The sequence below is a fragment of the Bellilinea caldifistulae genome, assembly GCF_001306055.1.
Lineage (GTDB): Bacteria > Chloroflexota > Anaerolineae > Anaerolineales > Anaerolineaceae > Bellilinea > Bellilinea caldifistulae.
Window position 1 is genome coordinate 227,269 of sequence record NZ_LGHJ01000012.1, and the last position, 57,671, is coordinate 284,939.

Annotated in this window: 47 protein-coding genes and 1 other annotated feature (2 of these 48 only partly in view); of the genes, 26 read left to right on the forward strand and 21 right to left on the reverse strand. The window is 56.0% G+C overall.

Translation table 11 applies throughout. The features are described from left to right. From AC812_RS07085 to AC812_RS07105, 5 genes are all read right to left on the reverse strand, one after another. Positions 1 to 299: the beginning of a toast rack family protein gene (locus AC812_RS07085; protein ID WP_061919511.1), read on the reverse strand. 772 nt of this gene lie to the left of the window's left edge; the window shows 299 of its 1,071 coding nt (coding positions 1–299); the start codon lies at positions 297 to 299; its stop codon lies beyond the left edge, outside the window. Positions 300 to 309: 10 nt separating this feature from the next. Beyond that, positions 310 to 945, reverse strand: a complete 636-nt coding sequence (locus AC812_RS07090) for a hypothetical protein (RefSeq protein ID WP_061919513.1) — start codon at positions 943 to 945, stop codon at positions 310 to 312. A gap of 25 nt (positions 946 to 970) precedes the next feature. Further along, a complete protein-coding gene (locus AC812_RS07095; protein WP_061919515.1) occupies positions 971 to 1,777 on the reverse strand; it encodes a toast rack family protein in 807 nt (268 codons plus the stop codon). A gap of 14 nt (positions 1,778 to 1,791) precedes the next feature. Beyond that, on the reverse strand, positions 1,792 to 2,298 hold the full coding sequence (locus tag AC812_RS07100) for a hypothetical protein (RefSeq protein ID WP_061919517.1): 507 nt from the start codon (positions 2,296 to 2,298) through the stop codon (positions 1,792 to 1,794). Between the two features lie 197 nt (positions 2,299 to 2,495). Next, on the reverse strand, positions 2,496 to 3,731 hold the full coding sequence (locus AC812_RS07105) for a DUF3048 domain-containing protein (RefSeq protein WP_061919519.1): 1,236 nt from the start codon (positions 3,729 to 3,731) through the stop codon (positions 2,496 to 2,498). A 101-nt stretch (positions 3,732 to 3,832) separates the two neighbouring features. Here AC812_RS07105 and AC812_RS07110 point away from each other — a divergent pair, with 101 nt between their 5' ends. Together AC812_RS07110 and AC812_RS07115 are read left to right on the forward strand one after the other, a co-directional pair. Next, positions 3,833 to 4,645, forward strand: coding sequence for a DUF2085 domain-containing protein (locus tag AC812_RS07110; RefSeq protein WP_169787269.1), 813 nt, complete (start codon positions 3,833 to 3,835; stop codon positions 4,643 to 4,645). A 22-nt stretch (positions 4,646 to 4,667) separates the two neighbouring features. Then, a complete protein-coding gene (locus AC812_RS07115; RefSeq protein ID WP_201797738.1) occupies positions 4,668 to 5,237 on the forward strand; it encodes a DUF4126 domain-containing protein in 570 nt (189 codons plus the stop codon). On the opposite strand, the gene AC812_RS07120 is transcribed toward AC812_RS07115, so the two are convergent. From AC812_RS07120 to AC812_RS07135, 4 genes are all read right to left on the reverse strand, one after another. Next, positions 5,223 to 5,999 (reverse strand): hypothetical protein, encoded by a 777-nt coding sequence (locus tag AC812_RS07120; RefSeq protein ID WP_061919524.1) that lies wholly within the window; start codon positions 5,997 to 5,999, stop codon positions 5,223 to 5,225. The genes AC812_RS07115 and AC812_RS07120 overlap by 15 nt on opposite strands. A 115-nt stretch (positions 6,000 to 6,114) precedes the next feature. Next, a complete protein-coding gene (locus tag AC812_RS07125; RefSeq protein WP_061919526.1) occupies positions 6,115 to 6,924 on the reverse strand; it encodes an arsenite methyltransferase in 810 nt (269 codons plus the stop codon). Between the two features lie 73 nt (positions 6,925 to 6,997). After that, positions 6,998 to 7,558 (reverse strand): RNA polymerase sigma factor SigZ, encoded by a 561-nt coding sequence (gene sigZ / locus AC812_RS07130; RefSeq protein ID WP_061919528.1) that lies wholly within the window; start codon positions 7,556 to 7,558, stop codon positions 6,998 to 7,000. Between the two features lie 8 nt (positions 7,559 to 7,566). Beyond that, positions 7,567 to 10,590 carry an alpha-mannosidase gene (locus AC812_RS07135; protein ID WP_061919530.1) on the reverse strand — a complete coding sequence of 1,008 codons (3,024 nt, stop codon included), beginning with the start codon at positions 10,588 to 10,590 and terminating at the stop codon, positions 7,567 to 7,569. Between the two features lie 220 nt (positions 10,591 to 10,810). Between AC812_RS07135 and AC812_RS07145 the strand changes: the two genes are divergently transcribed. From AC812_RS07145 to AC812_RS07190, 10 genes are all read left to right on the forward strand, one after another. Next, positions 10,811 to 11,242 carry a Fur family transcriptional regulator gene (locus AC812_RS07145; protein ID WP_061919534.1) on the forward strand — a complete coding sequence of 144 codons (432 nt, stop codon included), beginning with the start codon at positions 10,811 to 10,813 and terminating at the stop codon, positions 11,240 to 11,242. Between the two features lie 64 nt (positions 11,243 to 11,306). Further along, positions 11,307 to 12,281 carry a metal ABC transporter substrate-binding protein gene (locus AC812_RS07150; RefSeq protein ID WP_061919536.1) on the forward strand — a complete coding sequence of 325 codons (975 nt, stop codon included), beginning with the start codon at positions 11,307 to 11,309 and terminating at the stop codon, positions 12,279 to 12,281. Between the two features lie 11 nt (positions 12,282 to 12,292). Next, a complete protein-coding gene (gene aztA / locus AC812_RS07155) occupies positions 12,293 to 13,147 on the forward strand; it encodes a zinc ABC transporter ATP-binding protein AztA (RefSeq protein WP_082149242.1) in 855 nt (284 codons plus the stop codon). Beyond that, the gene (locus tag AC812_RS07160) at positions 13,134 to 13,979 is read left to right on the forward strand and encodes a metal ABC transporter permease (protein ID WP_061919538.1); all 846 of its coding nucleotides are present in this window, start codon (positions 13,134 to 13,136) and stop codon (positions 13,977 to 13,979) included. Before aztA ends, AC812_RS07160 begins: the two co-directional genes overlap by 14 nt. Before the next feature lie 107 nt (positions 13,980 to 14,086). Next, complete coding sequence (locus AC812_RS07165; protein ID WP_061919540.1) at positions 14,087 to 14,737, forward strand: hypothetical protein; 651 nt, start codon at positions 14,087 to 14,089, stop codon at positions 14,735 to 14,737. Positions 14,738 to 14,908: 171 nt separating this feature from the next. Continuing rightward, positions 14,909 to 15,370 (forward strand): RrF2 family transcriptional regulator, encoded by a 462-nt coding sequence (locus tag AC812_RS07170; protein ID WP_061919542.1) that lies wholly within the window; start codon positions 14,909 to 14,911, stop codon positions 15,368 to 15,370. Then, complete coding sequence (locus AC812_RS07175) at positions 15,360 to 16,325, forward strand: PstS family phosphate ABC transporter substrate-binding protein (protein WP_061919544.1); 966 nt, start codon at positions 15,360 to 15,362, stop codon at positions 16,323 to 16,325. Before AC812_RS07170 ends, AC812_RS07175 begins: the two co-directional genes overlap by 11 nt. 25 nt (positions 16,326 to 16,350) lie before the next feature. Beyond that, positions 16,351 to 17,307, forward strand: coding sequence for a phosphate ABC transporter permease subunit PstC (gene pstC, locus AC812_RS07180; RefSeq protein ID WP_082149243.1), 957 nt, complete (start codon positions 16,351 to 16,353; stop codon positions 17,305 to 17,307). After that, the gene (locus tag AC812_RS07185) at positions 17,304 to 18,179 is read left to right on the forward strand and encodes a PstA family ABC transporter permease (protein WP_082149244.1); all 876 of its coding nucleotides are present in this window, start codon (positions 17,304 to 17,306) and stop codon (positions 18,177 to 18,179) included. Before pstC ends, AC812_RS07185 begins: the two co-directional genes overlap by 4 nt. Positions 18,180 to 18,186: 7 nt before the next feature. Next, positions 18,187 to 18,942, forward strand: a complete 756-nt coding sequence (locus AC812_RS07190) for a phosphate ABC transporter ATP-binding protein (RefSeq protein WP_061919546.1) — start codon at positions 18,187 to 18,189, stop codon at positions 18,940 to 18,942. Positions 18,943 to 18,987: 45 nt separating this feature from the next. Here AC812_RS07190 and AC812_RS07195 read toward each other — a convergent pair whose 3' ends face one another. After that, positions 18,988 to 20,307: a PDIAV motif-containing lipoprotein gene (locus AC812_RS07195; protein ID WP_061919549.1), complete on the reverse strand. Its 1,320-nt coding sequence runs from the start codon at positions 20,305 to 20,307 to the stop codon at positions 18,988 to 18,990. A gap of 250 nt (positions 20,308 to 20,557) precedes the next feature. Here AC812_RS07195 and AC812_RS07200 point away from each other — a divergent pair, with 250 nt between their 5' ends. Continuing rightward, entirely contained in the window at positions 20,558 to 21,640 is a 1,083-nt protein-coding gene (locus AC812_RS07200) for an SGNH/GDSL hydrolase family protein (RefSeq protein ID WP_061919551.1), read from the forward strand. Between the two features lie 78 nt (positions 21,641 to 21,718). Next, positions 21,719 to 22,264 (forward strand): peptide-methionine (S)-S-oxide reductase MsrA, encoded by a 546-nt coding sequence (gene msrA / locus AC812_RS07205; RefSeq protein WP_061919553.1) that lies wholly within the window; start codon positions 21,719 to 21,721, stop codon positions 22,262 to 22,264. Between the two features lie 5 nt (positions 22,265 to 22,269). Here msrA and AC812_RS07210 read toward each other — a convergent pair whose 3' ends face one another. From AC812_RS07210 to AC812_RS18455, 4 genes are all read right to left on the reverse strand, one after another. Further along, positions 22,270 to 23,037 (reverse strand): hypothetical protein, encoded by a 768-nt coding sequence (locus AC812_RS07210; protein ID WP_061919555.1) that lies wholly within the window; start codon positions 23,035 to 23,037, stop codon positions 22,270 to 22,272. A 3-nt stretch (positions 23,038 to 23,040) separates the two neighbouring features. Next, positions 23,041 to 24,015 (reverse strand): hypothetical protein, encoded by a 975-nt coding sequence (locus tag AC812_RS07215; RefSeq protein ID WP_061919557.1) that lies wholly within the window; start codon positions 24,013 to 24,015, stop codon positions 23,041 to 23,043. Between the two features lie 2 nt (positions 24,016 to 24,017). Continuing rightward, complete coding sequence (locus AC812_RS07220; protein WP_061919558.1) at positions 24,018 to 24,956, reverse strand: hypothetical protein; 939 nt, start codon at positions 24,954 to 24,956, stop codon at positions 24,018 to 24,020. Positions 24,957 to 25,320: 364 nt separating this feature from the next. Beyond that, the gene (locus AC812_RS18455; RefSeq protein ID WP_169787270.1) at positions 25,321 to 25,449 is read right to left on the reverse strand and encodes a phage integrase N-terminal SAM-like domain-containing protein; all 129 of its coding nucleotides are present in this window, start codon (positions 25,447 to 25,449) and stop codon (positions 25,321 to 25,323) included. Positions 25,450 to 25,731: 282 nt separating this feature from the next. Between AC812_RS18455 and AC812_RS07225 the strand changes: the two genes are divergently transcribed. From AC812_RS07225 to AC812_RS07255, 6 genes are all read left to right on the forward strand, one after another. Beyond that, positions 25,732 to 29,838: an AAA domain-containing protein gene (locus AC812_RS07225; protein ID WP_061919560.1), complete on the forward strand. Its 4,107-nt coding sequence runs from the start codon at positions 25,732 to 25,734 to the stop codon at positions 29,836 to 29,838. Positions 29,839 to 30,118: 280 nt separating this feature from the next. Beyond that, complete coding sequence (locus AC812_RS07230; RefSeq protein WP_061919562.1) at positions 30,119 to 30,571, forward strand: hypothetical protein; 453 nt, start codon at positions 30,119 to 30,121, stop codon at positions 30,569 to 30,571. A 289-nt stretch (positions 30,572 to 30,860) separates the two neighbouring features. Continuing rightward, a complete protein-coding gene (locus AC812_RS07240) occupies positions 30,861 to 32,030 on the forward strand; it encodes a L,D-transpeptidase (RefSeq protein ID WP_061919566.1) in 1,170 nt (389 codons plus the stop codon). Positions 32,031 to 32,138: 108 nt separating this feature from the next. Then, positions 32,139 to 33,593: a potassium/proton antiporter gene (locus tag AC812_RS07245; protein ID WP_061919568.1), complete on the forward strand. Its 1,455-nt coding sequence runs from the start codon at positions 32,139 to 32,141 to the stop codon at positions 33,591 to 33,593. Positions 33,594 to 33,690: 97 nt separating this feature from the next. After that, entirely contained in the window at positions 33,691 to 34,929 is a 1,239-nt protein-coding gene (locus AC812_RS07250) for a trans-sulfuration enzyme family protein (protein ID WP_061919570.1), read from the forward strand. Between the two features lie 154 nt (positions 34,930 to 35,083). Beyond that, positions 35,084 to 37,714 carry a S8 family serine peptidase gene (locus tag AC812_RS07255; RefSeq protein ID WP_061919572.1) on the forward strand — a complete coding sequence of 877 codons (2,631 nt, stop codon included), beginning with the start codon at positions 35,084 to 35,086 and terminating at the stop codon, positions 37,712 to 37,714. A gap of 3 nt (positions 37,715 to 37,717) precedes the next feature. Here AC812_RS07255 and AC812_RS07260 read toward each other — a convergent pair whose 3' ends face one another. Further along, on the reverse strand, positions 37,718 to 38,890 hold the full coding sequence (locus AC812_RS07260; protein ID WP_061919573.1) for a threonine synthase: 1,173 nt from the start codon (positions 38,888 to 38,890) through the stop codon (positions 37,718 to 37,720). 140 nt (positions 38,891 to 39,030) lie between these two features. On the opposite strand from AC812_RS07260, the gene AC812_RS07265 reads away from it, so the two are divergent. The 4 genes from AC812_RS07265 to AC812_RS07280 all read left to right on the forward strand — a co-directional run bounded on the left by AC812_RS07265 (position 39,031) and on the right by AC812_RS07280 (position 43,136). Beyond that, positions 39,031 to 40,299 (forward strand): MFS transporter, encoded by a 1,269-nt coding sequence (locus AC812_RS07265; RefSeq protein ID WP_061919575.1) that lies wholly within the window; start codon positions 39,031 to 39,033, stop codon positions 40,297 to 40,299. 231 nt (positions 40,300 to 40,530) lie between these two features. Continuing rightward, the gene (locus AC812_RS07270; protein ID WP_061919577.1) at positions 40,531 to 41,403 is read left to right on the forward strand and encodes a DUF547 domain-containing protein; all 873 of its coding nucleotides are present in this window, start codon (positions 40,531 to 40,533) and stop codon (positions 41,401 to 41,403) included. Positions 41,404 to 41,586: 183 nt separating this feature from the next. Further along, a complete protein-coding gene (locus AC812_RS07275) occupies positions 41,587 to 42,741 on the forward strand; it encodes a zinc ribbon domain-containing protein (protein WP_061919579.1) in 1,155 nt (384 codons plus the stop codon). A 125-nt stretch (positions 42,742 to 42,866) separates the two neighbouring features. Beyond that, positions 42,867 to 43,136 carry a hypothetical protein gene (locus AC812_RS07280; protein ID WP_061919581.1) on the forward strand — a complete coding sequence of 90 codons (270 nt, stop codon included), beginning with the start codon at positions 42,867 to 42,869 and terminating at the stop codon, positions 43,134 to 43,136. A gap of 14 nt (positions 43,137 to 43,150) precedes the next feature. Here AC812_RS07280 and AC812_RS07285 read toward each other — a convergent pair whose 3' ends face one another. The 4 genes from AC812_RS07285 to pheS form a co-directional block, all read right to left on the reverse strand. After that, positions 43,151 to 44,050, reverse strand: coding sequence for an SWIM zinc finger family protein (locus tag AC812_RS07285; protein ID WP_061919583.1), 900 nt, complete (start codon positions 44,048 to 44,050; stop codon positions 43,151 to 43,153). 24 nt (positions 44,051 to 44,074) lie between these two features. Beyond that, positions 44,075 to 47,236, reverse strand: coding sequence for a DEAD/DEAH box helicase (locus AC812_RS07290; protein ID WP_201797739.1), 3,162 nt, complete (start codon positions 47,234 to 47,236; stop codon positions 44,075 to 44,077). Positions 47,237 to 47,720: 484 nt separating this feature from the next. Beyond that, positions 47,721 to 50,267 carry a phenylalanine--tRNA ligase subunit beta gene (gene pheT, locus AC812_RS07295; protein ID WP_061919585.1) on the reverse strand — a complete coding sequence of 849 codons (2,547 nt, stop codon included), beginning with the start codon at positions 50,265 to 50,267 and terminating at the stop codon, positions 47,721 to 47,723. Then, entirely contained in the window at positions 50,267 to 51,310 is a 1,044-nt protein-coding gene (gene pheS / locus AC812_RS07300; protein ID WP_061919587.1) for a phenylalanine--tRNA ligase subunit alpha, read from the reverse strand. The genes pheT and pheS overlap by 1 nt, the downstream gene beginning before the upstream one ends. 46 nt (positions 51,311 to 51,356) lie before the next feature. Next, positions 51,357 to 51,632: a binding site (T-box leader), on the reverse strand. A 39-nt stretch (positions 51,633 to 51,671) separates the two neighbouring features. Between pheS and AC812_RS07305 the strand changes: the two genes are divergently transcribed. Continuing rightward, positions 51,672 to 53,000 (forward strand): MDR family MFS transporter, encoded by a 1,329-nt coding sequence (locus AC812_RS07305; RefSeq protein WP_169787271.1) that lies wholly within the window; start codon positions 51,672 to 51,674, stop codon positions 52,998 to 53,000. Positions 53,001 to 53,035: 35 nt separating this feature from the next. On the opposite strand, the gene AC812_RS07310 is transcribed toward AC812_RS07305, so the two are convergent. Next, positions 53,036 to 53,959, reverse strand: coding sequence for a hypothetical protein (locus tag AC812_RS07310; protein ID WP_061919591.1), 924 nt, complete (start codon positions 53,957 to 53,959; stop codon positions 53,036 to 53,038). Then, positions 53,901 to 56,033, reverse strand: coding sequence for a YfhO family protein (locus AC812_RS07315; RefSeq protein ID WP_114676131.1), 2,133 nt, complete (start codon positions 56,031 to 56,033; stop codon positions 53,901 to 53,903). The genes AC812_RS07310 and AC812_RS07315 overlap by 59 nt, the downstream gene beginning before the upstream one ends. Before the next feature lie 295 nt (positions 56,034 to 56,328). On the opposite strand from AC812_RS07315, the gene AC812_RS07325 reads away from it, so the two are divergent. Further along, on the forward strand, positions 56,329 to 57,671 hold the 5' portion of the coding sequence (locus AC812_RS07325; protein ID WP_061919596.1) for a putative monovalent cation/H+ antiporter subunit A. Its footprint extends 997 nt past the window's final position; only the first 1,343 of its 2,340 coding nucleotides appear in the window; the start codon lies at positions 56,329 to 56,331; the stop codon falls past the right edge of the window.

Here is a 57,671-nt window from a genome sequence, read left to right on the forward strand (position 1 = left end):
AACAACGGCCACAAGCGTAGTAGCATATTCAGGGCATTCCCGGGCAAGGCGCCGAAATTACTCAGCAAAAAGACCGTCCCCAAACCAATCGAGAAGATGCCCCACACCCAGCCTTCCCCTCGCAAAATGTGATCAATCCCGCCGATCAAAAAAATCAACGGCCACAGACGCAGCAAAGTTGCCCACACATCGCCCGGCAGGGCACCCAACGTGTTCAACAATAAAATCACCCCCAGGACGATCAACATCAACGGCCAGAAAATACTACGCCGAGGATGAACCGGTTTGTACTCACTCATGATCCCCTCCTCATCCGCGCCGCAGCGCGCGCACAAACAACACAATGCCCGCCAGAATCATCAACGCGGGAATGGCATATGCTGCCCATTCCACACTGACGCCCATGACAATCAGGGAAATGACCACCATCACCCCTGCCGGCCAGAGTGCCCATTCCATGCGCTCTCCACCCGGTGTGGGCAGCAGGTAAACCAACCCAAAGGTAGCCGCCAGACCAAGCAGAAAGATCCAGGCAATCGACTCGCCGAAAACCGGCTCAAGCACCAGCATGACCACCAGACTGGCCATTACCCCCGCCGGGATGATTGCCCACCAGAAGTTACGGTTAAGGATGTAAACCACGATGAAGCTCAGTCCAATCCCGCCCAGCACAATGGCGCCGCCGATCTGATCGGTAGCGGCTGGGGCAAGCCGGCTCAAACCGATCAGTGCCCCAATCCCCAGCAGGGTGAAGCCGGGGATGGCTGCCCACCACTGATTGCGGTCATTGGCCAGAACTGCCAGAAAGGCAGCCCCACCCAGCAGGAATAAAAACGACCAGAGCAAACCGCTCAATTCAACCTGAAAGACGGCATCCAGCAGGGCAATCACTCCCATGAGGATTAACCCGCCTCCCGCCAGAATACGCCAATTCCACCTCGACATGATTTCTCTCCTTGATTTTGAGAATTTATCCGCTGGTTATCTCAATTGAACCCAGCCCTGCTTCGACTTTGATTTCCACCCGGCGTTCTGCCAGATCATAACCGGGTGTTTCATAGGTTGTGCCGTTGAAAGGGAAGCGCTGCGGGTCAATTTTGCTGCCCACCAGGCCGCTCTCCATCTCAATTCGTCCGGCTACGCCATCGGGGACGCGTAAAACGACCGAGGCTGCCCCGGCGCGTACAACCACCCGGCAGAATGGCGACTGAGCCGGCAGGGTGATTTCGCTCGAACTCGCCCCGGTTTCCAGCACCACCCGCTTCACACTCAAATCGCGCAGATTGATGCGGTTTTCACCCGCCCCGGTATGAAAGGTCAGATCCAGTGGCACTTCGCGGCTGAGTTTGACATCCCAGCGCAGCCCTTCTTCACCCGACCAGGGTATATCCAGCGGGGTCAATACCGGGTCTGCACTCAAGGTCACCCGCGCCAGTGTGCCTTCCTGTTGTACCGAGTGGCGTACACCACCCACAAACGAACCTTCCAGCAGTTGTCCCGGAGCTGCGTCGCCGCTGACCAGCAACCGCCCGGCTCCGTGGTTGAATTCGATGCTGGATTCGCCGGCGGTTTGCAGCGGAATGGCAAGATTTTCCACTTCCAGCGATTGTTTACCTGCCAGTCGCGGACGCAGCAAGATCCACGCTCCCAGCAGAATCAAAACCAAAGGCCAGAAATAGGTCCATACGCTCCACGCCAGCACACCCAGCGTCTGCAAGAGGAATAATGTCCCCAGCAGAATGAGAATAAGCCCCCCAAACAAACGATTACGATGCATTTTAACTCTCCTTATTATCGAAACCGAAAACTCGTCAGCAAAAGGCTGGCGTTGGATAACCACTCCGGTTGATTCCACGAATTGCTCACCAGCCACACCAGCGACGGCAGAAGGTAAGCCGCCGCTACCAGCAAAACACAGCCAGTCAACAGCCCGCGAATTTGCTGTAAGGTAAATTCCCAGCCACTGCCGGTCAGTTTGTCAACGCCAATCGTCAAACCGACCAGCGCCAGAATGAAGGCAGCCGCCAGAACAATACTCTGCCAGATATCCGCTTCATAACGAAACACCATCAGGATGCTGAACAAGACCAGCGAAAGGGTGAGAAGCGCCACAAAGGTTCGGGCCGACATTAGACTGACACACGTGCGCAGCAAATAGATGGCTGCCAGTGTGACCAGACCGCCCAGTACAATTCCGTTGACCATCCCAACCTCGTTACGAATGACCCAGGTCAACCAGCCGGCAGTCAACCAGAGGATGCCTGTCAGGCTTACAAACGGAAGCAGTAAGCGTTTCATCGCGCATCTCCCCAAACCGCCCGATACGGATTGAAATTCTGCCGGCAAAGCCAACCTTGGACGATTAAATAATACCGCATGGTCATGCTTAACATACGCAGGAAATGGAGATTAGTTGCATCACCCCAAATTAATCGCGCCGCCTTGCGGCGGCGCGATATTTTCCAAAATTCAGTAAAATGGGCAGAGCCGGCAATTTACCAATCGCTCACAAAGCGAAACCGCCATACCGCCCCATCCTGAGCAACCGTCGTATTGACCGTCATCACCTCAAACCAGGTTTTACCCGGTTTGAAAGCCACTGGTTTGCCCTCTCCATCCACCAACGTGAGCACGTCGCTTTCGGTCAATCGCTGCCACTTGACTTCAAACATCCGCCCATCGCGGAACAAATAAGCCGGGCCGCTGCCGAGAATGCTCATGTCCAGCACCTCTACATCCGGGCGCGGGTCAACTTCATTGTGCCGCACCTGAATGATGACCAGATTATCCGCAGCGATCTGCTGCTTGGTGAGGGCATCGGTCAGCGGTGCGTACTCGGCAGCGTTCCCATCGGGATCATTGCGGGTTTCGGAAAAGCGCAGGTAACGGCCGCTGGCGGCATCATAATCCCAGCGGTTGTAAATAGCCGCCGAAAAACGCACAAACACCTGCTCGGCCGGTTTACCCCCTGCGGGAAGCGTGTAATTGAAGGCCATCCCGTCCAGATTTGGGCGGGTATTGTCAATCCCACGGGCTTTAATCAGGTTTTGCAGTTCAATGGTATTGGCAGCCAGATAATTCTTTCCGCGCGGGTCAACCCGGCATACCGCCGGGCAGGATGCGCCGCTTTCCAGCACCAGCCGGCTGCTGAACTCGGAATTGACCAGCCGCTGGAACACCGGTGCATAGGCGTAGCCAAAAACAAAGATGGGTTTGTACATGCGAATCAGATTCACATCCGAATAACGCGCCGAGCGTATCGGCATGACCTGCTCGGCGTCCTGCCCGTAGAACAACGCGGCAAAGCGGGTGGTGCCGTACTCGGTGTAAAACTCATAGACAATATCCGCCAGCGAAAGTCCGGATTGCGGCCGGTCATCCCGTGGCAGATTCTGAACTTTGATCAGAATGGGGCGGCGGTTGAGGATTTGCGGGTCGGTCACCTTCAAACCGGTTAGAGGATTGACATCCGCCGGGAAATTGGTCGGGCCGTAACCCTCGGCCGGATAATCCAGCGTAGGGGTGAGGGTGGGCGCTGGCGTTTCGGTGGCGGTTGGCGCCGGTGTATTGGTAGCAGGCAGGAAGGGGGTATCCAGCGCTTTGCGGGTGGCCGTCGCCTCCAGATCAATGACTGTGGTTGGTTGAGCAGTTGGTTGAGGGGTATTGGTCTGGCAGGCGGCCAGCCCCAGCAACACGATCAGCAATGCAAGCATAAATCCGATTTTCTTCATGGTTGGAACACGCCTCCGGCAAACAAAATCCATAGCCGATGATACTTCAATAAGCGCTTATTTGTACAGGTTTATTTTTCCCTGCTGTTATAATGGCTGGCATGAGGATCATCCGGCGCATCGGGCCAAAGGGACAAATTTATTTGAAAAGTGGTCTGGCAGGATTTGCCCTGGTGGTATTGACCATCTGGCTGGCGCTCACTCCGCCCGGCATACTTGGCAAGGCCGATGCCATTGGCTATGCCGTCTGCCACCGCATCGAGCTGCGTTCCTTCTGGATTGGCGACCGCCCAACGCCGCTGTGCGCGCGCTGTTCGGGGATGTATCTGGGCATGCTGACCGGCTTCATCTTTCAATGGGCGCAGGGAAAACGCTCGGCGCTGCCGCCGCTGCGCATCAGCATTCCGCTCAGTGTCTTTTTGATCACCTTTGGGGTGGACGGGCTGAATTCTTACCTGCACTTTTTCCCGCAGGCGCCCACCCTTTACCCGCCCAGTAACCTGCTGCGGCTGGCCACCGGCAGTGGACTGGGGGTGTTGGTAGCGGTCATCTTTCTGCCTTTGTTCAATCAATACTTCTGGATTGAGCCCGACCCGCGCCCGGCGCTGGCGAGTTACCGGCAGGTCTTCCTGCTTCTGCTGCTGGTCGGGTTGGTTTCGGCAGCCATGTACCTGCAAATTCCGGTGCTGATCACCGTACTGGCCGTCCTCAGCGCTGTTACCGTCTGGCTGGTTTTGGGCATGTGTTACAGCCTGTTGTGGATGACCATTTTTCATCAGGAAAATTCAATGGACACTTTAAAGAGCGGCTGGGTGATCCTGACAGCCGGCTTCACCACCGCACTATTGCAGATTGGTGCGGTGGACTGGTTGCGCTATACTTTAACCGGAACATGGTCGGGGTTTATTTTCTAAGCACTCGACCGGGGAGATTCGCATGATGGAATTGCTGGGAGTATTCACTGCTTTTGGGTTATCGGCCAGCGCCGGTTTGAACGCCTACATTCCCCTGCTGGTGGTTGCGCTGCTGGCAAAATTTACCGACCTGCTCACCCTGCGCCCGCCGTGGGATGCGCTCGAATCCTGGTGGATCATCGGCTTGCTGGTGGTTCTCTCGCTGATCGAATTCTTCGCCGATAAAGTACCGGCTGTCAACCACATTAACGATTTGATTCAGACCTTCATCCGTCCTACTGCCGGGGCAATTGCCTTTGCCGCCAGCGCCAATGTGATCACCGATGTGCATCCGGTTTTATCGCTGGGTCTGGGTTTGCTGGTAGCCGGGGGGGTTCATGCCGTAAAAACCCTGGCCGTCCGCCCGGCGGTGACCGCCACCACCGGCGGAGCCGGTAATGTGCCGGTCAGCATCGCCGAGGATGTGGTTTCCACCATTTTTTCCATTCTGGCTGTAGTCGTACCGGTTGTGATCGCCTGCCTGCTGGTGCTGATAACCGCCTATATCATCTGGCGTTGGTACCGCAAGGCAAAACGCCTAAACACCGTTTAGGGTTTGTTTGGAATTGCGCCGGCGGGTCAGGTAACCGGTCAAGGCCATAACACCAAGCAAGCCGGCAATTGCGATCAAGCCGAGGGGACTGTAATAGGACAATTGACCATCATCGCGTAAATTGTAGTAAGCCCGCCAGTCCCACGTCAGGCTGTTGATCAGATCCACAATCACCACACCGGCCGCGCCACCAACAAGCACCAACGCGCGGGCAAGCGGGTTTTGCAGGCGGGAATAAAACCATACAGCCGTCACCAACAGGAAGGTGGCCACCAGAATGAAGCCGTAAAGAAAGGGGTGATGGTTTTCATCGAACAGCACCACAAACCAGCCGATGAACGTAAAAAAGCCAAACGCCAGCAACGTCCAATCCCGCCACAAGCCCGCCAGCATCCTCTTCAGCGGCTGAGTGGAGCGGCGCAGCAACACTCCGCTTACAAGCGCCACCGGCACCGCCACCCATAATGACCTTGCCAGTAAAACCCCATCCGCCCTCATTCCCGCAAGCCACCAGCCGGTGATCATCGCCCAGAAGAGGAAGGCATACGCCCAACGGGGAAAACCAAGCATCACCCCCACCAGCAGACCGGTCAAGACCAGCCCGTAGAAAATCAAAATCGGATTAAGCCAGAATGGAAAGGAGGGGAGGAATCGCGGATAATGGAAAGCCAGGCTGAGCAGTCCATAAGCCGCAAACGGCAGCGCCGCCAGCCAGCCACCCCCACCGGCAAGTGCACCTCGCACGGATTGGTTGCCCATCATCTTTTAAAATCCTTTCTGCGAACCCGACAAAACAAACCCAAAATTGTGACCATTAGTATAGTAGCACAATTTTGGGTTGAGCGTTCCTTCGATTTTCTAATTTTGGGGCAGAGTACTAAGCAGAAGGTTTTCTGGCTTCGATAACTGCCGAAACCACATAATCCTCAATTTTACTCCCCGGCGACCAGTCCCGGATAAAAGATTTACTCTCATCCTTCGGTTGAATCCGAATTTCCACGAACCCCGCTTTCTGTAAAAAGCGTTCCAGCTCTTGTATGGTGGCTGCACCGGCTGCGCAGGAGGTATAAAGGCTCATGTCCTCTTTGAAGATCGCCGGTAATTCTGCAATCGCCACCACATCCGAAACTGCCAGTCGCCCGCCCGGTTTGAGCGCCCGGAAAGCCTCGCGAAAAACCTCCTCCTTGTCCGGGGAAAGATTGATCACGCAATTCGAAATGATCACATCCACACTGCCATCCCCTACCGGCAAATGTTCGATTTCGCCAAGCCGAAACTCCACATTGGTAAAACCGCCCTTTTGCGCGTTCCGCCTTGCACGGCTGATCATCTCGGGCGACATATCCACACCAATCACCCGCCCCTGCGACCCGACCGCCTTCGCTGCCAGGAAACAATCCAACCCGCCGCCGCTGCCGAGATCAAGAACCGTTTCACCGGGTTTGAGCGCAGCAATCGCCTGCGGATTGCCACATCCCAGACCGAGATTGGCACCATCCGGCACATTGATCAGATCTTCAGCCGAGTAACCCAGCGAGAGAGAAATATCCACCACCCTCCCGTCATCAGCCGAACTGCAACAGCCACCCGAAGAAGAGCAACCACATCCACTGCTGCCAGTGGCACCGATCTTTCCGTAATTTTCCCGCACCGCCGTGCGAAGAATCTCTTTACGATTGTCGTCCATTAAATTCCTCCAAAAGTGAGTTTGTACTACTAATTAAAGACGGAAGAAACTTGAAATGGACGCAAACGGAATCTCACGCCTTTTCGCCGCAGTCATTGCATTTTGGTTCATAAAACATCAACGTGCCGCGCACGTCGTAAACAAAGCGACAACAATCCTCAAACATCTTTTTCAGCATCCGCCTGCCGCGCTGTACCCGCGATTTGACCGCGGATGGGGAAATTTGCTGGCTTTGCGCAATTTTACTTTGCGCAATTCCCTCGATTTCAGCCAGCAGGATGGCCTCACGGTACTTCTCAGGCAATTCGTCAATCATTGGCAGCAGACAACAGGCCAGTTCTTTCTCAACGCTTTGCTCTTCCTCTGTCGGCAGCGCGACCAGCCACTCCGGCAAGGGCTGAGAGGGACGTTTGGCGCGGTAATAATCCACAATTGCGTTACGGGTGATCTGATAAATCCAGCCTTGCAACCGGGTAGCGTCCTTCAAGGAAGGCAGATTCGAATAAATGCGCAGGAAGACCTCTTGCAGAATGTCCTCACTGGTCATCCTGTCCCCCACCCGCTTTTGAATGAAATCCAGCAAGCGGCTTTTATAGGTTGCCCACACAGTTTCAAACAGGCTCTCAGTGGTCATCTCATTATTCACACATGCAGGCGGATCGTTTTTATCTCAAACGGGCGAAAATCCAGTTGAATTTCACCGTTTGCAAAATCGAGCGGTTGGGCACCCTCTTCCAGCAGGTTGGTCTGGCTGGCGGCCTGTACCGGCAGAGCCGTTTTCAACGTGCAACGGGTAGCCGTGCGCATACCCTCGTACAAGCGCAGGATGATATCCCCGCTGCCATCCTCCGCCGGTTTGACCGTCTCGATGACGATGTTTTCCTGATCCAGCCTGAACAGGGATACCGGTTCGGCAGCGGAGGTGCCTTCCACCACCAGCGGCGGCACATTCAAATCATAGGCCTCGCGCAATAAACCGCTTTCCAGCAGACTGCCGTTCCAGTAATACACGGCGTAGGTAAAAGTTTGCAAACCGCGGTCGGCGTTCATGTCCGGCGCCATTGCCGATTTCAGCAAACTCAAGTTGATGGTATTACCGCGGGCGCTCAGGCCGTATTTGCTGTCGTTCAGCACGGCCGCACCGCGCCCTTCTTCAACCAGCGCACTCCATTTGTGATTGCAGATCTCAAAGCGGTCGGCGTCGTACTGACGCGAGCGGTGATTGGGACGGCGTAAATGCCCAAATTGAATCTCGCTGACTACTTCATTGGTATGCAGGTTGAATGGGAAGGCAACTTTGAGCAGTTTGTGTCGCTCCTGCCAGTCCACGCAGGTAGCAAAATCAATCCGTCGGCTGCCCCGGCGCAGGGTGATCACCTGTTCGACCGTCGAATGATGCAGCCGGCGGCGCAGACGCAAACGGGCAGCCAGTCCGCCCTCAGTGAGAACTTCCATTTCAACTGGTTCATCCGTCGCTACCGGCAGCAGTTCGGTCATGCTGTCCAGGTCCCAGGCATCCCACTTCGTAGGAACATCTTTATAAAGGCACAGGCGGTTAGCCGGCCCGGCCAGTACTTCGCGCCCGGTCTCCTTATCCCACAGGCTGATCAGTTCTCCGCGCCGGTTGAAGCGGGCGGTAAGCAGCTCATTTTCCAGCCCAAAACCATCCGCTGCTTTGAAGGCACGTGCCGAAGGGGCTGGGCTTGCATCCGCTGGCTGATTGGGAATGGCTGCCCAGCCACAGGGTGGCAATTCAACCTCCACCTCACCTTGCGGAGTGGCAAACAGCGCCCGGCGCGGCCAGGGAAGCGAGTTGAACGCCGTCCGGCCGGCCCCGCTGCCGCTCAGCAACCGGGCAGCCTGTTGTGCGGTTTGACCGGCAGCCGCCAGAATCTCGGCATAGGCGGCTTCGGCTTCCTCATAGACGCGGGCAATGGAGGAACCCGGCAGAATATCGTGGAACTGGTGGAGCAGCAGGTTGCGCCACTGCTCCCACAGGGATTGAGGCGTAAAATCAAAGCCTTGCAGAGCACGAGCCGCACATCCCCACATTTCGGCCTCACGCAGGGCAAATTCACTGCGCCGGTTACCGCGTTTGGTGCGCGCTTGCGAGGTATAGGTGCCGCGGTGCGCCTGAAAATACAACTCACCCACATAACGTTCTCTGGGCAGACCATGCGCGAATAAATCCTCAAAAAATTCTGCCGGCGATGCCATCCGCACCCGCGGCAGGCCTTCCAGGTCCTGCACCCGGCGGTAGAATTCCAGATGATCGCGGGTCGGGCCGCCGCCGCCATCCCCCCATCCAAAGGATTGAATCATCGAATGGATGCCGTTCGCCTGCAGGCGGGTATTCCAACGCTCCATCAGGTTGCGCGGACGCATTTCGCTATTGTAATCGGTGAAGATGTGCGCCGGTATGGCGCTGCCGTCAATTCCCTCCCACCAGAAGATGTTATATGGAAACTGCTCACCGCCGTTGTAGGCCCAGGTGATCTTCTGGGTGGCAAAGCCGATCATGCCGCAGCCCTTGAGGATTTGGGGCAATGCGCCGGAATAACCGAAGACATCCGGCAGCCACAACACGCGGCTGTCCACCCCCAATTCGTCGCGGAAGAAAGCCCGCCCGTAGAGAATCTGGCGGATCAAACTCTCACCGCCGCTCAGGTTGGTATCGGCCTCCACCCACATACCACCGTCGGCAATTACCCGACCTTCACGCACAGCCTGTTTGAAGCGCGCGTAAATCTCCGGGTAATATTGTTGCAGCATCCAGTAAAGGTGCGGCTGGCTCTGTAAAAAGCGAAATTCGGGGTATTCCTCAAACAAGGCCAGTTGATTGAGGACGGTTGCAGCCATTTTACGCTGTGTATGCACCAGCGGCCACAGCCAGGCCACGTCAATGTGGGCGTGTCCAAAGGCGAACAGGGTCGGCATCGTCGGGCCATTGCGCTTTTCCAGCACGGGGCGCATTCGCTCACGTCCGGCACGGATAGTTTCCAGCATCTCTTCTTCGGGTAATTCCGGGTCAATCAGCAGGGTTGCGTCCATCAGGGCTTCGTCAATCTGACAGGCGCGCAGGCTGCGCGGATCGAGAAGCTGGCTGAGATCGAACAGCGTGGAAAAGTCCACCGCCGCCTGATAAATTTCCTCCCGCCAGATACCCACGCTCGAATCGCCCACCACACACTGGGTCGGGCCCGGCTCCGGTACCGATTCGACCCCATCCGGGTAGGGGCCATCCCCCACCGTAATGTGACCATGGCCGGCGTAGGATTCGAGCAATATCTCAAAGCGCTGACCGGCGGCTGCCTGCCGAGTCAGGGTGATTTCGGTGTGTCCCCACCCAAACGACCCGGCCGGCTGACCGTTGATCCACACCACACTCTCCACCCCGCCGGTATTAATGCGAATGACCACCCGCTTGCCCTCCGCTTCGGGTGATATGGTTACCAGCGTGCGAAACCAGCCGTACTCCCACTTGGCGCCCCACGCCGTGCCGGGAGGCATGGGGGAAAAGGTACGCTGCAGGGCCTGCTGAGGGGTGAGATGCTCGGTTGTGGCAAAACCCTCTAAATACAGGGTTTGAAGGGGGCGGTAACAGGCATTCCACAGGGCTTTTTCCCACAATTCGATACGGTGTTTCCACTCAATTGTCAGCGCCATGCCAAAAGTCTCCTCGGAAGGTATCAATAACCCCGATTATACCGGTTGGACTGGAAAACCGTCAAAACCCATCGAAAAATTCCCGCACCTTTGCAGCCCGCTGTGGATAAAGAGTCAACCACAGGTGACCGATGAGGATTCCGAAATCACCCCCTATGGATTAGAAAACCTTAATCTTTCTCTTGTATTGAAAATCATTTTCAATTAAAATGATACCGTTATGCAAACTTCTGATCTGATCAAAAACTGGCTGGAACAATTGCAGGCTTCCGGCTACCGCGTGACCGAACCGCGCCGCGCGATTGTCGAGCTGGTCGCCACGGCAGACCACGCCCTCAGCCCAATTGAGATCTACGACAGCGGCCGCAGGGAATATCCCCGGCTGGGGCTGGTAACCGTTTATCGCACGCTGGAACGGCTGGAAGAACTGGGGCTGGTTCAGCGCGTCCACAGCCCGGATGGCTGCCACCGCTACCTGCGCGCCTTTGAAGGCCACCAGCACTTGTTAATCTGCACGCGCTGCGGGCGGGTGGAGATGTTTGCGGGGGATGATCTTGATCCGCTGGCACGCCGGGTTGAACAGGCAACCGGTTATCAGGTGGAGGAACACTGGCTGCAATTGTTTGGTGTTTGTCCGCTCTGTCATGCCTGATTTTTTTATATGCCACTAAATGAAAATGATTATCATTACTATTTTCAATCAAGGAGAGAACGCGATGAAACAGATTCTATTACCCCTTCTGCTCGTTCTGACGCTTGCGCTGAGCGCCTGCACACCGGCTGCCACATCCACTCCTCCACCGGCGGCTGGTCAGCCGCAACCCTTTCAAGTGGTGGCGACCACTTCGATTGTCGCCGATGTGGTCAAAAACGTCGGCGGAGAGCGCGTTTCGGTGACTACGCTGCTGCCCATCGGAAGCGATGTCCACACCTACGAACCAACTCCCCAGGATCTGGCTAAAGTGGCCGATGCCCAACTGGTGTTTGTCAACGGCGCCGGCCTGGAGGAATTTCTGAACGTCCTGATCGAGAATGCCGGTTCAGCCGACAGGGTGGTGGAAGTTTCGCACGGGATCGAACTGAAAGATTTCGGCGCACACGATCATGAACACGGCGACGAAGGTGAAGATCATGCTCACGAAGGTGAAGATCACGCTCACGAGGGCGGTGACCCGCACACCTGGACAGATCCCAATCTTGTCAAAATATGGGTGGAAAACATCCGCGCTGCGCTGACGGCAGCCGACCCGGCCAATGAAGCGGCTTACCGCGCCAATGCCGAAGCCTACCTCAAGCAGCTCGATGAGATTGACGCCTGGATTCGCGAACAGGTTGCCCAGATTCCTCTCGAAAACCGCAAACTGGTCACCGATCACTTGCTGTTCGGTTATTTTGCAGAGCGCTACGGCTTTGAGCAAATTGGCGCAATCATCCCCGGTTACAGCACCGCCGCCCAGCCCACCGCCCAGGAAATCGCCGCCATTGAGGATGCCATTCGCGAATTTGGGGTGAAAGCCGTCTTTGTCGGGAAAACCGTGAATCCCAATCTTGCTCAGCGGGTTGCCGAAGACACCGGCATTCAGCTGGTTGGCCTGTATCACGGATCGCTCTCCCAACCCGGCGGGGAGGCGGCGACTTATCTGGATTACTTACGGTATAATGTAAGCCAGATGGTCAACGCTTTAAAGTGAAAGCCGCTTGAATGGGTCTGTTTCGTAATTTAGAGAAGTCAAAACTGGTCATCCTGCCCCGGCTTCATGCCCATGAAGCCGGGAAACCAATTTTGCGCCTGCAAAATGTGACCGTTCAGTATGAATCCGGTCGGGCATTGGATGACATCACCTTTGAACTGCGGCGTGGTGAGCGGTTGGCGGTGCTCGGCCCGAACGGAGCGGGTAAAAGCACCCTCTTCAAGGTGATTGCCGGTGTACTGCGCCCCACCAACGGTGTGGTCGAGGTGGCCGGTTCCGAACCGGATGGCCACATCTGCATTGCCTATGTTCCGCAGCGCAGTCAGGTGGATTGGAACTTTCCGCTGCGGGTCAGCGATGTGGTGATGATGGGGCGGGTTGGTAAAATCGGTTTGCTGCGCCGTCCCACGGCGGCTGACCGGCAGATTGTCAAACGCGCTCTCGAAACAGTCGGTATGCAGGAGCTCGCAAACCGTCAAATTGGCCAGCTTTCCGGCGGACAGCAGCAGCGCATGTTCATTGCCCGCGCCCTGGCGCAGGAAGCCGAATTGATGTTGATGGATGAACCGTTCACCGGACTGGATCTGCCGGCACAGGAAGAACTCTTCCGCATTCTGGACGCTCTACGCGGTCAGGGTGTGACCGTTATGGTCGCCCTGCATGATTTGCAAACCGCTGCTGAACGGTTCGACCGCGTCATGCTGCTCAACCGCCGGTTGATCGGCCTTGGAACCGCCGAACAAATCTTCACTCCCGAACATCTGTTGACGGCTTACGGCGGTCATCTCCGCCTGATTCCATCGCGGGAAGGGTTGATCGCACTGGGGGATACCTGCTGCGACGAGGGAGAGCATGACCATCTTTGAAATCTTGCTGCAACCCTTGCAGTACGCCTTTATGCAGCGCGGCATGCTGGCCGCTGTGCTGGTGGGGATCGTCTGCGCGGTGGTGGGTGTGTTTGTTGTCCTGCGCGGCATGGCTTTCTTTGGTGATGCCCTCGCCCATGCCATTTTACCGGGCGTTGCCGTCGGCTACCTGCTCGGCGGGGGGGCACGCGGGCCGCTCTTCTGGTGGGGGCTGCTGACCGGCGTTTTTGCCGCCCTCGGAATTGGCACCATCAGCCGCAGCGCACGGATTAAGGAAGACACGGCAATTGGAATCATCTTTGCCGGAATGTTTGCGCTCGGCATTGCCCTGATCTCCTCGGTGCGCAGTTACACGGCTGACCTCGCCCATTTCCTGTTTGGGGATGTCCTGGGCGTGCGTACACCCGACCTGCTCCTGACCGCCGCCTTTGGAGCCGCCATCCTGCTGATCATCTTTTTGCTGTACAAGGAATTTGTCGTCCTCTCCTTTGACCCCGTCCTGGCAGCCACCCTGCGCCTCCCGGCTCGTCTGCTGGATTATCTGCTGATGGTGCTGATTGCGATTGCCATTGTGGTTTCCCTGCAAACTGTGGGGGTCGCCCTGATGGTCGCCATGCTGGTCACCCCGGCGGCGGCCGCCTCACTGCTCACCCGTCGCCTGCCGGTGATGATGGCTCTGGCAGCCCTGATCGCTTCACTTTCCGGCATCACTGGGCTGTATCTCTCGTACTACCTCAACATTGCCTCCGGCGCGGCAATTGTTTTAACCTGCACCGCTTTCTTTGGGATCGTGTGGATCATCACCGGGCTGGGGCGCAAAAGCCTTCAGTAGGCAAAATTGTTCCTGAACAGGGGCGGGGAAAATTTCCCCCCTGCCGAGGAAAAGTCCATCTGTAGACCAACTTTCTCCATATTCATCAAGGAATTGACCCGCCCGCCTTGTCCGCCAGCCTGATCACCGTCCCCTATTGCGTGCCGTATTACGCCCAAATTGCCAGCCCATGGCTGGCGAATGCCTTTTTTGAAAAAGGTCTGAACCGGGCCCTCGACCCCCACTGGGGCGAAAGCGGTGCATACACATTGGAAGAATACCTTTACTGGACAAACCGCGCCTGCGGAGCCGCCTGTGTCAAAATGGCGGTCGAGGCTCTGGGGGGTGAACGGCAGCCGCTGATCGAATGGGCAAGGCGCGGCGTCCGCCTGGGCGGCTACCTGAGCGAAAAACGACCGGATGGCAGCCGTGCCGAACGTGGCTGGCTGCACACCGCCCTGTCCGAACTCATCCGCCGGGCAGGCTTCTTTGCCGAAGCCCGGCCGCTCACCCTCAAAGAGTTTTTAGCCATCCTCGCTGGCGGCGGGATGATCATTGCCTCGGTTTCCCATGAAATCGGAACAAACCGGACCATCACCCAACGCGGCGGTCATCTCGTGCTGGTGTTTGGCGCATGGGTGGAAGAAAACGATGTGGCTGCGCTGGTACTGCACAACCCCTCCGGGCGCACACCGGCACTGCAGGTCGCGGCTCAAATCCCGGCAGAACGTTTTGCTACGGCTTACACCGGACGGGGGATTGCCATCCGCTCCAATTGAGTTCTGGCAAAATAGAGTACTTGTTTTATAAACAATTTCTAAGCATTGAGGGTGGAATTCCTTTCTTTATCCTGCTATACTTTATTTAACCTATAGATTTACTAGGGTATTTTTCTGGAAGATGGGCTGGCCGGCAGGACGTGGCTGTGGCTTAGGGAAAGGAGACGTGTTATGCGGCTTTCCAAGCGTGGCGAATATGGCATTCGGGCATTGCTGCACTTAGCGGAACGAGCGAAGGAGCCGCAGCCACTGATTTCACTACAGGCGCTGGCGGAGAAAGAAAACATCCCGGTCAAGTTTCTGGAGCAGATCATGATCCCGCTGCGGAATGCTGGTCTGGTTCACACTCAGAAAGGCCCCGGCGGTGGTTACAAACTGGCAAAACCTGCCGAACAAATCTTTATCGGCAGCATCATCCGTATTCTGGACGGCATGCTGGCGCCGGTTACCTGCGTCAGCAAAACCGCTTACGCCCCTTGCGACTGCCCTGACGAAAAATCTTGCGGTCTGTGTATGGTGATGGCGGATGTGCGCGACGCAATAACGGCTATTCTGGATAACACCACCCTTGCCAGCATTGTCCAGCGCCGGTCTTTGCTCCTTTCCAGTCAGGAGGATTCAAATGATCCGTAAAATAAATCCAATCCCCCGGTGGGTTCTTTCAGTTCTCCTAACCAGCCTCTTGTTGACGGGTTGTGGCAGTAGCAGCCCAAAGCAGGAAACCATTGCAGTTTCCGGCGCATTTGCCCTCTATCCATTAATGACCCAATGGGCAGATGCCTATCAAAAAAACAATCCGGGGGTGCGTATTGATGTTACCGCCGGTGGGGCGGGCAAGGGTGTTTCCGATACACTGGCCGGGGCGGTAGATATCGGCATGGTCTCACGCGAATTATCACCGGAGGAACTCAACCAGGGCGCTTTTCCAATCGCCGTAGCACGCGATGCCGTCTTTGGCACCCTCAACGCCGCCAACCCGTACCTTGACCAGATTCTGCAAAAAGGCTTCAACCCCCAAATCCTGGCCGGTATTTACATCACCGGTGAAATCACCACATGGGGAGAGGTGTTGGGCATGCCGGAGATCACCGATCAAATCCGCGTCTTTACCCGCTCCGATTCGGCCGGGGCAGCCGAGATGTGGGCGCTTTACATTGCCGGCAAAAAGCAGAGCGACCTTTTGGGTATTGGGGTCAATTCCGATCCCGGCATTCTTGAAGCCGTGATCAGGGATTCGCTGGCAATCGGCTATAACAACCTCAACTATGTGTTCGATGCCGAAACCCAAAAACCGGTCAGCGGGGTGGTCATCATGCCGCTTGACCTGAACGGCAACGGCTTCATCGACCCGGACGAAATCTTTACCGATAAATCAGCCGCAAGACAGGCAGTCGCCGACGGGCGCTATCCCTCACCGCCTGCCCGCGACCTGTACATCATCACCAAAGGCAATCCTTCCGGCAGCGTGCGGGATTTCATCCACTGGATCCTCAATGAGGGACAGGCTTATGTTGAACCGAATGGTTACATCCCCTTGAACCCCGACCGGATACAGGAGATGCGCGCTCGTCTGGACGATCAGCCATAGGCTGCCGCGAAGCGGAGAACTGCCGATGAATACAGCCGCCGGATGGGCAAAACGGCCTGAAAGCCGAACAGGGGTACGCAAGCAGCGTAACCGCATTGCCCGGCGGTTGTTCTCCATTTCAGCCGGTTTTATTTTTCTGGTCTTATTTGCCATTGTGACAATGCTGGTGCAGCGTTCACTACCGTTATGGCAAAACGTCAGCTTGCCGGATTTCCTCACCGGCCGGGTGTGGAAACCAGATCAGGGATTGTTCGGCCTGCTGCCGTTTATCCTCGGCACCTTCTGGACAACCGGTTTGGGAATAGCCTTTGCGCTGCCGCTCAGTTTGTTTTCGGCGATATATCTGGCAGAATATGCCCGGCCGCTGACTCGTACGGTCATCAAGCCGGTACTCGATATTCTGGCAGGTATTCCCTCGGTTATTTATGGAATGTGGGGGGTGCTGGTAGTCGTACCGGTAGTGCAAACCACTGTTGCGCCGTTATTCAGCCGCGCCTTTCCGGGCATCGGCCTGTTCCAGTCCAGCAACCCGACCGGCTTCAGCATCTTATCTGCCGGCATCGTTCTGGCGATTATGATCGCCCCAATTCTGATTGCCATCATGTACGAAATTCTTCTGGCAGTACCGGTGGGGCTGCGCGAGGCGTCCATGGCGGTTGGCGCCAGTCGCTGGCAAACCATTAAGTACATTGTTTTGCCCAAAGCAACCAGCGGCTTGATTGCCGCAATGATTTTAGGCACCTCGCGGGCGTTGGGTGAGACCATGGCGGTCTTGATGGTGGTTGGCAATGTTGCCGCTCTGCCGCGCTCTCTGTTTGACCCGGCCTATCCAATCCCCGCGTTGATCGCCAACAATTACGGTGAGATGATGTCCATCCCGCTGTACGACTCGGCGCTGATGGCGGCGGCTTTGTTTTTGCTGCTCATCGTGCTGAGTTTTAACATTCTTTCCTCACTGGCATTACGGAGAATGCTCCAATGAACCCCCAAAGCCGCCTTCGACGTCGGCTGGCGCGGATTGAAGAAACCGCATTCCTATTTTTGATGCGGCTGGCTTTGATTTCGGTTGTTATGATTTTGGGCTGGATTCTGGCAACACTCCTGATAAAGGGGATGCCGGTGTTGAGTTGGGAACTGATCAGCCAGCCGCCGCAGGGCGGTTATTACCTTGGCGGCAAAGGTGGCATCCTCAACGCCATCCTCGGCTCACTTTATCTGGCAGCCGGCGGCACCCTCCTGGCGTTGATCGCTGCTCTGCCGGTGGTTTTCTACCTGACCACCTATCTCCATCAAAAAACCCGCCGCGCTGCTCTCATCCGCCTGGCACTGGATGTATTATGGGGCATTCCCAGCATTGTCTATGGCGTGTTCGGCTTTCTAATCATGCTCTCGCTGGGATTGCGGGCATCGTTACTGGCCGGCATTATCACGCTAGCCTTTCTGGAACTGCCCATTCTGATCCGCGGCATGGACGAGTTCATCCGCACCACACCGGAAGAGCTGGTGCAATCTTCACTGGCAGTCGGCGCCACCCCCCTGGACACCACTCTCAAAGTGATCAGCCGTCAGACTCTTCCCGGCCTGATCACCGCTGTCCTGCTCGCCTTCGGGCGCGGGATTGGCGATGCCGCTTCGGTTCTGTTCACTGCTGGTTACACCGACCACCTCCCCACATCGTTGTTCGAGCCGGCCGCTTCTTTGCCGCTGGCGGTCTTTTTCCAGTTGGGCACACCATTTCCCGCCGTCCAGCAGCGGGCCTACGCCTCCGCCTTAGTGCTGACCATCATCATCCTGGTCATCAGTTTCATCAGCCGCTGGCTGATTTCTCGCTTCAATAAGTATCTGGTTCGATAGGTGCTACATGGCCGAGTGTATCTCCATCCGGAATTTCAACGTTGCTTTCGGCAACACACTGGTGTTAAAAAATATTCATCTGGATATTCCCTGCGGTCAGATTACAGCGATCATGGGGCCGTCGGGCTGCGGCAAGACGACCCTTTTACGCAGTATCAACCGCTTTCTGGAATTGAGCGACCACGTCACCATTAAAGGCGAAATTCTTATAGACGGTCAAAATATTTACGACCCGCAAGTTGATCCCATTGACATCCGTTCCAAAGTTGGTCTGCTTGCCCAACGGCCCTTTTCATTGCCCATGTCCATCATCGACAATGTCGCCTACGGACTGCGCATTCACGGCATGGCGGACGGAAAAGACTTGCACCGAGCCGTCAGGCATTATCTGGAAATGGCAGGGCTGTGGGAGGAGGTCAAGGACAGGCTGCGGGAGCCGGCCGTCCGCCTGTCCATTGGGCAGCAGCAACGCCTGTGTCTGGCACGCGGGCTGGCAGTGGAACCGGAGATCATCCTCGCCGACGAACCAACCTCTGCGCTTGATCCGATTTCAGCACAAAACATTGAACAGCGACTGCTGGAACTGCGCGAAAAGTACACCATCGTGCTGGTAACCCATACGGTTCGGCAGGCCCGCCGGCTGGCGGATTATCTGGTCTTTATGTACCTTGGTGAAATGGTCGAGTGCGGCGAAGCGTCAGCCATTTTCTCCAACCCGCAACACGAGCTGACTCGCGCCTATCTTCACGGGGCAATCGGCTGAGGTTGATTTCTCTGCCAACTGGCTTGTCGGCGCAGCCTTCCTCTTTTATTTTCTGACAAGCGGCAGGTAAACCAGCTCAGCATTGGCGCTGAACCAGACCCTGTCACACTGCGCCCACACCCCGGCAACCACCTCACCACTGGCGGCCATCTCTCCGCCGGAATTATCCGAACTGCATGATTCGGAATAAATCAGACGCTCCCCTTTGATCGGGTCATAAATAAACACCTGCCGTGGTTCGCTGGACTGGGGCTGCCTTTTGTAAGCCATCACAAAACCTCCGCCGGCCGGCACCATCTCCAGTTCGCGTTCCGAATAGGTGTTATTGGTGATTTGCGTAATCATACCCGCCGCATCCCGCAGCCAAACCTCGGAAGTAGCCGAAATGGTGTTGTTCCTCAAAAAGCCGATCAGGTAGGCATTGTTCACCCCAACCAGATGCACATCCCCCAGCCGATAGGCACCGCCGGACAGTGTCAATTTCATTTCCCCACTCCAATCGGTGTTGTCCACTTTGATGTTCTGGTGGTAAATCTCATCATCACTGCCGGAATTATCCTTGACATAGGCAAACGCAACCCGCTCACTGCCGGCTGTTGAGTAGGTGGTAATGGCAGGCGGATTGAGCAGGTCGCTATCGGCGATCAGCAAGATGCGGTTTTGGGTCATGTTTCCGCTACCATCGGTGGTACGGTTGGAGGCATACAGAACACGGCCGGTGCCCGGAGCGCCCCTGGCATACCAGATCACATGCAGGTAGCCGGCCGAATCAACCACACCTTCAACCGTTCTAACCATCGGGTCGGAGCTTTCCGAGTTCACTTTTCCTCTTTCACTTCCACTGCTCACTTTCTCATAACGCAGCGTGTACTGAGTACCTTCTTGTTTTGAATAGATCACATAGCCGGTACTGCCGCGGGTGATGACTTTGACTATCGGGCTGAAACTATCCGGGGGATTGTCAGAAAAATCTGGAGTACAGACAACATCCACTGATGAGGGATAAATCTTGATACAAATGCGGTACTTTGGGGATGAAGCGTCATACTTTTCGTACCACGCAAGGATTACAGTCCCATCAGCCAGCACACCGATTTCAGGAGCGGCCGGCCACCAACCCGTTATGAGACGAATCGGCTGCTTATCCTCGATTATGCCCAATCTGGTACGCAGATAGACAAGTTGATGGGTAGTGGGATCTTCGCCGACGATATGTTTTGTACCCTGGGAATCCACCGCAATCGCCAGCAGATAATTGGCTGCCAGATCATTGAGGGGATGAGGGGGCATGAAGGTGATTGTGCAGGCCGCCAACAGGCTGATTACAGCCACAAGGACACTGAATTTGAAAAGGTGCTTAAACATAAAAAATCTCCCTTCGTCTGGTCAACGGCGATGACCACCCCGTTTACCCCTACCCCTAAACGAGAAGAGATTTTGTGAACCCTCAATTAATAAAACCTGACTTGCTCAATTTCATAATACAACAAAATCAATGGATTATTTCTTAACAAATCGAGAGAATTTTGGACGGAACGGGCTGAAGATTTGCAGAAAGCAATTGAACCCTCGGCAGGTTGCCAAAGCGGGTCATCCGGTGTATAAAGAACCAAATATGACCTCAAAAGGACAATTTCACGCCGTCATCCTGTGGATTGCAGTCGGGGTTTTGCTTCTCGTTCAGGCAGGGCAGGCCAGCGCCGTAAAAATTACCGCCCCGCCCCTCAATCGTCTTCCGCAGGAAAGGCTTTGTACGGGCAGTTTTTTGCCGGTCAGTCTGCCTCTCACCGATTTGGGCAACCATGAATACATCCGCATGGACGGCAACTCGACCGGTTTTACAGGCGGCCTGTACCCCAACGGCGAAAACCAGCCCCCTGCCGCTCACTGGCTTGCCGGCAGGCTCATTGCTCAGCAGATTGTCCCGCTGGATTCAAACGGCAGTCCCGATTTTCGCAACGGCAAAATTGGGATGATTTCGGTGGGTATGTCGAATACGGCAATGGAATTTTCCACCTTTCGCAGCCTGGTGATGACCGATAGCCGCCTGAATCCGCATCTGGTACTGGTCAACGGCGCCCAGGCCGGTCAGACGGCGGAGTACTGGCTGAGTCTCGATTCACCAACCTGGGAAGTGGTCAACCAACGCCTGGAATCCGCCGGTTTATCACCCCAGCAGGTTCAGGTAGTCTGGCTCAAGCTGACCCGCACCGGCGGTGGAAACTTCCCCCAAAAAGCCCAAACCCTGCAAGCCGACCTGACCACCATTGTCCAAAATTTAAAAGTTAAGTACCCGCAAGTCAAAATGGTCTTTCTTTCCAGTCGCACCCGTTCCTATACCTACTGGAACGGGCTCAGCCCGGAGCCGGCCGCATTTGAAAGCGGTTTTGCCGTCAAGTGGCTGATCGAGGAACAAATCAGCGGCACGCCGGACTTAAATTACGACCCTCAACGCGGAGCGGTGCGCGCGCCCTACCTGATGTGGGCAGCCTATCTGTGGGCTGACGGCATCAACCCCCGCGAGGATGGTTTTATCTGGCTGCCGGAGGATCTGGTGAGCGATTGTACTCACCCCTCGGACGCCGGCCGGTTAAAAGTAGCCCGGTTGCTTTTACAATTTTTTACCAGCGATCCGGCCGCAACCCCCTGGTTTTTGACTTCCTATCCGCTCTTTCTGCCGCTGGTAACCCACCCGTGAGGTAAACCTTTTACAAACGAACTTTTCCACTGGTAAAACAAAGCCCCTTTAACGATAATCGAAACAGGATGAACAACCATGAACCCATCCGAAAATCTGGAAGTGGCAACCCTGGGAGGCGGCTGCTTTTGGTGTCTTGAACCCATTTTCGCCCACCTGAAAGGCGTGGAAGACGCAGTGGTCGGTTACGCGGGCGGTAAGACGACTGCGCCCAGTTACGAACAGGTCTGCACCGGATTGACCGGACACGCCGAGGTGGTACAGGTCACCTTCAACCCGGCGATCATTTCCTACCGCGAGATTTTGGAAGTATTTTTCTCGGTGCATGACCCCACCACCCGCAACCGGCAGGGAGCCGATGTCGGCACCCAATACCGCTCGATCATCCTGTATCATAACGAGGAACAGCGTCAAACCGCTGAAAACCTGATCGCCGAGTTGAATCAGGAAGGCATCTGGCAAAAGCCGATTGTGACCGAGGTAGTGCCTTTCACGGCCTTCTACCCGGCGGAGGAATATCATCAGGAATATTTCGAGAAGAATCCCTACGCCGGGTATTGTCAGGTGGTTATTCAGCCCAAAGTCAGCAAATTTCGCAAGCAGTTTGCCGAACGGCTAAAGTAGACTGCTCAGGATTGCTTTTTTGCCCGAGTTGGCTTGTCAGGGCGTTTTTTGGGCGGTGAAGTAACCGCTTCGTCCTCTTTTTCCAGTACAACTCGCAGTCTGGCAGCGCTTTGCACCTGAAAGACCAGCGTTTGACCGGATAATAAACTGGCTTCGCGGCGGTCAAAACCTTTTTTACCCACCGAAACCAGCAAGGGTTGATCGGGGCGGTATGTGGAGGGCGGCCGCTCGCCTTTGGCTTTGGCGCCTTTTTCCACCTTTCCCTGCTCCGGCAAGGGCGGCATCACCACTTTGAGCGCCATCTCAGCTTTGTTCAAGAGATCGGCAACACGGTAAACGCCGGGACGCAGAGGAGTGACCGTAAAAAAGTCACCCGCCGGAATTTGTTCAGCGTGATTCAGGAGCACCTGTTTTTCCTTGCTACCCAGCCGAATAATCCGAACCTGGAAGGTGGAAACGCCTCGTGAGCTGTAAAAACCCAGCACCCCACCGGTGTGCAGCCGCAGGTCGGCATCCTCGCGACAGCAATCCCGTTCTGTTGGATTCTTAATCGTAGAGAGATCAAGATTGTGCTGATACGGAGCATCCCCATCCACCACCGTGACCACCAGACGAAGTGGAGTACGGTTGGTGCGGCTGATGAATACCTCGTAATCCCCCGCTTCCTGGAAGTGATGGATCAAGGTAGAAAGCACGCTGATTTGGGTGCTATCGAAAGAGCGTTGAGCGAATAACGCCCGGTTCAATGTAGCTTGTTTTTGATTACTAGTCATCGCTTAACCTCCAACATCCGCTTGCACGACCATTTCGACATCATCTACCCGCACAAATAGATTGCGAACCGGAACGGTCACCGCCACCAGTTCAACTGGCGAACCGCTCAACAGCACCGAAGTACTGATTTCTTTTGCCAGTACCTCCAGCGGGTCATCCACGCGGATCAACGGCACACACGCCCCGAAGAATTCACCCACCAGTTGAATGAGCAGGTCTCCCAACCCAAAACTGATGTTGAACAAATCGCTCAGCCACTCGTCAATTTCATCGGGGATATCCAGCAGCCAGCGGATGAAATCGGCAATACCGCCGATGATGGCGAGAATCAAATCGCGCACCCAGCCGCCGGGCAGCAGCGCCGTCACTGCGGCGGTCAGCGCGTTTTCAATCAGGTTGCCGACAATGTCGGCAAAGTCGAACAGGTCAAGGTCAATGAAATCCGGGTTGAGGAAAATATGCCACTGATTATGGTCAGGAAAGGGATCAATGACGCTGGCGTTCACCAGTAAATCCCTCAACAAGCCGCAGGGGTCAATCAACGGCGGCGGTATACTGGCATCGTAATAGCGCACCACCGGACGTCCGGCGACGCTCAATTCCTGCGCCACAAAAGCGGCCAGATCCGGTGAAATGGACACATCCGGGTTGGCGGAGAAGACACACCAGCGCGGCAGACAGATATCCGGGAACGGCCACGGCATATCAATACATCCGCCGCCCACGCAAATTTCGGGAATATCCAGCCCAAGGGTGAACTGAAACATATCCCAGCGCACATCCAGTTCATCCACCAGCACCGAATTGTCGGAGCGGAAATCCACACTGCCCCCTTCCAGATGCCCCTTGACGTGATAGCCGGCGGTAAACGGGCCAAAACTGGTGCTGTCCTGTGCTTCCCAACGGATGCTATCGCGCAGCACCACAAACAAACGCTGAAAAGCACTTTCGGATACGGCAACGGTCAGGTCAGCCATGATTATGCACCTCCTGTGATGATCAATTTCATAAATGCTTTGAGCTGATCCTCTTCAACCGCCGGGTTGTTGGGCACATCCGCCGGAACAGCAGAGGGTTGCAGCGTCACGGTCCTGCCGAGCGTCAAACCCATTTCCTGAAATTCTTTATTGACGTCCAGCACCATTTTTTCCAGCGGGATGATCAGCCGCGGCAGGATGCCCAGCTTGAGAACGGTGGTCAGGTAACATTCGATGGCGCTTTCCATGTCGTTGGGTTGCATGTCCACGATTTCCAGACCGTCCAGGCGGGTTTTGAGCCAGATTTGCTGGGAGCCGGGTACGCTACCCCACTCAAAATGTCCCACAGCAAACAGTTCCAGACAGAAGCAGATCAGCTGGCGGGTTGGCAGGGGAATGGTGCGGGGTCTTTCACGGTTATCCACTGCTGCCACGGGGGGAGTGTAGTGAGTGGAGATCCCCGGAACGCGCTCTTTGATTTCGCCGATGGCCAGTTGCTGCTGAGAAACCAGGAAACGTTCGATGAGTGGCAGCAATTCGTCAATGATCTCCTTTGATGGACAGTCAATTCCCATACAGCCTTTCAGGCGCAGGGCAAACCGCTGAGCCGGCAGCGCCCCCAGTTCCGGCGGCAGCCCAAAAACATTGCCGGGGTGAAAATCAATCTGGGCATCGGTCAATTGCAGACAAAAGTTCAAACCAATTGGCACAGGTGCCCCCAGAATGGGCAACGGTTCCTGCTCGGTAAACAGCGGATTTTTCGCCTTCAACACCCTCTCATCCACCTCGAACTTTACGCAAAACAATCCCGCATTGTTGTGAAAAAAGGGTGTTGCGTAATTGAACAGCGAGGGACGCTGGCGCATGATGTGGCGCACCAGCCGGTTGATGCCGTCCTCATGGACGGCGCCGAACAGATCTGAATGATCGGTAAACGGCATAGGAACCTCCATTTTTCTGAACAAGGGTGGAATAGCCCTCTCAACTGTGAGAAAGTTGAGATGCTCGACTTTGCTGTGGATCGGGAATGGAGCAGGGGTGGAGAATCAAAACACGCGGGTTCATCCCCGCGTGTCTCTCGTCAATATATGGATAATAACCCAGTCGAGTTGTTGACTATTTTTATCATCAATATCATAATACTACTATCTCATGCTCATTTCAACCCCTAATTTTTGTCGGGTTTGTAACAAAAACGGTTGGCAAATTCATGACTGGTAGTGTCCGGGGTTTAAAGACCAACCATCCGCTACATGTCCAGTTTCTCAATCTGTTTTACTAAAACCCACCAGCTTTGTGACAGACTCATCCATGCTCCTCTTTTGCAAAAAAGGTGAGGAAGATTTCGATCTCAGCGACAACCGTTTCTGCCGGATGACATTTGTTATGATAAAGAATATACTGCCTGACCCAGTGAAGATAGGTTTTTTTCAATGCTGTAAGGATAATGCTTCAAGCGAATGGCATCTCAAAGCTGGTCGAGAAGTTTTTTGGGTTTTGGAGAGAATGGATCGGGCATAAAAACAGCTAAAACTTTTCCATGATTGGATATATAATCCATACAGTAATAATTCTACTCAGAGCATATCTGACAACCCGGCATCATAGCAGTATAACCCGCTTTTTTGGTCTGGATATATGGCAAAAATGCAGTGTATCAGAAGTCCGTTAATAGTTAGGCGCCTCACGATGTAGGCAATCCATGGCTGGTGTTCGATGACTGAACCTCAATCTGTAGACTTGAATCCGAAGATTCGCCGCACCGTCAATGCCGCGCTCGTTTTATGGACCCGCCGACTCATCGACTACTCGCGAGCCAACTCCCTCCTCTTCTACCGCGACCTCAAGGTTGGCACTCTCGACCTAACTGCGGAGACGGAGGCTGTGGACCGTCTGCTGGCAGGCGACAAACTCACAGTTGAGTCACTGGTCTCGACAGGCCGGTACGCAGAGAGCCCTGACCCCGCCGTACGTACCCAAGCCGAGGACGAGGTACGCCAGAAGGTACGGAGCGCGCTCATCTCGCTCCTGCGCAAGGCGTTGAGCAACCTCGAGGAGAAAGGCATCGAGACGCTCCACCTGGCAATGGGGATGGCTACATGGCCCGCCGACGATGGTGGGCGGCCGTACGATGCGCCCGTGCTGCTGCTACCGGCCCGAATCGAGGCACGCGGCCGGGCGGGCGACGACCTGCGACTCGCGGTTGCGGGCGAGCCACAAATAAACCCGGTACTTCTGTATGTGCTCGAGGAGAAATACGAGATCCGCATCGACGCGTCCTCAGTGCTGAGCATGTGCGGCGGCGAAGACGAATCAGGGCAGTGTCGTATCGACCTAGAGAAAGTGTTTGAGCACATCGAACATGCGGCTACAAGCGTACCGGGCTTCAGGATAACGCAGCGTGTGGTCCTGGCTAACTTTCAGTACGCGAAGATGGCTATGGTCGAGGATCTGAAGAGGAACGGGGACATTATAGCTTCGAGCACCATCGTTGCGGCTGTCGCCGGCCATTCGCTTTCACGACAGAAGCTGGCCCAAGCGGCGATCGATATCGCGCCAGCCCAGATCGATGACCGCCCGGCGTCCGACGACTACCTGGTGCTCGATGCGGACTCCACGCAGCACCGCGCCATCGTGCTTGTCGGCAAAGGGCAGAACGGTGTCATACAAGGGCCACCGGGAACTGGCAAGAGCCAAACCATCTCGAATCTCATCGCTCAGAGCGTGGCCGAGGGGCGCCGCGTGCTCTTCGTCGCACAGAAGCGGGCGGCGCTGGATGCGGTCATCAAGCGGCTTAGCCATCCGGATGTGGGGCTTGGTCATCTAGTGCTCGATCTACACGGTGCATCTGTGTCGCGGAAGGAGGTGATGGCGCGGCTTGCAGATGCATTGGAGCAGATACGTATTGCGCTGCCTGCTGACGGGGTCGAGGCACTTCACCGCGAATTTGAGGTTCGGCGCAAGCAATTAAACGAACACGCACGTCGGGTAAACCAGATTCGCCAACCGACGGGACTTTCTGTGAACCAGATGGTTGGCAGACTGCTCCGCCTGCCGGCAGCGGCGAAGTCCACGCTTCGACTCCGTGGACAGACACTGGCCGCGCTCACGGCTGAGCGCGCAAGCGAGGTAAAGCAGTGGATCCAACAGGCTGCTGCCAACCCGACTCTCTTCCTCGGCACAGATCCCTCGTCGTGGAACAACGCGGATATAAGGGACGGTCGCGGCGCACAGGAAGCCCTAGACCTGGCCACCAAAGCAGCCAACGAGCTCTGGCCTGAGTTCGAGCGGCTTCTCGAACAGGTAGTGAACCAGCTTGGCGTCCGGCCACCGAATACGCTCAGTGAGGTTGCTGTGTTCCTGTCCCTTCTCCGTGATGCGGGAAGCATTCGCCAGCAGTACAGTGCCGAGTTTTTCTCATCAAAGCCTGGCGAGTTGGGGACGGCACTCCAGCCCGCGGCGGCCGGATGGGTCACCCGCGCCTGGGCGTTCCTGAGCAACCCGGTGTACCGCGCTGCGCGCAAACGCCTGCTCGCATTGCGCACGGAACCGGCACCGGTCGCAACGTTGCGAGAAGAGGCGTTACGAGCCGAGGATATCCTCCGCCGTTGGCAGACCCTTGCCCCAACCTCGGCCGTGCCTGTTCGGGCGGATGCTGAAATGGAACTAAGTGCTGCGTTCAACGCCCTTGACGAGGTGACAAAGAAACTTGGGGCCATGACGGAAGCAGGGCCGTTTGACGGCATGCAGCTTTCGTCGGCGGGCTCACGGTTGCGGGCGCTCGCAGACGACCGACAGACCCCGTTCCGCTTACCAAGCATCTACGATCTTCGATCGCTGTTCAGCAAGGCGAATCTCGTCGGTTTTATTGATGATCTCCGCAAGCACGGTGTTGCTGCCGAGCACTGGTCGGCGCGATTCGAGTACATCTGGCTTTACTCGGCGCTGGAGCAAGCGTTGGCATCCGATCCATCTCTTGCTTCATTCAACGGCCGAGCACACGAACAGGTCATCGAGGAGTTCAAGCGTTTGGATCATGAACGCATCCGCCTCGCTGCCCAGCGCGTGCGCAGAGTCCACGCCGAGCGAGCGATCGAGGCGATGAACCGCCACTTCGATCAGGCAGATCTGGTTCGGAGAGAGGCTGCCAAGAAGTCACGACACATTCCGCTGCGCGAATTGTTGGCCCGCGCGCCTGATGTTCTCACTGGGATCGCACCTTGCTGGGTCGCAAGCCCACTTTCGGTTAGCCAACTGCTGGATGGCAGCAAGAGGCACTTCGACCTCGTCATCTTCGACGAGGCAAGTCAGATCCTTCAAGAGGAGGCGATCCCCGCGCTCTACCGCGCGGAGCAAGTGGTTGTTGCCGGTGATCGGCACCAATTGCCTCCCACGACGTTCTTTGTGACAGCTGTCGAGGGCGAGGACGAAAGCCTCGATGACAATGAGACGGACCAGCCTGTCGCCGCGATTGGTGGGTTTGAGAGCTTGCTCGACACGCTGGAAGCCTTCCTGCCGAACTGGCTCTTGGAGTGGCACTACCGTAGCGAGGACGAGCGGCTCATCACTTTCAGCAACACCCATGTGTACACGGGGCGCCTCGTAACCTTTCCGGGCGCGCGTGGTCAGGAGGCAATTCGGCACATTCTTGTACCGCACGACCCCGCGTTAGGTGGACAGGAGGAAAGTGCATCGCGGGAAGTCGAGGAGGTTGTGAGTCAGGCGATTCTGCACGCGGAAACGCGGCCACACGAGTCCCTCGGTGTCATCACTATGGGCATCAAGCACGCAAACCGCATACAGGCTGCTCTAGACCGCGCCCTCGACCTCCGGCCCGATCTGTCGGATTTCTTCTCACTGGACCGCGAAGAGCGTTTCTTTGTCAAGAACCTAGAGACCGTGCAGGGCGATGAGCGTGATGCCATCATCTTGTCGATCGGCTATGGCAAAACGGCAAATGGCGATCTGCCACACCGCTTTGGTCCGCTCACGCAGGACGTCGGTTACCGCCGCCTGAACGTGGCCATCACTCGGGCGAGGCGCCGGATGTGCGTCATAAGTTCCTTTTCGCACGATGAGATCGATCTGAATCGCTCCGGGAGTCGGGGCGTACAACTGCTCAAAGCGTATCTGCAGTACGCTGCTAGTGGAGGCACGCGTCTGCCTGAGGACGAGAGCGCGGGAGAAGTTAGTCTCAATGCATTTGAGGCCGATGTCCGCGACGCTTTGGAGGCTCAGGGCGTCAAGACGCGACCACAGTTTGGCGCGTCTCGCTATCGCATTGATCTGGTCGCCATGCATCCAAAGAAGCCGGGTCGGCCGGTTCTCGCGATCGAATGCGATGGGGCATCTTATCATTCGAGCGCCACTGCGCGGGACCGCGATCGACTTAGGCAAGCCCATCTCCAGCGGCTGGGCTGGCGATTCCACCGCATCTGGTCGACCGACTGGTTCTACCACCGCGAGCAAGAGATTGAGCGCGCAATTGCGGCATACGAGGAGGCTGTTCGCTGGGCGGATTTATCGGACGCCGGTGGCCGCACCCCGCAAGCTGTGGGCAGTACTCAGCCCATGAGGCAGGCTCAGCAGCAACCAACCGGGCGGCAGCGGGGACCACGGCCGCCCGTGCCGGTGCGCGAGACAATCGACCAATACAGCAACCGCGAATTGCGGCAGATCGCCGCGTGGGTCACATCCGACGGTTTGCTACGTACGGACGAGGAACTCATCCGCGAGATTTTTGAGGCACTGCCATTTGAGCGGCTAGGCAGCAGAATAAGAGAGCGCCTTAAGACAGTCGTGAAGGCCGTGCGACGGCATTAGAGAACTGGGAGTGTACCATGATGAGCACGGATACACGCCTAGCGCCTAACAACAGCATGTAGCAGACGGCACTGCACGCTACCGCTGATGCCAGCCGTTAGCCCGCCTTGAGGCAGAAGAGACGAATGGTTCAAATACCAACCATACAAGATATTGAAGCATCCAGACAAGATTTTGAGGCAAATGAGCCGCGGGATCTCTTTTATCATACTGCAACGGAGTTGGTGTCGCTCGCGCGCTGGAAGGCAGGTCATCGTTTAGTGTTGCCGAAGCATTATTCGTGCTCCTTCAGATATGGAACAAGACGTTCTATCAATACAGAAAATTCGATGGACAACATTTTGCCGAGATAGAGCGGCTTATCAATGACCACTGTTTGATGCTCATCGCTTTCAGACAACGCTCCATAGAAGGTTTCGACCAGGAGCAGGAGGATGAAGGAAAAGTTAAGCACGTTTTCAAGGCTTTCGAGGAGGTTCTCGGCCCTGTAGGTGCTGCAAAGTTTTTGCATCTGTTGGCACCGCTTTTCTTTCCGCTTTTGGACCGCGTCATAGCCGAGGCTTACAACCTTCCGCTAGTGAAGATTGGTACCAATGCCGACAAGTACCGTCGTTTTATGCGAATTGTGAAGGAGCAGATTAAAACCCTTGGCGGGGAGCAAACTATTAGTCGAAATCCATTGAAAGCGATAGACGAGTACAATTACTGCAAGTACACCAAAGAATGGATATGATTAAGTCGTGCGACAATCTAACACGTGGTTCCAGCCGCCCCGCTCCGCTCGCTGCACTTGCTCCGCGTGCGGCTGAACGCAAACCGTTTCCGCAGCAAAATTTGTGCGCTCCGCCACGCCCGTACCGATTGGCTTCTTAATCCGCTGCTGCTCCTGTTGAAAATCACCTCCTTTACCTCCAAATTTCGCCCAGATGAGAGGCGTTCCAGGCAACCGATGCTACCCCTACCAGCATGGTATAATTTCTTTTGGAACAGTAGGTCAATAATCCGATTAATGGATGAGTGTGATGAAAAAACTGCTCTTACTGGTATGGATGGGATTGCTGCTGGGGTTCGTACCACCCACCCCCGCACAGGCAGAATCCTTTTTTCCGCAAATAACGGCCGAATCCGCCGGCAAGCCGCTTTGTCTGCCGGGGGTCTACCTGCAAGAACCGCAGGACTGCCTGCCGCTCGGCCCGGCACAACGCCTGACCGAACTGGCCCAGACCACCGCCTACCATTATCCCGATGCGCCGCTGCCGGCTTATCGCCCCGCCCCGGATCTGACCCGCGCGCCGGTCAACATTGCCCGCATCAACCTGCCGGAAAACGAGAAAGTACCGCTGTACGCCACGTTTGAGGACGCCGTCAGCGGCAACAACCCAACCCGCTTTATTGACCCGGGCCAGTTACGCTATGTTTCCTACATCGCCGTGGAGTACTATAACAATAAGCCGTGGGTTCGCCTGCGTTCCGGCGAATGGCTGCGCGCCTCGCCGGTGGCGTATTCCTCTTTTCAAGGTCTGATTTTTAAACAAACCCCGAACCACAACTTTGGCTGGATCATGGACACCGTCGAAGTCAGGTCTGCACCCGGTTACAACGCTCCAACCACCGGCAAGACCCTTTACCGTGAAAATGTCGTCCCAATTTACGCCGTTCAATCAGCCAACAACACCGACTGGTTCATGATCGGCGTAAACGAGTGGGTCGAGCGCCGTTACATCCGCCAGGTGATGGTCAACCCCACACCCCCCGAAGGTGTGACCAACGACCGCTGGATTGAAGTCAACCTCTTTGAACAAACCCTCGCCGTTTATGAAAACCGTCAGCTGGTTTTTGCCACGCTGATCGCCAGCGGCGGCGAACCCTTCTTCACCCGCCCCGGCCTGCACCAGATTTACCAGAAAAAAGAACTGGAAACCATGAGCGGCGCTTTTGAAGCCGACCGCTCCGACTATTACTACCTGCAGGATGTGCCGTGGACTATGTACTTTGATCAGGCGCGCGCCCTGCACGGCGCTTACTGGCGTACGCTGTTCGGGTATGCCGGGACACACGGCTGTGTCAATTTATCCATCGGCGATTCGAAGTGGCTGTTCGATTGGGCAAGAGAGGGCGACTGGGTTTATGTGTGGGATCCTTCCGGGCAAACCCCCACCGACCCGAATTTCTACGGCGCCGGCGGAGCCTAGACCAGCTGAATTTCCAGCATCGCGTCCGAACGAACGACCTTGACCCTTTTCTGTCAGGTGTCATCCTGTTGGCTCTCCAACGGCGGGCAAGTATAATTCATTGGAATGATGAATGAATATGTTCTGATTGCAGCCGCCGGTCTTTTGCTGATCAGTGTCCTGGTCAGCAAAATTTCGGATCGGTTCGGTGTACCGGCCTTGCTGCTGTTTCTTGGTCTGGGCATGCTAGCCGGCTCCGATGGGCCAGGTGGCATTTACTTTGACAATCCGGCGATTGCTCAGTTTGTGGGGGTGATTGCGCTGGTCTTGATTTTGTTTTCCGGCGGTTTAGACACGGATTTCAAGCAGGTACGGGCGGTTTTGAAAGAGGGGATCCTGCTCTCCACGCTGGGCGTCTTAATCACCGCTCTGATAACCGGTTGGATTTGCATCTTCCTTTTGGATTTACCGCCGCTGGTCGGCCTGTTGTTAGGCGCTATTGTATCCTCCACGGATGCAGCTGCCGTTTTTTCGGTTTTACGCTCCAAAGGCATCAGCCTGAAAGGCAACCTGAAACCACTGCTGGAACTCGAATCCGGCAGTAACGACCCGATGGCCATCTTCCTGACGATTGGACTGATCCAGTTAATTCAATCCCCGGAGCAATCTGCGCTGAGCTTAATCAGCTCATTTTTTCTGCAAATGCTGCTTGGCGGCGTCATCGGCGTTGTGATGGGGCGGCTGATGGGGTGGCTGATCAATCACATCCGCCTGGGGTATGAAGGCCTTTACCCGGTGCTCAGTCTTGCGCTCGTTTTCCTGACCTTTGGAGTCACCAGCATCCTTGGCGGCAGCGGTTTTCTTGCCGTTTATGTGACCGGCATTGTGCTGGGCAACCGCGAATTCATCCACCGCCGCAGTTTACTGCGCTTTCATGACGGGCTGGCATGGCTGATGCAAATTGCCATGTTCCTCACCCTGGGATTGCTGGTTTTCCCATCCCGACTGCCGGCCGTAGCCGGTAGCGGACTGCTGATTGCAGCGGGCTTGATGTTCCTGTCCCGGCCGTTAGGTGTCTTGCTCTCCCTCATCGGCAGCCGTTTCAGCCTACCTGAAAAAGTTTTTGTCTCGTGGGTAGGATTACGCGGAGCCGTGCCGATTATTTTGGCAACTTTCCCCTTGCTAGCACAAATCCCGCAGGCAGAATTGATTTTCAACATCGTCTTTTTCGTGGTGCTCACCTCCGTCCTGTTGCAGGGTACAACCATCACACCGGCAGCCCGCTGGCTGAAGCTGGATGCTCCCGCCTTACCGAAACGCATCTACCCGATTGAGTACACCCCCGTTGGTGGATTCAAGAGTGAACTTAAAGAACTGGCCGTCCCCCCGAATTCCCCCATGGCGGGTAAAGCCATTGTGGAACTGGGGCTGCCGGATGATTTTCTGGTGGTACTGATCGCCCGCCAGAACGATTTTGTCATGCCCAGCGGCGGTACGGTCATTCAACCGGGTGATACCCTGCTTGCCCTGGCTGACTCAAAAACCTTCGATGAGGTCTGCCGGCGATTATGCCCGCCATCCTGAAACGAAATTCCTGTTTGGGGATATAATCCCCTTTAGGGGATATCATCCCCTTTAGGGGATATCATCCCGTCAACCAAATCTTATTCAGGAGAAACGAATGGGGCACTTCGATTCAAGGCAGGGCATTGGTACACTGGTCAATCATTTTAACGAGGGAGAACATCCCTATCACGCGCATGTTTCTCCCATTTACCAGACTTCCACCTTTGGCTTTCCGGACGTGGCTACCGGCGCAGCCATCTTCAAGGGAGAAGACAGCGGCTACACCTATACCCGCATTAAAAATCCCAATCAGGTTCAACTGGCCGGGAAAATTGCTGCACTCGAAGGACTGGATCTGATCCGCGCCCACCCCAACCACAAGCCGGATGAAATTGTGGCTGGTCAGGTCTTTGCCACCGGCATGGCTGCCATCACTACTTCTATTCTGGCAAGGGTCAAAGCCGGGGACACAATCATTGCCCAGGAAGCCCTGTACGCCGCCACTTTCACCTTCCTGGATCAAATTGCGCCGCGTTTTGGGATCAAGGTCGTCTGGCTGCGAGACCTGCACCCCCACGCCTGGGAAAAGGCCTTTGAGCAAAATCCCACCGCTGTGCTGGCCTACGTGGAAACTCCCGCAAATCCGACCATGGCAATTGTGGATTTAAGCGCCGTGGTTGAAATTGCCCACCGTCACAACGCATGGGTGTTTGTAGACAACACCTTCGCCAGCCCGTATGCCCAGCGCCCGCTTTCGCTGGGGGCGGATGTTGTCCTGCACTCCACCACCAAATACCTCTCCGGTCACGGCACAATTGTCGGCGGGGCAGCCGTCAGCCGGCATGTGGACTGGGTTCAAGGTCCGCTCACCAGCCTGCTGAAAACCTTGGGCGGCACGGCAGCCCCCTTCGACTGCTGGCTGACCAGTCAGGGACTGCGCACCTTTGAATTGCGCATGCAGCGCCACTGCGAAAACGCCCTCCAGGTCGCCGGCTATCTGGAAGATCACCCCAAAGTGGCACGGGTGTACTACCCCGGCCTTGAATCGCACCCCGATTACAACCTGGCCAGGAAACAAATGTACGCGTTTGGGGGAATGATGTCGTTTGAATTGAAAGGCGGACTGGCCGCTGGCGAAGCGCTGCTCAACCATGTGCAAATGATGACTCTGGCGGTTTCTCTGGGGAATACCGACACCCTCATTCAACACCCCGCAAGCATGACCCACGCCAATGTCCCCCGCGAGGAACGCCTCAAAATCGGTCTGACCGATGGTTTGGTGCGCCTTTCGGTCGGCGTGGAAAACATCGAAGACATTCTCCGCGATCTGGATCAGGCACTCGCATACGCCTGAGTGGAAGGTGTTTTCCCAACCAAAAGCCGCTGCAAATTCTGCAACGGCTTTTTTAAGCATGGGCATCGCCCGTCAAAAACATTTACAACTTTTTTAAGGTAAATCCACCTTAAGCGTGTTACAGTTTAATCACAGTAGTTATAGAAGGGAATCAATGAAAGGGCGGTCAGGTTTCTTCTGGATTATCGCAGTTTGGATTGCGCTGCTGAGCGGCTGGCTGGCAGTTCCGCCTCGGGCTGGCGCGGATTCGATGTTCACCGACGATCAGCCGCCGGTGGACATTGAAGTCCTGCGGGAGATTCAGGAAGAAGGCAGCGCCGACTACTGGATCACCTTTGACACGAGCGTGGATCTCTCCCCCGCCATGTGGATGGATTGGGAGGAACGCGGCCGATACGTGTACGAGCAGCTGACGCGCACCGCTCAACTGACTCAGGCGCGCGTTCAAACAGAGCTGCAGCGCCGCGGGGTGCGTTTCCAGTCCTTCTGGATTCAAAACGCCATTTATGTGGAAGGCTCGAACCAGGCCACCCTCCAGCAAGTCTTGAATTATCCGGAGATTCAATCCATCCGTGCCCCGCGCCAGATCTACCTGCACGATCCTCAGCGCCCCCTTTTCCTGCCGGTCACCGTTCAGGCGGTGGAAGATAACCTGAGCCGAATCCAGGCTCCGCAGGTTTGGAATATCGGTGTAACAGGGCGCGGCCTGACGGTTGCAAACATTGATACCGGTGTGCACTACACCCACCGCGCCCTGATCAACGCCTACCGCGGCAATCTGGGCGGGGGTAACTTTTCCCATGACTACAACTGGTTCGATCCGTATACGTTGACAGGCGCCCCGCTCGATAACAACGGACACGGCACCCATACGATGGGGATCATGGTCGGAAAGGACGGCAGCAACAATCAAATTGGGGTGGCGCCGGGGGCAGACTGGATCGCCTGCCGCGGCTGCAAAGGCAACACCTGCGGCGAGGCTCAATTGCTGGCCTGCGCCCAATTTGTGCTGGCGCCCACCCGTACCGACGCTACCCAACCCAACCCCGACCTGCGTCCGCACGTGGTCAACAACTCGTGGGGAGACTGCGGCAGACAATATGACAACTGGTTTCAAAACGCGGTCAATGCCTGGCTGGCGGCCGGCATTTACCCCGTTTTTTCCAACGGCAATGCAGGTGGATGCGGCTATCCTTTCCCGCCCGGTTTGAACACGGTTGGCAACCCGGCGCGTTACGGCAATGTGACCGGGGTGGGTTCCAGCGGTAAAAGCAACGGCGAGTATGCCGCCCACTCCAACTGGGGCCCAACCGACAATCCCGACACTATCAACCCGCGTCAGGGGTTCGCCACCCTCAAACCGCAGGTACTGGCACCGGGGGTCTCCATTCGCTCGGCTTATACCGGAACGGACACGGCTTACGCTAACCTCAACGGAACATCCATGTCCGCGCCGCATGTGGCCGGGTTGGTAGCGTTGATCTGGCAGGCGGCGCCCTGTCTGGTGGGCAACTACGCCCTCACCGAAACAATCATCGAACAAACCGCCACCCCGGTGTATTACGACGACGGCTCGCCTGCCACACCGACCAACCTGCCCAATTACGCCGCCGGCTGGGGTGAAATCAACGCCCTGGCCGCCGTGCAGGAAGCCCAACGCCGTTGTACGGCCAGTGCAAACCTGCAAGGGCTGGTGCGCGGCAGCCAGGAATGCAATGTGTCTCATTTTATGCCGATCCATGGTGCCACCATCACCGTTTATCCAGCCGAAACGCCCGGCCAGCCGCTCCGCATCACCACCACCGCCGCCGACGGTACCTACCGCCTGACTTTAAGCGCCGGCAACTACCGTCTGATGGTTTCCGCCCCTGGAATGGTCGCTCAGGAAACCAATGTGAGCCTTTCACCCGGCCAGACCCTGGTGCAAAACTTTGATTTGATGTCGGACCACCCCTGCCTGCAATCCGACGTGAGCGTCCTTCAAGTGGAATTACTCGGCGGTGAGCAAACCGCTCAGCAGCTCACCCTTTCGAATTCCGGCTGGCAGGAAACCCTCTTTTCCGTCGCCAAGCGGGTAATCAGTCAGCCGTCCATTCTGGCAGATGGCGGTTTCGAACTGGGAACTACGTCAGAAAGCCCGTGGCAGCAGTACTCCCGCCTGTTTGGTACCCCTTTATGCAGCGTGGCTACCTGCGGCGGATACGGGACGGTACTGCCGCACAGCGGTCAGTGGTGGGCATGGTTTGGCGGAGCAACCCAGCCCGAAGAAGGCTGGCTTGAACAGAGGGTCACCATCCCGCCGGGCAGGGCTTTCCTGCGCTATTACCTGCAAATTAAGGGATGCGGCAGCCCCAACGATTTCATTCAGATTTCCATGGACGATAACGTGGTTTGGGAACTAACCACCAGCGGCATCAAATGTTGGGAAAGTGAATATAGCCGTCGGGAGGTGGATTTATCGGCTTTTGCCGACGGCCAAACCCATCGCTTGCAAGTGTATTCCCTGCAAACCACCTCCGCCACGACCAATATTTACCTGGATGACCTGTTGCTGTGGCAGGAAGCCGACTGGCTGCAGGTTGAACCGCAAAGCGGCAGCCTGCCACCCGGCAGCACAATTCCCCTCAACCTGACGGTCAATAGCGCGGGTTTACCGCCGGGCATGCACCGGGCCGTGATAGAACTTCGCAGCGGCGAGGAAATCCTCAGCGAGATTCTGGTTGAGGTAAAAGTCAACGCGCCGTATCAGTACTACTTCCCCTTCGTCGGCAACGGCCATCGCTGAACCTCAACGCAGGTACTTGAGACCGGTGCCGGTATTCAGCAGCAGCACCTGCTCATCAGCGGCTAACCAGTTGCTCTCGATCAGGTGGTGCAAAGCCGCCACGTTGGCAGCCCCTTCGGGGGCGGCGAAAATTCCCTCACAACGCGCCAGTTGTTGCTGCGCCCGCATCATCTCCTCATCGCTGACCGCCAGTGCCAGCCCGTTGCTTTCGTACAGCGTTTGCAGGATGAGACGATCCCCAAAACTCTTTGGCACCCGTAAACCGGAGGCCTGAGTATGAGCATTCTGCCAGAACTCGCAAGTCTCCGCCCGCTTTTCAAATGCCGCTACAACCGGCGCACAGCCGGCTGCCTGCACCGCCACCATGCGCGGCAGGTGATCTCCTTCCAGCCAGCCCAACCGGCGCAGCTCGCCAAACGCCTTCCAGATCGCCGCCAGCCCCATCCCTCCACCAGCCGGATAGACAATCACATCCGGCAAACGCCAGTCAAACGCCTCGGCGATTTCGTAACCCATCGTCTTCTTTCCTTCCATGCGATACGGCTCTTTGAAAGTGGACACATCCAATGCTCCGTTTTGGCGGGCCGCCTCCACCGAAAGGCGCGCCGCATCGCTGATCAGTCCCTCGACCAGAGTCACTTCAGCCCCGGTAATGCGCGACTCTTCGATATTTGCAAGAGGGGTATCCGCCGGCATGAATACCTGAGCAGGAATGCCCGCCCGGGCAGCGTAGGCTGCTAAGGCTCCGCCGGCGTTGCCGGCAGTTGGAATGGTCAGCCGCTGCACACCCAATTCTCTGGCTCGCGAAACAGCCGCCGAAAGCCCACGCGCCTTGAACGTACCGGTTGGGTTCAGGCTCTCGTCTTTCAAGTACAGGCGTTGAAGTCCAAGTTCATCCCCCAGCCGTGCCAAAGTCAGAATGGGCGTATCTCCTTCTCCCAGCGTCACGATGTGGGCTTCATCCCCCACCGGCAGCAGCTCATGCCAGCGCCACATTCCCTTGCGGCGGGCTTGAAATTGATCACGCTTTAGATGAGCAGCAGCCGCAGTCCAGTCGTAATCTGCCAGCAGCGGAGTCTGGCAGATGGGACAGAAGGTCTGTACCTGATGGGCATCATAGGTTTGCCCGCAATGAGAACATTCCAGATGGCTCAGGTAGGAAAAAGGGGTGTTCATGCGCCGCGGTAAACTCCTCTTGTCGGGTGGGATTGGTCAGCCTGCCTGCGTTATTATAATCCGTCAGGTCTTTTCATTCTGGGGATTTAGGGATAAGATTGGCGCGTTCAAAAAGATTTTGAGAGCAATACCAGCCACCCATGAAGCCGGTTTTCCACCTGCCTCCTGCTTTACACCATCGCAAATTTGCCCTGTTGTGGGCCGGCATGTTGATTTCGGTAGCCGGTTCACAAATGCAGTTATGGGCCTTGTTCTGGCACATCCGCAGCCTCAGTGATCAGCCGGTAGCGGTCAGCGGGGTTGGTGTAGCACGCTTCCTGCCCATTCTGCTTCTCTCATTGTTTGCCGGTCTGGTGGCCGACCGCCACAACCGCCGGCGCGTCATGCTGACCACCCAATCCCTGATGATGCTCACGGCTCTGGCGCTGGCCGGGCTGACGGCTTTTGGGGTCATTCAATTGTGGCACATCTACCTGTTGACCGCCCTGCAAGCCGCCGCCATCGCTTTTGATACACCGGCCCGTCAGGCGTTGATTCCCAACCTGCTGCCCAAAGCAGACCTGCCCAGCGCATTCAGCCTGAACTCGATTGCGATGACCACCGGTTCGATTGTCGGCCCGGCGCTCAGCGGTGTGGTGATTGCTTACGCCGGGCAGGAATTCACCTACCTTTTCAACGCCGTTTCATACCTTGCCGTGATCGGCGCTCTGATTGCCATGGGAGAGGTGCCCCAGCAATCAGCCGCACGGCTCAGCCCCATCCGCGGGATAGACTGGCCGGCCATCCGGCAGGGCATCCGCTTCATCCTCAACTCACCCATCATCCTCTCCTCCATGCTATTGGACTTCCTGGCGACCTTCTTTTCCTCGGCCAACACCCTGCTGCCCTTCATTGCGCAGGATATTCTGCGAGTCGGGCCGGTGGAATATGGCTGGCTGGCAGGCGCTCAGTCCATCGGCGGCATACTGGCGGGGCTGGCACTCTCCCAGCGCAGTAACCTCCGTCGGCAGGGTATGATTTTGCTTGATGCGGTGCTGGTGTTTGGAGCAGCCACCATTGTTTTCGGTCTCTCGCGCTGGTTCTGGTTGACTTTCCTCGCGCTGGCGCTGATCGGCGGGGCGGATGCCGTTTCCACGGTGCTACGCAATACCATCCGCCAATTGCAAACGCCGGACGCACTGCGCGGACGCATGGTGAGCATAAACCAGATCTTCTTCATGGGAGGCCCGCAGCTGGGTGAAATCGAAGCTGGTCTGGTTGCGCAGGCTTTCGGTGTGCCAACCGCCATCATCACCGGGGGGATTGGCTGCATTCTGGCGGTGGGTCTTATCACCTGGCGCTGGCCGCAGTTGCGCCGTTTCAACGGTGATGAGCCGGTTCTGGCGGGCGCTGCCAGTCCGGCCGATTGAACGCTCCCGCCTGTCCTTGAGAGACCCGGTTCAAAGTCGAGAATTCAACACCGGGAAGGGGAACCCCCACCCACACTGTCAGGTGTCACAACACCCGGCATCCGATTAGCGGGTGCTTACGTCATCGCCATCCACCGCAAGACGGCGTGGCACCTATCCCCAACTGACCTTGACCAGGACTTCACAAATGATTGTCTTTTCGGCTCGCAGCAGGTACCATAAAACGAAACCATGCTGATTCGAATTCGCGAATTTCTCCTGGATCGGTTAACCGGCACTCCTTCCGACCGCGTCTTGAATGAGTCCACCGGGCGCGCCCCGACTCTTACACCTTCCCAACCGCTGGACGAAGCCCTGCGCGGGTTGATGAACCGTCTGATCGGCGAAGCCGTCAGCCCGGACGGCAGCCGGGTGGACTATGCCCGCCTGCGCACCAGTCCGCTGTTCCGAGAAGATTTCATGGAACTGGCAGCCGGACTGGCTCATTTTAATCCAGCCGACCTTCCCGAATTACCGCAGCAAATGAGTTTCTGGATCAACATCTACAACGTACTGGTGCTGCACGGCGTAATTGCGCTGGGGGTGCAGCGCTCGGTGAGCGAACGCTGGGCGGGCTTAACCTTTTTCCGACAGGCTGCTTACCGGATAGGCGGGCAGCGGCTCTCTCTGGATGACATCGAACATGGCATTTTGCGCGTCAATCGGGGTCATCCCTTGCTGCCCGGCGCTCAGTTTGCCGATGGCGACCCGCGCCTGGACTGGGTCCTACCGCGCCTTGATGAACGCATTCATTTCACGCTCAACTGCGCCAGCCGTTCCTGTCCGCCGATTGGGGTGTACCAACCGGAACAGCTCGACCGGCAGCTTGACCTTGCTACGGCTCATTTTGTAGATCAAGACGTCGAACGGCCAACGGGAAACAGCCTGCGCCTTTCCAGCATCTTCCGCTGGTATCAGGGTGATTTCGGCGGCAAAGAGGGGGTGATTGACTTTTTACGACGCTATCTACCGGAAAACGACCCCCGCCGTGAATGGATCGAAACGCACCGCCACACCCTTAGCCTGATTTATCGTCCGTATGATTGGGGTTTAAATCAATTCTAGAAAAAACACCCAAAACACGCCAGTTTTGCCGCCTTAGGGCACTGCCTAGCACGCGTTCCAAGGCGCGGGGGTACAACGGCGAAGTGGAACAAATTGGATGGATGAAATCTGCAACCGAATCGGATATTTTTCGTTAAAATGATAGTGAAAGGGGGTAAAACCCATTCAGACAAGGAGATTTCCATGCTCAACGACTTAAAATTTTGTCAATTTTGCGGTGCGCCGCTGGAAGCGGATATGAAAGTCTGCGCAGGCTGCGGGCAGCCGGTTGGCGGCAGCGGTTCTCCCATGGAGTATTTGCAAAGCAGCCCGGAAACCCCGGCAACGCCATCTACGCCGCCGGCAAGCTTTACCGAAACCGCCCCTGCTGAACCACCCGCGGAAGAAACGCCAGCACCCCCGCCGCCTCCGCCTCCGGCTGCCACGTTTTCTCCCCCACCCTCCGGCAGCGGTAAGAGCAAATTTCCCACCTGGTTGATTGTGGTACTGGTGCTGGTGGTGTTGTGCTGCTGCCTGACTTTTGTAATTGGCGGAATCGCGCTCTTTCAATTTGTGAGCGAAGGGAGTGTTTCGGAAGATGGGATCGTTCCGCCGATTGTTGAGACCTTTGTGCCGTTAAACGCCACGGAGGAGCCCTTTGTGGTGGCCACTCAACCAATCGAGCTGATGGAAACTGCCCTTGCCCCCCTGGCAACCCTGATACCGGAGGCTACGCTGGCTGTCCTTCCGACTCTCCCTGCCCAGCCGGGAATCGGGCAAAGCCTGACCGAAGACACTTTGATGGACGACTTTTCATCCAACCTGTTCGAGTGGGCTGAGGAAGCCGATGACATTTCCGTCCACGGCTTTCGGGATGGACGTTACTTCATTCAAGTTCTCCAGCCAGAGTACTTTGCATGGTCATTTATCCCCACCGATTTCAACCCGACTTTTATCCGCTTTAATGTTCAGGTAGAAGGAAATGCCAGTGAAGGCACCTTTGGGATCATGTGCAACTTTCAAGACAGCAGCAATTACGACTACGTCGAAATTGACCTTGATGCACGCAGCTACCAAATCGGCAGGGAACAAAACGACGAATTCACCCCGTTTACATCCAGCGACTGGGTAGATGCTCTTTACCTGCAGGACGACCCCTACGCCGTCAATCAGATCAGCGTGCGCTGCACCCCCGAAAACATCCGCCTGGAAATTAACGGCAACCTCGAAGCAGACATCAACTTCATACCTGCTGAACCGGATGGCTGGGTGGCGCTTTATGCCGCCTCATGGGACAACCTTTCACCCACTGGCTTCACCGTCTACTTCGATGACCTGATGGCAACGATTAAAGAGTAAGAAACTGTTGGTGTGGTTTTTAGCCGGTGGAACGACCCGGCTGAAGAAGGACTTTGACAACCGAGGTAATTTCCTCTATGATATTAAAAACGCTGAGATGAGGTATTTTCTCAGGAGGTGAAGCCATGCCCGGGCCTTTTCAAATGCCGCCCTTGCCTCAACTGCCCTTCTACATCAACCCTTTCCTGTTGTGGGGGATCATTCTCGTGGCTGCCGTATTGCTGGCATGGACTTTCTTCCGCTTCATTTTTGCAGAACCGGGGGAAAGAGTTGGCGCGTTGGTGCCTTTCATGCTGGTTGTGATCGGCTTGTTTTTGCTTTACCTGATCGCGGACAATGCGCCGGCAATCACGGCTTTCTTTCGCCGTCTGACCGCTCCGCTTTTTCGCTGGTGACCCTCCAGCGAAGATTAATCCTCTTCCGGCGGCGGCGCAGCAGCATCCCCATACGCCATCAGCAGGGCAAACTGGGTAATTGCGTTGTACACATCCTCTAACTGGCTCTGTAAAGTCAAGTCACTGACAAAGTCCGGCTCTCCCAGTCGCTTGAGCAGCGGCTGGGGGATTTCGGGGGCGCGCACCTGAACCGAGAAATCGCGGATATGTTCTCCAATCTGCCAGAAATGTTCAATCTGTTCTTCCAGCGGACTGTGTTCTTCCTTCGGGCGGGGCGGCGGTTGATCATCCACCTGCAAGGTTGGCGGTTCGCCGTTCGAACGCCGGGCGCGCAGCGAGGCGAGAATCTGTTCCTGCGAACGCCCGCGCATGCGGAAGAGCAGGAAGGGATCTTCGTCGAACCGCTCCCCCAGAATGTAATGTACCGCGGCAATGTGTTTGCAGGGGTTGGCTTTATCGGGGCAGGAACAGGTGGTAATCAAATCGTGGTGCGTTTGCGGAAATAGACTGACCCCAGCGCTGGCAAAGGCTTCCTCGATATTTGCCGGCATTTCCCCGGCCAGCAGTTGCGCCGCAAAAATGGCCTGATCGGCCAGCACATTCAGCACCTTGCTCCACTGGGCGTTGGTCAGGTGGGTCAATCGGATGGTAACCCGGTAGGGTTTGGGGCGGGAGCCTTGCACCCGCGCTGTGATGCCTTCCTTATCCTCATCAATGGAAATTACCTGACCCTGCCGTGCGTAGTACTTGCCGCGCGCCAGCCGCGGCGCCGAAACCAGATTTTCCATTGCTGCAATCCAGCGGCGCGCCCACCAGTTTTTTCCAAAAGATCCCCTTACGCTGTGAGCGCGGATGCCGCCGCGCACCTTGCGCGGGCTTAACCCCCATCCCCAGCCTTCCATTTCATCGTCCATAAACTCCGTTGCCTCTCCCTTGGATCACACCGGACGGCGCAGCATGACCAGTTCGCGCAGTTCCTCGGTGGACAATTCGGTCAACCACTCCTCACCGGTGCCGATGATAGACTGCGCCAGCCCCTTCTTGGATTCAATCATCTCGTCAATCCGTTCTTCCAGCGTGCCAACCGTGATGAATTTATGCACCTGTACATTGCGGGTCTGACCGATGCGGAAGGCGCGGTCGGTGGCCTGATCTTCCACCGCCGGGTTCCACCAACGGTCAAAGTGAAACACATGGCTGGCGCTGGTCAGGTTGAGTCCAAACCCGCCCGCCTTCAAAGAAAGAATGAAAATCGGCGGGGCGCTGGGGTCTTCCTGAAAACGGCGTACCATCTGATCACGCGCTGCCGGTGGAGTGCCACCGTGCAGGTAATACACCGGGCAGCCCAGCATCTGCGGCAGGTACTGGCTGAGCAGGTGTCCCATCTCGGCAAACTGAGTAAACACCAGGGCGCGGTCGCCACTCTCCAAAATTTCTTCCAGCATCTCACCCAGGCGGGTCAATTTGCCGCTGCGCCCGTTGGTGTGGTTGCCGAAAGGTTCGCGCTCAGCCGGCTGTTTAAGAAAGTGAGCCGGATGATTGCAAACCTGTTTTAACTGGGTGAGCATGGTCAACACCAGCCCGCGCCGGGTGATGCCGTCGCTTTCTTCCACTTTCTTGAGCGCATCTTTGACCACCGCCTCATACAAAGTGGCCTGTTCCTCGCTCAGGTAGCAGTATTCCTTCATCTCGATCTTTTCCGGCAAGTCCTGAATGACGCGCGGGTCACTCTTCAGCCGGCGCAGGATGAACGGTCCGACCATTTGTTTCAAACGGGTAGTGGCTTCGCGGTCGCCAAAGCGTTCGATGGGAATGGCAAACTCGCGTCGGTACTTTTCCAGCGAGCCGAGGTAACCGGGGTTGAGGAAGTGCATAATGGACCACAACTCGGTCAGCCGGTTTTCCACCGGGGTACCGGTCAACGCAAAACGGAATTCGCCAGTCAATTTGCGCGCCGCCTGCGTTTGTTTGGCAGAGGGATTCTTGATGTTTTGCGCCTCATCGAGGATCACCCCGTACCAGCGCACCGATTGAAGTGTTTCGGCATCCATACGCAGCAGGGCATAACTGGTCAGCACCAGGTCGGCATTTTGAACGGCCTGAATGAAGGCCTGATCCCGCAGCCGGTTCGGCCCCTGATGCACCATCACCTTGAGGGATGGGGCAAAGCGGCGAGTTTCGCGATCCCAGTTGGTCACAACCGAGGTAGGGCAAATCAGCAAAGTGGGAGCCGGCAACTTACCCAGCGATTCTTTTTCATACAACAACAACGCCAGCGCCTGAATGGTCTTGCCTAACCCCATGTCATCCGCCAGAATGGCCCCCAATCCCCAGCGGCGGTAGAAAGCCAGCCACGAAAAGCCAAACCGCTGATACGGACGCAGGCTGCCGTTGAGCGTAGCCGGTTGCGGCAGTTCGCTGAGGCGGTGATTGTCTGAAAGGCGGTCAAGCCACTCCGCCACCCACCCTTCCGCCTGGACTTCATCTAGCGGCAGGCCGTGGGCGGTATCGGCCCCCAGCGCCAGTTGGGCGGCTTCCAGTAGTCCCATCTGCCCACGGCGCTGCTGCTTTTCCCAAAAGCGGATGGCTGCCTCGATCTGCTCGGCATCCAGCTGCACCCACTGACCGCGCAATTGTACCAGAGGCACTTTCAGGGCAGCCAGCTGCTCAAATTCTTCGCGTGAAAGAGTGGTATCCCCCAGTGAGAGTTCCCACTCATAGTTAATCAGGGTCTGGAATGTAAAATGGGCGGGCATGCCATTCTGCAGAGGCACATCCTTTTGAGGGAACAGTTTGACCCGCACCCCAAGCCGTGCGCCGCGCTGATTCCACCACGGCGGTACCAGAATCCCAAAACCGGACTGTTCCAACAGCGGGGCTGCCTCGCGTAAAAACTGGTAGGCCGAGGTGGTGTCCAGTTCCAGACCGGTGGGGTGTTTGGCCTGTAAACTGGTGCGGATGGGGTTGAAGAACTTGGCCGCAAAGCCCAGACCCGCCAGCAACAATTCCTGGGGGTGTTTGAGATGAGCAACCGCCTTCATGTCCGCCGCACTGCGGAACCAGATATCCTCAGCCGGGATCAACAGGCTGGGGTCTCTACGGGATTGCAGCAGATATTCCAGAGTCCAGCGCGGGTTTGGCAAAGAATCGTCAGCCGGCGGTGCCGTCAGGCGCAACGCCACCCGGAAATGTTCGTCCCCGGCGGCTTCCAGATTGCGCATCCAGGCCCGCAGGCTGCTGTAAAGGGCTTTCAACTGGGCCGGGCTGGCTTTGACCCGCGGATCGGCGGTGAACAGGGCTGCCAGCCAGATGTCGAGTGTGTTCTCTTTTTCAGGCAGCAGCAATGGGGCTTTGGAGCGTCCCCAGGAGCGCGCCAGCGCGTCACAAGTCATTTTCAAGAAGCTATCCAGCAGGCTGCGCGAGGTATGACTGACCTGTTTGATGGTCTTCCCGATGGCAACCGCGCTGCTCACTTCAGCCCGGCAAATCGGCGGCATGGCGCGTTCCAGCAAAGCAAGGCGGATACCGTCTTCCTGCCCATCCAGCACCGGACGCCAGCGCGCCAAGTACATTTCCGGCTGACCTTCGGCAATCACCTGCTCCAGGGTGGGCAAAATGCGCTGCCCGGCAAGGATTTCCAGCACCAGCCCGCATACGGTTTGCCAGTAGCGCGCGTCTGGCCCCAGCATGAAGCCGCTGGTTCGGCTTTCAGCGGGCAGGTTGGCAAGCACGCCGAACGCCTTGCCGGCCGGCAGCCACAAGCCGCGCACCAGCCAGGGCAGCAATTTGGGGTTAGAAATCTCATCCGGTTCCCACTCCGGGTTCAGGTCCGGCGAGGGAAGCGGAATGTTTTGACTGGAAGGCAGACGCAGACGCACCGCGCCGATCTGGGCATCATCCAGCGGGGTACCACTGCCAATTTGCAAACGGATGGTATCCGGTTCAAGGCAGAAAGGATGATCCCGCACCTGAGTGCGTTTTGCCGCAAAACCCCGTCCGCGAGGTTCAGGCTTTTGTTCCGGGCTTTCTGCCCAGAACAAGACCCCTCCACTCTCTGTGGGACGGCGCGGCGGCTGCCAGTGAGCGTGTAATACCCACATAACGGCTTATGAATTAACCTTCGGATTCAAAAATGATACTTCCTCAACGGATTCTTAAAGTTGCAGGCAAACGCCGAATTTCGGCGAAAGGCGGTAAGTCCATCCATTCATGCTTCACACCTCAGCGGGTGTGTTCACCAACCCACTTTCCCCTCGCATTCAAATGAGCAATTTCAAAGGTTCAACACCAATATGACCAGTTGACTCGTTCATCAAGATTGTTTGTGAAGCGTCCCTCGGTCACTCAGGCATACTGCCTCGTCCCCCATCATCAAGTGACTTACTCGTCCGCTTCGGTTTAGCATAGATCAACAATCTAATTATAACCGAACTCGTAAAATTGCAAGGTTTTTTACAAGGTTGTGTTTTTGTTGGGCGTCAGCAAGAAAATCATCCAAGAATCGCCACCCGGTTAAAGTCTTGTCCGGCTGCCCTTCTTCCGTGTTTAGCCGGAGCAGGGCAGCCGGACAAACAGGCCGGCCCTCTAGCCGCGCAGTCTGGCGTTGACTTGCTGCTCCAACCGGCGGATGATCCGCTGGCGGATCTGGGCTGCTTCAGCCGCGGTAAGGGTATGATCGTCGGCCTGGTAGGTCAGGCTGTAGGCCAGACTCTTCTTGCCCGCGCCAATCTGTTCACCGCGGTAGATATCAAACAGACGCACCGCCCGCAGCATTTTGCCGCCACCCTGCCAGATGGCTTTCTCCACTTCCACCGCCGGTACATCCTCATCCACAATCACAGCAATATCTTCCAGAACCGGCGGAAAGACCGGCACGGGCTGCGTCTCGCGGCGGCTCTGGCGGCTGGCGAGGATCGCCTGCATGTCCAATTCAGCGACAATCACCGGCGGGGTCAGCAGGTCATACTGCTCTTTGACCAGCGGGTGCAGTTCCCCAAACACTCCCAAACGGACATCCCCGCTGAACAATTCAGCAGATTTGCCGGGGTGCAGGGAGGGATGGGCTGCCGGTTCAAAGCGCAGCGGTTGGAGGTGCAGGTCGCTGCCCAAGCATTCCAGAATGCCCTTCAGGTCGAAGAAATCGTAGTAAGGCGGGCGGGCATTATCCCAGGCCGGTGGCTGACGCAATCCGCTCAGGGCAATCGCCACAAAAATCGGCTCATCCGGCAAAACCTGATCCTGGCGCGGCCAGAAGACCGGCCCAATTTCAAACAGAGCCAGCCGTTCGCTCAGTCGCGCGTTCTTTTCCAGCGTATCCAGCAGCGAGGCCAGCAACGAACGGCGCATGACCGCCCGTTCCGGGTTGAGCGGATTGCGGAGGGTCAGGTATGCCGGTTCGGGCGGACGGTTCTCCGGCGGGTAGAGGCGCATCTCGCGCTGCGGGGCAGTCAGGCGGTAGTTGATGACTTCCTGCAGCCCAAAGCGAATCAAGGCCTGGCGCACCTGTTTTTCCACCTCCAACGCCGCATCCGAGCGCGGCAGCGGCAGCGGATCAGCCAGACGGGTAGAGGGGATGTTCTGGTAACCGTAAATGCGCGCAATTTCTTCGATCAAATCGGCTTTACCAGTCTCGCCGCTGCCAATATCCAGACGGTGTGGCGGGGTTTTGGCAAGCACCTCGTCCCCCTCAACCCGGCAGGTAAATTCAAGCCGGTTGAGAATTTCGGCAATCTGACCCGCGTTCAGTTCAATCCCCAGCAGACGGCGCACATCCGCTTCGCTCAGGCGGATTTCGGGGTCTTGGGGCGGTAGGGGATATTCATCCACCAGATCAGCGTACACCTGACCACCGCTCCACTCCGCCATTCGCTGTAAACACAACACAACGCCCTGTTCGGCAAGGGCTGGATGCACCCCGCGCGAAAAACGGTAAGCCGCTTCGGAATTCAAGCGCTGATGAAAGGCGGTGCGGCGCACATTGACGAAGTTCCAGGCCGCACCTTCCAGCAGCACCGTGCGGGTCTGCGGGCTGACCTCGCTTTCCAGCCCGCCCATCACGCCGGCCAGCGAGAGAGGTCCGGCCGTATCGCACACCAGCACGGTAAACGGTTCGAGGGTACGCTCCACCCCATCCAGCGTGGTCAGTTTTTCGCCCGGCTCGGCCGCGCGGGTGATGATGGTCGGCGAACCGCCGCCGGCGCGTCGCACCAGCACATCGTAATCAAAGGCATGCAGCGGTTCTCCCAGTTCCAGCATGACGTAGTTGGTCGCATCCACCACACTGTTGATCGGGCGCATGCCCGCCAGACGCAGTCGGCGCTGAACCCAGTAGGGGCTCGGCTGCGGCGTTACGCCTTCCACCAGCCCCAGCACAAAACGCGGGTTGAGGGTTGGGTCGGTGATCCGTATTGCCGCTTTGCCCTTCATCGAGGGGCCTTTTTCGGGCAGTTTTGCCTGCGGGTAACGCAGGGGTTTACCGAGCAATGCGGCCAGTTCGCGCGCCACCCCAATCATCGAGGCGTTCCGAATCATGTTGGGCAATATCGAAACTTCCAGCACGGCATCGCCCATGTAATCCACCAGCGGCACACCGGTCGGCGCGTCATCATCCAGCAGGATGATGCCCTCATGCTCATCGGAGATGCCCAGTTCCTTCTCGGAACAAACCATCGAAAACGAATCCACCCCCCGAATCCGGGCGCGTTTGAGGGTGGTCAGCACCTGACCGGGCTGGTGACCATCGTAAATGCGCGCCCCTTCACGAGCATAAGCCACCTTGATCGGTTTGGGCAGAGGGCCTTTGCCCTTGTACTCGAACAAATTGGGCGCGCCGGTCAGAACGATGATTTCACCCGTGCCGTCGTTCAAGCGGCACAGTACCAGCCGGTCGGCATTCGGGTGCGGCATGACCTCGTCAATCTGAGCAACCACAATTTTATCGGGCTGCCACGAAAGTCCGGTCACCTTGAACTCGCGCGGCGTATCGGCCGGCAGGCCGGCATACGGATCGGGCAGGCCCACCAGTTGAATCTCTTCCACCTCCAGCCCGGCCATCGTCAGGGTTCTGGCCAGATCCAGCAGGGGCAGATCAATCTCGATATAATCTTTGAGCCAGGAAAGCGGTATTTTCATCAGAACTGCTCCAGAAAACGAATATCATTCGCCCAAAAGTAACGGATATCCTCGATGTGGTACTTCAACATGGCAATCCGCTCCGGTCCAAGTCCGGCTGCAAAACCGGAATAGACCGCCGGATCATACCCGCCGTTTTGGAGCACCACCGGATGCACCATGCCGCAGCCGCCAATTTCCAGCCAGCCGCTGCCGCGGCACACCCCGCAGCCCTTGCCGCCGCAGATGAAACACTCCATGTCCACCTCTGCGCTCGGCTCGGTGAAGGGGAAGTAGGACGGCCGGAAACGGGTGCGGGCATTCTCGCCGAACATGCGCCGGGCAAAGCTTTCCAGCGTGCCTTTCAGGTCGGCAAAGGTGATGTGCTGCCCCACCGCCAGCAACTCCACCTGATTGAATTGCATCTCATGGCTGGCATTGGTCTGCTCATAGCGGTAGACCATGCCCGGCAGGATAACCCGGATCGGGTTGGGGGCCATCTCACGCATGGCGCGAATCTGACCGGGGGATGTGTGTGTCCGCAGGATGACGCCGGGGGTGGTGGTGTGAAAGGTATCCCACATATCCCGGGCCGGATGATGAGCGGGGATGTTGAGCAGTTCAAAGTTCATCTCCTCCGTCTCCACTTCCGGCGAGCGGTAAATTTGAAAGCCCATCTCGATAAAGATAGCGCAGATTTCATCCAGCGCCTGCGTAGCCGGGTGAGCCCGGCCGAAAGCCGGTAACCGCCCCGGCAGGGTCACATCCAGCCGTTCGGCGGTCAGTTTGCGTTCCAACGCTTCGCGGCGTAGCACGGCGGCGCGTTCTTCCAGCGCATTTTCCAGCGCTACCTTGACCTGATTGGCTTTCTGCCCGACTTGCTGGCGCAGCTCTTTGGGAATGCTGCCCATCCGCGCAAAGACCTGCATCACCGGCGCGCTGCGCCCCAGATGGGCGGTGCGCCAGCCGACCAGTTGGGCTTCATCCTGAATCTGTTGCAAGGCGTCCAGTCCATTTTGTAAAATGCGGTCAAGTTCTTCCAAGATGTTTTCGGAATCGTTCACGTTTACCTCCCGATTCGATTTGCGGTGAATAAAAATCCCGTCCCGGTCAAGGGACGGGAGGGATTTTCCCGCGGTACCACCCTGCTTGGCTGCCGGTGTAGCAGCCCACTCAACCCAACGGTTCTACCATCCGGCAGAACGATTGGAGCGCCGGTTAACGCTGGCGATGCGGCCCGAACTACTGGCTCTCGCTAAGGAGAGCGTTCCCCCGGGCGGCTCAGGAGGGAACTTCGACCGGTTTCTGCCGGGCTGGGGTTTCAGTCTGCGCCCCGGCCTCCCTGTCGGTTTCCGCCGGTTTACTTTCCTCCGTCATTGCCGTTTGCGGATATGGAATATCCTTATTATCTTCAGAATGAACGGCTTGTCAAGGACAAAAATTTTTTCTTCTCTGCCGCCGTCCTGCGCCAATCGTAGTAAAATCAATCCGGCTTTTACCTGCACCCTGTCTTCTCTCTACCCTATGCGACGATTGTTTGAAACCCGCTTTCCGGCTCAATTCTGGCTGATGTTTGCCGGAATGCTGATCAGCACCATCGGCGCCAGCATGATCTGGCCTTTTTTGATGATTTACGTCAGCGAGAGGCTGAACATGCCGCTGACCGTCAGCGCCGGCTTGTTGACCATCAATTCCGTCTGCGGACTGATCAGTTCCTTCATCGCCGGGCCGGTGATTGACCGTCTCGGGCGCAAGTGGGTCATGGCTATCAGTCTGCTGCTCAACGGCCTGGGGTACTTACTGATGAGCCGCGCTGAAACTTACCCGGCCTTCGTCCTGTTAATGATTCTGCAGGGCTCGGCCAACCCGCTCTACCGCGTCGGCGCCGATGCAATGATGGCCGATTTGATTCCGCCCGAAAAACGGGTGGACGGCTATTCGCTGATGCGCCTGAGCAACAACGTCGGTGTGGCCATCGGGCCGGCCGTGGGCGGTTTGATCGCCTCGGTTTCGTATCAATTTGCATTTTATGGCGCAGCCGCCGGCTTAGCCATATACGGCTTGCTGATTGCCTTTCTGGCGCGCGAAACCCTCCCCCAGACCGGCAATGAAGCAGCCGATCTGCCCCAAAAGTCCGAAAGGTTTGGCGGTTACGGGCGTGTGCTGCGCGACCAACCCTATATGACCTTTCTGTTGGCGTTCATCTTCACCCAATTGAGCGCCTCGATTATGTGGGTGCTGCTTTCGGTGTATGCCAAAACCCATTATGGCGTTACCGAGCGATTATATGGCCTGATTCCGATGACCAATGCCCTCATGGTGGTCTTTTTCCAGATCCCGGTTACCATGCTCACCCGCCGGTTCAGTCCTCTGCCGGTTCTGGCGTTAGGCGGCTTGCTGTACGGGCTGGGCGTGGGCAGCGTGGCGTTCGGGGCGGGGTTCTGGGGCTTCTGGCTCAGCATGGTGGTCATGACCCTTGGTGAGCTGGTGCTGGTGCCGACTTCCTCCACCTACGCCGCCAATTTAGCCCCTGCCGACATGCGCGGGCGATACATGAGCCTTTACGGCCTGACCTGGAACGTAGCCGCCGGAATTGGCCCGGTGGCCGGCGGCTTTTTGAACGACTGGTTCAGCCCGCAGGCAATCTGGTACGGTGGCGGGTTGTGCGGCATTTTCAGCGCGCTGTTGTTCATCTTCTTCTGGCTGCGCCGCCCGGCGGCAAAAATAGCAGAAGAAAGGTTGACATCACCCTGATTGACATCTTTATTAAGTCAATTGGCGTAAAAGTTCTAACCGTTGATAACCCTCAACCATCGCAAGTAGCGGCTATCAGGATAACGCTGTGCTGCTAGATTAAGCCAAACCCATGGCACAAACCCCCATCCCAACCACCACCCCAACGGCCCAAACCAATTGGATGAAAGAGTCAGGAAAGACAATAGCAAAGCAATAGCCGCTGCACGTGGTCTCAAGCGGGCAATAGCAGGCGTTATCGGCAACAAATTATAGAAAATAACATGAGGAGAGATGAAAGCCCCGCTCGCCATCAACATGTCCATATCACCTCTCGAAAACCAGATGGTCAGCAAAAAAAAGGGCAATCCCCACCAGCCCAAACCGATATTTTGTTCATAGCGTCCTTCGGCATAAAAACTTTCCGCTAACAGCATTGTATTCGGCCAATTACCCCAGATTACAATAGAAACTATTAACCAGAAAAACAGGCCTACGAGATAAGACCGTCTGGCACCTAAGGCAAATACAGCGATTTGCGGCTTAATCAGAGATAGAGGTACCAACCAAGGCAGTCCTAACAAACCCAGAACCACTAAGCCCTCTAATTGACCAAGAAACACCGTCCAAAGCAACGGCAGACAGAAAAAAGCGGCTATTGCGCTAATTGGATGGACGGAACGCTGAATGGTTGCAAGCGAGAAAGCGGCCAAGGTTATCCCAACCAATAGGGGGTAGGTAAGAAACTGTATAATGTAAACAGTCCATGGGGGGTAAAATGGAGGAACTCGTTGAATGCCGAAAAAGTGAACCCAATCAAAAGCGAAGAAGCCATCTGCCGGAATCAAAGTAGCAGCACAGGAAAATATAAGGGTCAAAATGAAGAAGAGCGGAAGCGTCACCCGAAACGGTAATTTGTTCTTATAAATTTCCTGTTCTGGAAATAAAGGATCGATCTTTTGCCACCAGCGAACGAACATAGTCCCTCCCGATATACAGCAATATTAGCCAGCTAAACAAACTGAGCCCCAAACCACTGTAAAATGATAAAGGTCTGAATCGCATCTCAATTGTGTGCCTGCCGGGTGAAATTTTAATTCCTCTCAATAAACCATCCACAACTTCAACAGACACGGATTGACCATTTACTTTTGCTCTCCATCCCGGGTAATACACTTCACTAAAAACCACCATCTGATCTGTACGCGAGTCCACTTCTGCAATTATCAGGTCTGGAGACCAGTATCGGACAACAACCGAACCCTGCTGACTGAGCCAAACACGTTCTCGGTACAACGGGTTGAGATACACATACACATTTCCAAAATCACCGTCTATTTGCGAAGAGATATTCATTGGAAAATTTGAGACAATGTATTTGACATTGAGGAGACCCAGTTTTTCAAGATCAGGTGAGGATGCAACTTGAAACAATTCAGGTGGGGATTTTTCGTCAAGGTATATTGATGGGACACTGACGCTATATCCCTCCGCTGGAATCCTGCTCGCTTCTGCCATAAATTGGCTGTAAGACTTGAGCCTGAGCGGATTTACCCCCTCGGCAGTTTGAAGTTGATGTGGTAGTGGAATACTGTACGAAGGAGAATACACTCGAAACAAAGCCGGTTGATTTTCCAGCCATCTCACTACAGGCGGCGATGGTTCTAGGGGTACACTGCGTAGAAAAGATGTATTGACCCATAGCAGATCTATCACCGCGAGAGAAACAATAGCCATAACGCAGGATATTCGCGGCTTATGAATTAAGAGATTAATCAAAATTAGGGCAATTGGTAGAATTACTGCGAAAACCAGCAGCCCACCGGGCAGAGGTGGATACAAAACCGCCACACCACCTGCCAGAATGACAGAGAATAATGAAAAAAATATTGACAAACGAAGAGTGATTTTTGAAATAGACTGAGGAATCGCGACTGTCAAAAGATGATTCAGACCGTATCCTGCCAAGACAACCACTGCAAAAACAACAAAGAACCACATGCGTGAGGGGACACGCAGCCAGCCAAGACCAGGCAAAAGTTCACTAATAAAGGGAAAAAGAAAACTATGATTGCCTAAAGAGAAAAGAACGCCAAATAATATCAGGCTTAGCCAGAACCAATTTTGTTTTTTTACTCCAAAAAAGGCTAATACAACAGCAACTAGTCCTATGTAGGTAATTAATTCATAAATGATCCCTAATTGAGGGGTTATAGCCCCTATCAAGTTATGAACATTCAATGAAAGAATAGCCCTTTCGGAAGTAGAAAGAACAGCTCTGTCCGATTGCGGCATAAACTCAATCAGTGGGAAGATTAAACTGCTTGTCAACAAAACTGTACCAAAACCCAAAAGGAATAATCCACGAAAAACTTTTGAGATAGACAATTTGCGGTAAGGCAAGTAACCCAACAAAAATGCCAAACCAATCAGACCACACAAAAATCCCCAGCGAATATCAATTAACACGATTGTCGAAAGCACCGCTGAAGAAAGCAAAACCCGGCGGTAATCTGAAAAACGTTCAGCAGCAAATCTGAGCGAGCATAGCAACCATGGCAACCAGCAAATTGCATACACTGATGAAACCTGACCACCGCCAACATAGCCAATCAACTTCGATGTACCCATCCACACCGCAGATGAAAAAATTGCCGCTGCAGGAGCAATTCCCAATCTTCTAAGAAACAAATAAAGCCCCCATCCGCTCCAGGTTAAGTGCAAAACGAAAAGTAATGTAAAAGTCACTGGCTCAGGAAATATAAAGGTCAACCAGTTTGGAAGATAGCTATAGCCGGCAAGAGGGTCGGCAACCAGTGGTGTTCCTGAGAGCATACTACTGTTCCATAATGGCGGGTGCCCATCCATCAACCAACGCTGGTGAATAAACCGGGAGTATGCCAGATGAGACAGGACAAAATCTGTAGTAACCTGTGGAAACTTCGTAGTGGGGATGTAATTCGGGTGAATAACCAATGGCCACAGGTAGACCAGTGATAGAAAAAAGGATAATCCAAGCGGGGTAGTCAGTGGGAAAGGTTTACGAGTGTTCATTTTGAAATATACTAATCAAGGATTATTTTACTTAAAATCAGATTTATCGGCTGTATTTTTTCTGGATTACCTTGCTCGGTTCGTACGCGCACAAATTGATATCAGCAGCGAATGCAGTCCGCATCTTTGGGTTCCGATCAAGCCTTACGCGTTCAACTTGACAACCTGTACCTTTATTCAGTATATTTGGTACGGATTTTAACCGGGGGAACCGTAACTTCGCGGGGAGAAGTCTGGTTTACCCTGTAACATTGCTGCGCTTTTTATCATCCATATCAAGAAGAAAGCAAGGACGATGGACATTGTTCTGCCCACCGCTATTCTGCTCCTGTTGATCCTTTCGGGATTTGCGCCTTTCATCCAGCAGGCGCAGCCTCACCGCGCCGGTCTGCTGATGGCTGTTTTGCCGGCCGGTCTGTTTTTGACCCTGCTCGGCCGCTTGTCTGCTGTTCTGGCCGGGCAGGTTTTCACCTATCAACTGGCCTGGGCTGAGGCTTTGGGGGTGAGATTCTCTCTCTACCTCGATGGACTCGGCTTGCTTTTCAGCCTGCTGATTCTGGGCATCGGTGCGTTGGTTCTGATCTACGGCGGCAGTTACCTGCACGGTCATCATCAACTGGGACGTTTTTACGCCTTCATTTTGCTGTTCATGGCCGCAATGCTCGGCGTCGTCGTCAGCAATAATGCCCTGACGCTGTTTGTGTTCTGGGAATTGACCAGCATCAGTTCCTTTCTGCTGATTGGTTTTGACCATGAAAAAGAAGGCTCGCGGTTTGCTGCCCTGCAGGCCTTGCTGGTCACCGGTGGGGGCGGACTGGCGATGCTGGCCGGGTTGGTTCTGCTCGGCCAGATTGGCGGCACTTACGAAATCAGCCAGCTCAATCAGATGGCAGATATCTTGCGGGCTTCTCCGCTGTTCTTGCCTGCCTTCCTGCTCATTCTGGCCGGTGCGCTGACCAAATCGGCTCAGTACCCGTTTCATTTCTGGCTGCCGGGCGCCATGGCTGCCCCAACCCCGGTCAGCGCTTATCTGCACTCGGCCACCATGGTCAAAGCCGGGGTGTACCTGCTCGCCCGGCTCAGCCCGATATTCAGCGCCACCCCTGAATGGCAAACTCTGGTGACCGGTTTTGGGCTGGCTACATTTTTAGCCGGAGCGTTGCTGGCCATCGGTCAGGTAGATTTGAAAAAATTGCTGGCTTACACCACCGTCGCTTCGCTGGGAACGATGGTGATGCTGCTCGGTTGGGGCAGCGATCTGGCGATCAAAGCGGCAATGCTCTATCTTTTTTCGCACGCCCTCTACAAAGGCGCTCTGTTTCTGGTTGCCGGTGCGGTGGATCACGAAACCGGCACGCGGGATGTCAGCAAGTTAAGCGGTCTGCGCCGCGCCATGCCGCGTACTGCGCTTGCCGCCGGGTTGGCAGCTCTTTCGATGGCCGGTTTGCCACCCGCCCTGGGTTTCATTGCCAAAGAAGTGATGTATGAAACCACCCTCGCCGCTCAGCCGGTATCCGGTTGGTTAACTGCCGGAGCGCTGATCGGCAATGCGCTGCTGGTGGCGGTTTCCGGTCTGGTCGGGTTAAAGCCGTTCTTCGGCGCAGCGGGCCAAACACCCCGCCATCCCCACCCCGCTCC

Excerpts from the sequence above, each read along its gene's own strand:
- AC812_RS07090 (WP_061919513.1), bottom strand. The coding sequence starts at position 945 with ATGTCGAGGTGGAATTGGCGTATTCTGGCGGGAGGCGGGTTAATCCTC.
- AC812_RS07095 (WP_061919515.1), bottom strand. The coding sequence starts at position 1,777 with ATGCATCGTAATCGTTTGTTTGGGGGGCTTATTCTCATTCTGCTGGGG.
- AC812_RS07100 (WP_061919517.1), bottom strand. The coding sequence starts at position 2,298 with ATGAAACGCTTACTGCTTCCGTTTGTAAGCCTGACAGGCATCCTCTGG.
- AC812_RS07105 (WP_061919519.1), bottom strand. The coding sequence starts at position 3,731 with ATGAAGAAAATCGGATTTATGCTTGCATTGCTGATCGTGTTGCTGGGG.
- AC812_RS07110 (WP_169787269.1), top strand. The coding sequence starts at position 3,833 with ATGAGGATCATCCGGCGCATCGGGCCAAAGGGACAAATTTATTTGAAA.
- AC812_RS07115 (WP_201797738.1), top strand. The coding sequence starts at position 4,668 with ATGATGGAATTGCTGGGAGTATTCACTGCTTTTGGGTTATCGGCCAGC.
- AC812_RS07120 (WP_061919524.1), bottom strand. The coding sequence starts at position 5,999 with ATGATGGGCAACCAATCCGTGCGAGGTGCACTTGCCGGTGGGGGTGGC.
- AC812_RS07125 (WP_061919526.1), bottom strand. The coding sequence starts at position 6,924 with ATGGACGACAATCGTAAAGAGATTCTTCGCACGGCGGTGCGGGAAAAT.
- sigZ (WP_061919528.1), bottom strand. The coding sequence starts at position 7,558 with ATGACCACTGAGAGCCTGTTTGAAACTGTGTGGGCAACCTATAAAAGC.
- AC812_RS07135 (WP_061919530.1), bottom strand. The coding sequence starts at position 10,590 with ATGGCGCTGACAATTGAGTGGAAACACCGTATCGAATTGTGGGAAAAA.
- AC812_RS07145 (WP_061919534.1), top strand. The coding sequence starts at position 10,811 with ATGCAAACTTCTGATCTGATCAAAAACTGGCTGGAACAATTGCAGGCT.
- AC812_RS07150 (WP_061919536.1), top strand. The coding sequence starts at position 11,307 with ATGAAACAGATTCTATTACCCCTTCTGCTCGTTCTGACGCTTGCGCTG.
- aztA (WP_082149242.1), top strand. The coding sequence starts at position 12,293 with ATGGGTCTGTTTCGTAATTTAGAGAAGTCAAAACTGGTCATCCTGCCC.
- AC812_RS07160 (WP_061919538.1), top strand. The coding sequence starts at position 13,134 with ATGACCATCTTTGAAATCTTGCTGCAACCCTTGCAGTACGCCTTTATG.
- AC812_RS07170 (WP_061919542.1), top strand. The coding sequence starts at position 14,909 with ATGCGGCTTTCCAAGCGTGGCGAATATGGCATTCGGGCATTGCTGCAC.
- AC812_RS07175 (WP_061919544.1), top strand. The coding sequence starts at position 15,360 with ATGATCCGTAAAATAAATCCAATCCCCCGGTGGGTTCTTTCAGTTCTC.
- pstC (WP_082149243.1), top strand. The coding sequence starts at position 16,351 with ATGAATACAGCCGCCGGATGGGCAAAACGGCCTGAAAGCCGAACAGGG.
- AC812_RS07185 (WP_082149244.1), top strand. The coding sequence starts at position 17,304 with ATGAACCCCCAAAGCCGCCTTCGACGTCGGCTGGCGCGGATTGAAGAA.
- AC812_RS07190 (WP_061919546.1), top strand. The coding sequence starts at position 18,187 with ATGGCCGAGTGTATCTCCATCCGGAATTTCAACGTTGCTTTCGGCAAC.
- AC812_RS07195 (WP_061919549.1), bottom strand. The coding sequence starts at position 20,307 with ATGTTTAAGCACCTTTTCAAATTCAGTGTCCTTGTGGCTGTAATCAGC.
- AC812_RS07200 (WP_061919551.1), top strand. The coding sequence starts at position 20,558 with ATGACCTCAAAAGGACAATTTCACGCCGTCATCCTGTGGATTGCAGTC.
- msrA (WP_061919553.1), top strand. The coding sequence starts at position 21,719 with ATGAACCCATCCGAAAATCTGGAAGTGGCAACCCTGGGAGGCGGCTGC.
- AC812_RS07210 (WP_061919555.1), bottom strand. The coding sequence starts at position 23,037 with ATGACTAGTAATCAAAAACAAGCTACATTGAACCGGGCGTTATTCGCT.
- AC812_RS07215 (WP_061919557.1), bottom strand. The coding sequence starts at position 24,015 with ATGGCTGACCTGACCGTTGCCGTATCCGAAAGTGCTTTTCAGCGTTTG.
- AC812_RS07220 (WP_061919558.1), bottom strand. The coding sequence starts at position 24,956 with ATGCCGTTTACCGATCATTCAGATCTGTTCGGCGCCGTCCATGAGGAC.
- AC812_RS07225 (WP_061919560.1), top strand. The coding sequence starts at position 25,732 with ATGACTGAACCTCAATCTGTAGACTTGAATCCGAAGATTCGCCGCACC.
- AC812_RS07240 (WP_061919566.1), top strand. The coding sequence starts at position 30,861 with ATGAAAAAACTGCTCTTACTGGTATGGATGGGATTGCTGCTGGGGTTC.
- AC812_RS07245 (WP_061919568.1), top strand. The coding sequence starts at position 32,139 with ATGAATGAATATGTTCTGATTGCAGCCGCCGGTCTTTTGCTGATCAGT.
- AC812_RS07250 (WP_061919570.1), top strand. The coding sequence starts at position 33,691 with ATGGGGCACTTCGATTCAAGGCAGGGCATTGGTACACTGGTCAATCAT.
- AC812_RS07255 (WP_061919572.1), top strand. The coding sequence starts at position 35,084 with ATGAAAGGGCGGTCAGGTTTCTTCTGGATTATCGCAGTTTGGATTGCG.
- AC812_RS07260 (WP_061919573.1), bottom strand. The coding sequence starts at position 38,890 with ATGAACACCCCTTTTTCCTACCTGAGCCATCTGGAATGTTCTCATTGC.
- AC812_RS07265 (WP_061919575.1), top strand. The coding sequence starts at position 39,031 with ATGAAGCCGGTTTTCCACCTGCCTCCTGCTTTACACCATCGCAAATTT.
- AC812_RS07270 (WP_061919577.1), top strand. The coding sequence starts at position 40,531 with ATGCTGATTCGAATTCGCGAATTTCTCCTGGATCGGTTAACCGGCACT.
- AC812_RS07275 (WP_061919579.1), top strand. The coding sequence starts at position 41,587 with ATGCTCAACGACTTAAAATTTTGTCAATTTTGCGGTGCGCCGCTGGAA.
- AC812_RS07280 (WP_061919581.1), top strand. The coding sequence starts at position 42,867 with ATGCCCGGGCCTTTTCAAATGCCGCCCTTGCCTCAACTGCCCTTCTAC.
- AC812_RS07285 (WP_061919583.1), bottom strand. The coding sequence starts at position 44,050 with ATGGACGATGAAATGGAAGGCTGGGGATGGGGGTTAAGCCCGCGCAAG.
- AC812_RS07290 (WP_201797739.1), bottom strand. The coding sequence starts at position 47,236 with ATGTGGGTATTACACGCTCACTGGCAGCCGCCGCGCCGTCCCACAGAG.
- pheT (WP_061919585.1), bottom strand. The coding sequence starts at position 50,267 with ATGAAAATACCGCTTTCCTGGCTCAAAGATTATATCGAGATTGATCTG.
- AC812_RS07310 (WP_061919591.1), bottom strand. The coding sequence starts at position 53,959 with ATGTTCGTTCGCTGGTGGCAAAAGATCGATCCTTTATTTCCAGAACAG.
- AC812_RS07315 (WP_114676131.1), bottom strand. The coding sequence starts at position 56,033 with ATGAACACTCGTAAACCTTTCCCACTGACTACCCCGCTTGGATTATCC.